At 65.0% G+C, this 54523-nt stretch carries 56 protein-coding genes, 1 tRNA gene and 8 pseudogenes (2 of these 65 only partly in view); 23 read left to right on the forward strand and 42 right to left on the reverse strand.

The genetic code is table 11. The annotated features are described in order from the left end of the window. The 4 genes and pseudogenes from nagZ to GT370_RS05590 all read right to left on the reverse strand — a co-directional run. On the reverse strand, positions 1–234 hold the 5' end (the start) of the coding sequence (gene nagZ / locus GT370_RS05575) for a beta-N-acetylhexosaminidase (protein WP_051060171.1). It extends 618 nt beyond the left edge of the window; only the first 234 of its 852 coding nucleotides appear in the window; it begins with the start codon at positions 232–234; the stop codon falls past the left edge of the window. Continuing rightward, the gene (locus tag GT370_RS05580) at positions 188–1003 is read right to left on the reverse strand and encodes an SPOR domain-containing protein (RefSeq protein ID WP_270184021.1); all 816 of its coding nucleotides are present in this window, start codon (positions 1001–1003) and stop codon (positions 188–190) included. Before GT370_RS05580 ends, nagZ begins: the two co-directional genes overlap by 47 nt. Positions 1004–1007: 4 nt before the next feature. Next, a pseudogene (argS, locus tag GT370_RS05585) lies at positions 1008–2739 on the reverse strand (arginine--tRNA ligase). 8 nt (positions 2740–2747) lie between these two features. Beyond that, complete coding sequence (locus tag GT370_RS05590; protein WP_270184022.1) at positions 2748–3869, reverse strand: deoxyguanosinetriphosphate triphosphohydrolase; 1122 nt, start codon at positions 3867–3869, stop codon at positions 2748–2750. An 81-nt stretch (positions 3870–3950) separates the two neighbouring features. Between GT370_RS05590 and erpA the strand changes: the two genes are divergently transcribed. Continuing rightward, on the forward strand, positions 3951–4292 hold the full coding sequence (gene erpA, locus GT370_RS05595; RefSeq protein ID WP_008492765.1) for an iron-sulfur cluster insertion protein ErpA: 342 nt from the start codon (positions 3951–3953) through the stop codon (positions 4290–4292). A gap of 9 nt (positions 4293–4301) precedes the next feature. Then, a pseudogene (xth, locus tag GT370_RS05600) lies at positions 4302–5077 on the forward strand (exodeoxyribonuclease III). Positions 5078–5126: 49 nt separating this feature from the next. Here xth and GT370_RS05605 read toward each other — a convergent pair. The 9 genes and pseudogenes from GT370_RS05605 to GT370_RS05650 form a co-directional block, all read right to left on the reverse strand. Then, positions 5127–5495, reverse strand: coding sequence for a HesB/IscA family protein (locus tag GT370_RS05605; protein ID WP_008492762.1), 369 nt, complete (start codon positions 5493–5495; stop codon positions 5127–5129). A gap of 9 nt (positions 5496–5504) precedes the next feature. Further along, positions 5505–5882 (reverse strand): SUF system Fe-S cluster assembly protein, encoded by a 378-nt coding sequence (locus tag GT370_RS05610; protein WP_039884706.1) that lies wholly within the window; start codon positions 5880–5882, stop codon positions 5505–5507. Then, positions 5875–6195 carry a hypothetical protein gene (locus GT370_RS05615; protein WP_270184023.1) on the reverse strand — a complete coding sequence of 107 codons (321 nt, stop codon included), beginning with the start codon at positions 6193–6195 and terminating at the stop codon, positions 5875–5877. Before GT370_RS05615 ends, GT370_RS05610 begins: the two co-directional genes overlap by 8 nt. A 100-nt stretch (positions 6196–6295) precedes the next feature. Further along, positions 6296–7534, reverse strand: coding sequence for a cysteine desulfurase (locus GT370_RS05620; protein WP_008492758.1), 1239 nt, complete (start codon positions 7532–7534; stop codon positions 6296–6298). Further along, a pseudogene (gene sufD / locus GT370_RS05630) lies at positions 7531–8630 on the reverse strand (Fe-S cluster assembly protein SufD). The gene GT370_RS05620 and the pseudogene sufD overlap by 4 nt, the downstream one beginning before the upstream one ends. A 2-nt stretch (positions 8631–8632) precedes the next feature. Continuing rightward, a complete protein-coding gene (sufC, locus tag GT370_RS05635) occupies positions 8633–9376 on the reverse strand; it encodes a Fe-S cluster assembly ATPase SufC (protein WP_008492756.1) in 744 nt (247 codons plus the stop codon). After that, a complete protein-coding gene (gene sufB, locus GT370_RS05640) occupies positions 9376–10821 on the reverse strand; it encodes a Fe-S cluster assembly protein SufB (protein ID WP_008492755.1) in 1446 nt (481 codons plus the stop codon). The genes sufC and sufB overlap by 1 nt, the downstream gene beginning before the upstream one ends. 2 nt (positions 10822–10823) lie before the next feature. After that, positions 10824–11276: an RrF2 family transcriptional regulator gene (locus tag GT370_RS05645; RefSeq protein ID WP_008492753.1), complete on the reverse strand. Its 453-nt coding sequence runs from the start codon at positions 11274–11276 to the stop codon at positions 10824–10826. Positions 11277–11387: 111 nt separating this feature from the next. Beyond that, entirely contained in the window at positions 11388–12014 is a 627-nt protein-coding gene (locus GT370_RS05650) for an HAD family hydrolase (protein ID WP_008492752.1), read from the reverse strand. A gap of 97 nt (positions 12015–12111) precedes the next feature. On the opposite strand from GT370_RS05650, the gene glmS reads away from it, so the two are divergent. Both glmS and GT370_RS05660 read left to right on the forward strand, forming a co-directional pair. Further along, positions 12112–13929, forward strand: a complete 1818-nt coding sequence (gene glmS / locus GT370_RS05655; protein ID WP_008492751.1) for a glutamine--fructose-6-phosphate transaminase (isomerizing) — start codon at positions 12112–12114, stop codon at positions 13927–13929. 259 nt (positions 13930–14188) lie between these two features. After that, positions 14189–14404, forward strand: a complete 216-nt coding sequence (locus GT370_RS05660) for a hypothetical protein (protein WP_008492750.1) — start codon at positions 14189–14191, stop codon at positions 14402–14404. Positions 14405–14431: 27 nt separating this feature from the next. Here GT370_RS05660 and GT370_RS05665 read toward each other — a convergent pair whose 3' ends face one another. Beyond that, positions 14432–14755: a hypothetical protein gene (locus GT370_RS05665; protein WP_144052641.1), complete on the reverse strand. Its 324-nt coding sequence runs from the start codon at positions 14753–14755 to the stop codon at positions 14432–14434. Between the two features lie 214 nt (positions 14756–14969). Here GT370_RS05665 and fdhD point away from each other — a divergent pair, with 214 nt between their 5' ends. The 3 genes from fdhD to rlmN all read left to right on the forward strand — a co-directional run bounded on the left by fdhD (position 14970) and on the right by rlmN (position 17540). After that, entirely contained in the window at positions 14970–15704 is a 735-nt protein-coding gene (fdhD, locus tag GT370_RS05670; RefSeq protein ID WP_008492748.1) for a formate dehydrogenase accessory sulfurtransferase FdhD, read from the forward strand. Between the two features lie 178 nt (positions 15705–15882). Continuing rightward, on the forward strand, positions 15883–16380 hold the full coding sequence (locus GT370_RS05675; protein ID WP_039884702.1) for an invasion associated locus B family protein: 498 nt from the start codon (positions 15883–15885) through the stop codon (positions 16378–16380). Beyond that, positions 16371–17540, forward strand: a complete 1170-nt coding sequence (gene rlmN / locus GT370_RS05680) for a 23S rRNA (adenine(2503)-C(2))-methyltransferase RlmN (protein WP_039884701.1) — start codon at positions 16371–16373, stop codon at positions 17538–17540. Before GT370_RS05675 ends, rlmN begins: the two co-directional genes overlap by 10 nt. 136 nt (positions 17541–17676) lie before the next feature. Here rlmN and GT370_RS05685 read toward each other — a convergent pair whose 3' ends face one another. Further along, the gene (locus tag GT370_RS05685; protein ID WP_008492744.1) at positions 17677–18165 is read right to left on the reverse strand and encodes a hypothetical protein; all 489 of its coding nucleotides are present in this window, start codon (positions 18163–18165) and stop codon (positions 17677–17679) included. A 223-nt stretch (positions 18166–18388) separates the two neighbouring features. Here GT370_RS05685 and GT370_RS05690 point away from each other — a divergent pair. The 3 genes and pseudogenes from GT370_RS05690 to GT370_RS05700 all read left to right on the forward strand — a co-directional run bounded on the left by GT370_RS05690 (position 18389) and on the right by GT370_RS05700 (position 20105). Further along, a pseudogene (locus tag GT370_RS05690) lies at positions 18389–19053 on the forward strand (SDR family oxidoreductase). Between the two features lie 93 nt (positions 19054–19146). Further along, positions 19147–19713 (forward strand): PadR family transcriptional regulator, encoded by a 567-nt coding sequence (locus GT370_RS05695; RefSeq protein ID WP_008492742.1) that lies wholly within the window; start codon positions 19147–19149, stop codon positions 19711–19713. 89 nt (positions 19714–19802) lie between these two features. After that, positions 19803–20105: a DUF2218 domain-containing protein gene (locus GT370_RS05700; protein ID WP_008492741.1), complete on the forward strand. Its 303-nt coding sequence runs from the start codon at positions 19803–19805 to the stop codon at positions 20103–20105. Between the two features lie 84 nt (positions 20106–20189). Here the strand turns inward: GT370_RS05700 and GT370_RS05705 are convergent, their stop codons facing one another. The 5 genes and pseudogenes from GT370_RS05705 to GT370_RS05730 form a co-directional block, all read right to left on the reverse strand. Beyond that, positions 20190–21107, reverse strand: coding sequence for a lysophospholipid acyltransferase family protein (locus GT370_RS05705; protein WP_039884700.1), 918 nt, complete (start codon positions 21105–21107; stop codon positions 20190–20192). Then, a pseudogene (gene lpxK, locus GT370_RS05715) lies at positions 21104–22047 on the reverse strand (tetraacyldisaccharide 4'-kinase). The gene GT370_RS05705 and the pseudogene lpxK overlap by 4 nt, the downstream one beginning before the upstream one ends. After that, on the reverse strand, positions 22044–22688 hold the full coding sequence (locus GT370_RS05720) for a 3-deoxy-D-manno-octulosonic acid transferase (protein ID WP_270184027.1): 645 nt from the start codon (positions 22686–22688) through the stop codon (positions 22044–22046). The pseudogene lpxK and the gene GT370_RS05720 overlap by 4 nt, the downstream one beginning before the upstream one ends. After that, a complete protein-coding gene (locus GT370_RS05725) occupies positions 22667–23299 on the reverse strand; it encodes a 3-deoxy-D-manno-octulosonic acid transferase (RefSeq protein ID WP_270184028.1) in 633 nt (210 codons plus the stop codon). The genes GT370_RS05720 and GT370_RS05725 overlap by 22 nt, the downstream gene beginning before the upstream one ends. After that, the gene (locus GT370_RS05730) at positions 23271–23933 is read right to left on the reverse strand and encodes a lysophospholipid acyltransferase family protein (protein ID WP_008492737.1); all 663 of its coding nucleotides are present in this window, start codon (positions 23931–23933) and stop codon (positions 23271–23273) included. The genes GT370_RS05725 and GT370_RS05730 overlap by 29 nt, the downstream gene beginning before the upstream one ends. A gap of 65 nt (positions 23934–23998) precedes the next feature. Here GT370_RS05730 and GT370_RS05735 point away from each other — a divergent pair, with 65 nt between their 5' ends. Continuing rightward, the gene (locus tag GT370_RS05735) at positions 23999–24319 is read left to right on the forward strand and encodes a hypothetical protein (RefSeq protein ID WP_270184029.1); all 321 of its coding nucleotides are present in this window, start codon (positions 23999–24001) and stop codon (positions 24317–24319) included. Continuing rightward, positions 24316–24807, forward strand: a complete 492-nt coding sequence (locus GT370_RS05740) for a TSUP family transporter (protein ID WP_270184030.1) — start codon at positions 24316–24318, stop codon at positions 24805–24807. The genes GT370_RS05735 and GT370_RS05740 overlap by 4 nt, the downstream gene beginning before the upstream one ends. A 13-nt stretch (positions 24808–24820) precedes the next feature. Here the strand turns inward: GT370_RS05740 and GT370_RS05745 are convergent. The 3 genes from GT370_RS05745 to GT370_RS05755 form a co-directional block, all read right to left on the reverse strand. Next, a protein-coding gene (locus GT370_RS05745; RefSeq protein ID WP_144052894.1) for an IS5 family transposase occupies positions 24821–25578 on the reverse strand; the annotation gives its coding sequence in 2 pieces (ribosomal slippage) (positions 24821–25260 and positions 25260–25578; 759 coding nt in all). A 171-nt stretch (positions 25579–25749) separates the two neighbouring features. Next, entirely contained in the window at positions 25750–26616 is an 867-nt protein-coding gene (locus GT370_RS05750) for a YihY/virulence factor BrkB family protein (protein ID WP_008492734.1), read from the reverse strand. A gap of 73 nt (positions 26617–26689) precedes the next feature. Continuing rightward, complete coding sequence (locus GT370_RS05755; protein ID WP_008492733.1) at positions 26690–27544, reverse strand: alpha/beta fold hydrolase; 855 nt, start codon at positions 27542–27544, stop codon at positions 26690–26692. A gap of 404 nt (positions 27545–27948) precedes the next feature. Here GT370_RS05755 and GT370_RS05760 point away from each other — a divergent pair, with 404 nt between their 5' ends. The 4 genes from GT370_RS05760 (at position 27949) to GT370_RS05775 (ending at position 30638) form a co-directional block, all read left to right on the forward strand. After that, a complete protein-coding gene (locus tag GT370_RS05760; protein ID WP_270184359.1) occupies positions 27949–28782 on the forward strand; it encodes a glycosyltransferase family 87 protein in 834 nt (277 codons plus the stop codon). Continuing rightward, positions 28748–29173, forward strand: a complete 426-nt coding sequence (locus GT370_RS05765; protein ID WP_270184031.1) for an RDD family protein — start codon at positions 28748–28750, stop codon at positions 29171–29173. Before GT370_RS05760 ends, GT370_RS05765 begins: the two co-directional genes overlap by 35 nt. 66 nt (positions 29174–29239) lie before the next feature. Next, positions 29240–30001: an arginyltransferase gene (locus GT370_RS05770; RefSeq protein ID WP_008492730.1), complete on the forward strand. Its 762-nt coding sequence runs from the start codon at positions 29240–29242 to the stop codon at positions 29999–30001. 67 nt (positions 30002–30068) lie between these two features. After that, entirely contained in the window at positions 30069–30638 is a 570-nt protein-coding gene (locus GT370_RS05775; RefSeq protein WP_008492728.1) for a lipocalin family protein, read from the forward strand. A gap of 150 nt (positions 30639–30788) precedes the next feature. On the opposite strand, the gene GT370_RS05780 is transcribed toward GT370_RS05775, so the two are convergent. The 3 genes from GT370_RS05780 to GT370_RS05790 form a co-directional block, all read right to left on the reverse strand. Then, positions 30789–31643, reverse strand: coding sequence for a hypothetical protein (locus tag GT370_RS05780; protein ID WP_008492727.1), 855 nt, complete (start codon positions 31641–31643; stop codon positions 30789–30791). A gap of 335 nt (positions 31644–31978) precedes the next feature. After that, a complete protein-coding gene (locus GT370_RS05785; RefSeq protein ID WP_008492726.1) occupies positions 31979–33865 on the reverse strand; it encodes a hypothetical protein in 1887 nt (628 codons plus the stop codon). A gap of 3 nt (positions 33866–33868) precedes the next feature. Continuing rightward, complete coding sequence (locus tag GT370_RS05790; protein WP_008492725.1) at positions 33869–34798, reverse strand: mitochondrial fission ELM1 family protein; 930 nt, start codon at positions 34796–34798, stop codon at positions 33869–33871. A gap of 84 nt (positions 34799–34882) precedes the next feature. Between GT370_RS05790 and GT370_RS05795 the strand changes: the two genes are divergently transcribed. Further along, complete coding sequence (locus GT370_RS05795; protein WP_008492724.1) at positions 34883–35845, forward strand: succinylglutamate desuccinylase/aspartoacylase domain-containing protein; 963 nt, start codon at positions 34883–34885, stop codon at positions 35843–35845. 99 nt (positions 35846–35944) lie between these two features. On the opposite strand, the gene GT370_RS05800 is transcribed toward GT370_RS05795, so the two are convergent. After that, on the reverse strand, positions 35945–36568 hold the full coding sequence (locus GT370_RS05800) for a hypothetical protein (RefSeq protein WP_270184032.1): 624 nt from the start codon (positions 36566–36568) through the stop codon (positions 35945–35947). Continuing rightward, complete coding sequence (locus tag GT370_RS05805) at positions 36493–37413, reverse strand: glycosyltransferase family 39 protein (RefSeq protein ID WP_270184033.1); 921 nt, start codon at positions 37411–37413, stop codon at positions 36493–36495. Before GT370_RS05805 ends, GT370_RS05800 begins: the two co-directional genes overlap by 76 nt. A 76-nt stretch (positions 37414–37489) precedes the next feature. Between GT370_RS05805 and prfB the strand changes: the two are divergent. Continuing rightward, positions 37490–38620, forward strand: a pseudogene (prfB, locus tag GT370_RS05810) (peptide chain release factor 2). 161 nt (positions 38621–38781) lie between these two features. On the opposite strand, the gene GT370_RS05815 reads toward prfB, so the two are convergent. Then, positions 38782–39132: an Hsp20 family protein gene (locus GT370_RS05815; protein WP_333490061.1), complete on the reverse strand. Its 351-nt coding sequence runs from the start codon at positions 39130–39132 to the stop codon at positions 38782–38784. 331 nt (positions 39133–39463) lie between these two features. Between GT370_RS05815 and GT370_RS05820 the strand changes: the two genes are divergently transcribed. Beyond that, complete coding sequence (locus GT370_RS05820; protein ID WP_008492719.1) at positions 39464–40345, forward strand: PrsW family glutamic-type intramembrane protease; 882 nt, start codon at positions 39464–39466, stop codon at positions 40343–40345. 73 nt (positions 40346–40418) lie between these two features. Here GT370_RS05820 and GT370_RS05825 read toward each other — a convergent pair. The 3 genes and pseudogenes from GT370_RS05825 to cydD all read right to left on the reverse strand — a co-directional run. Continuing rightward, positions 40419–41106 (reverse strand): annotated as a pseudogene (locus GT370_RS05825) (IS5 family transposase). A gap of 171 nt (positions 41107–41277) precedes the next feature. After that, positions 41278–42906 (reverse strand): thiol reductant ABC exporter subunit CydC, encoded by a 1629-nt coding sequence (cydC, locus tag GT370_RS05830; protein ID WP_008492718.1) that lies wholly within the window; start codon positions 42904–42906, stop codon positions 41278–41280. 70 nt (positions 42907–42976) lie between these two features. Then, positions 42977–44587 (reverse strand): annotated as a pseudogene (gene cydD, locus GT370_RS05835) (thiol reductant ABC exporter subunit CydD); the annotation flags it as partial. Positions 44588–44664: 77 nt separating this feature from the next. Between cydD and panC the strand changes: the two are divergent. Together panC and GT370_RS05845 are read left to right on the forward strand one after the other, a co-directional pair. Continuing rightward, on the forward strand, positions 44665–45489 hold the full coding sequence (gene panC / locus GT370_RS05840) for a pantoate--beta-alanine ligase (protein ID WP_008492716.1): 825 nt from the start codon (positions 44665–44667) through the stop codon (positions 45487–45489). A 113-nt stretch (positions 45490–45602) separates the two neighbouring features. After that, a complete protein-coding gene (locus GT370_RS05845) occupies positions 45603–45899 on the forward strand; it encodes a PilZ domain-containing protein (RefSeq protein ID WP_008492714.1) in 297 nt (98 codons plus the stop codon). Between the two features lie 6 nt (positions 45900–45905). Here the strand turns inward: GT370_RS05845 and GT370_RS05850 are convergent, their stop codons facing one another. The 10 genes from GT370_RS05850 to GT370_RS05895 all read right to left on the reverse strand — a co-directional run bounded on the left by GT370_RS05850 (position 45906) and on the right by GT370_RS05895 (position 53008). Further along, the gene (locus tag GT370_RS05850; RefSeq protein WP_008492713.1) at positions 45906–47309 is read right to left on the reverse strand and encodes a hypothetical protein; all 1404 of its coding nucleotides are present in this window, start codon (positions 47307–47309) and stop codon (positions 45906–45908) included. Continuing rightward, positions 47309–47902 carry an ABC transporter ATP-binding protein gene (locus tag GT370_RS05855; RefSeq protein WP_270184035.1) on the reverse strand — a complete coding sequence of 198 codons (594 nt, stop codon included), beginning with the start codon at positions 47900–47902 and terminating at the stop codon, positions 47309–47311. The genes GT370_RS05850 and GT370_RS05855 overlap by 1 nt, the downstream gene beginning before the upstream one ends. Beyond that, on the reverse strand, positions 47893–48042 hold the full coding sequence (locus GT370_RS05860; RefSeq protein ID WP_270184036.1) for a hypothetical protein: 150 nt from the start codon (positions 48040–48042) through the stop codon (positions 47893–47895). Before GT370_RS05860 ends, GT370_RS05855 begins: the two co-directional genes overlap by 10 nt. A 156-nt stretch (positions 48043–48198) precedes the next feature. Continuing rightward, on the reverse strand, positions 48199–48663 hold the full coding sequence (locus tag GT370_RS05865) for a hypothetical protein (RefSeq protein WP_008492711.1): 465 nt from the start codon (positions 48661–48663) through the stop codon (positions 48199–48201). A 98-nt stretch (positions 48664–48761) separates the two neighbouring features. After that, entirely contained in the window at positions 48762–48974 is a 213-nt protein-coding gene (locus tag GT370_RS05870) for a hypothetical protein (RefSeq protein ID WP_008492710.1), read from the reverse strand. Positions 48975–48986: 12 nt separating this feature from the next. Then, on the reverse strand, positions 48987–49322 hold the full coding sequence (locus GT370_RS05875) for a hypothetical protein (protein WP_144052639.1): 336 nt from the start codon (positions 49320–49322) through the stop codon (positions 48987–48989). A 466-nt stretch (positions 49323–49788) separates the two neighbouring features. Then, positions 49789–51285: an IMP dehydrogenase gene (gene guaB / locus GT370_RS05880; protein ID WP_008492708.1), complete on the reverse strand. Its 1497-nt coding sequence runs from the start codon at positions 51283–51285 to the stop codon at positions 49789–49791. A 97-nt stretch (positions 51286–51382) separates the two neighbouring features. Continuing rightward, positions 51383–52057, reverse strand: coding sequence for an RlmE family RNA methyltransferase (locus GT370_RS05885; RefSeq protein WP_008492707.1), 675 nt, complete (start codon positions 52055–52057; stop codon positions 51383–51385). Next, positions 52054–52317 (reverse strand): hypothetical protein, encoded by a 264-nt coding sequence (locus tag GT370_RS05890; RefSeq protein ID WP_270184037.1) that lies wholly within the window; start codon positions 52315–52317, stop codon positions 52054–52056. The genes GT370_RS05885 and GT370_RS05890 overlap by 4 nt, the downstream gene beginning before the upstream one ends. A 73-nt stretch (positions 52318–52390) precedes the next feature. Continuing rightward, positions 52391–53008 (reverse strand): Ppx/GppA phosphatase family protein, encoded by a 618-nt coding sequence (locus GT370_RS05895; protein WP_270184038.1) that lies wholly within the window; start codon positions 53006–53008, stop codon positions 52391–52393. A gap of 246 nt (positions 53009–53254) precedes the next feature. On the opposite strand from GT370_RS05895, the gene GT370_RS05900 reads away from it, so the two are divergent. Together GT370_RS05900 and GT370_RS05905 are read left to right on the forward strand one after the other, a co-directional pair. After that, positions 53255–53328: transfer RNA gene (locus GT370_RS05900), tRNA-Gln, on the forward strand. A 65-nt stretch (positions 53329–53393) separates the two neighbouring features. After that, positions 53394–54523, forward strand: the 5' portion of a protein-coding gene (locus tag GT370_RS05905; RefSeq protein WP_144052638.1) for a site-specific integrase. Its footprint extends 595 nt past the window's final position; 1130 of the gene's 1725 nt are visible here — the first part of the coding sequence; the start codon lies at positions 53394–53396; its stop codon lies beyond the right edge, outside the window.

Raw genomic sequence — 54523 nt, forward strand, 5'->3', positions numbered from 1 at the left:
CTCGGGCCAATGGGGGCTGCGCAGCCGGGCGACGCGCCCGCCCTCCTGGTCCACCATCAGCACCGCGCCCGGTGGCAGAAGGGCTTTCAGTTCCGCCGTGAGGTCAGCCAGCTGCGCCGGATCGGCGATGTTGCGCTTGAACAAAATCGCCCCGCGCGGCGCGTGGTCACGGAACAAAGCCCGTTCCTCACCCGTGAGGGAGAGGCCGGAAATCCCCAGAATCGCTGGTTTCAAAATGCCGCCACGGCACAAGCCGCGCCCTTGGAGGTGAGATTGTCACAGAAGGCTTTCGCCGCCGCGCCGGAGGGAAGCCGCCAATGCGCAGCCGCCAGACGCTCTGCCCGTTGACGATCGCCGGGATGATCTCGGGCGTGCGCCCGGAGAGCAGGTCCGGGAACTGCTTCTGCAGCTTGGTCCAGGTGGCGAGCGCGCCGCTTTCATCCCCTGTGGCCGCAAGCTGCACCGCGCTCATCCCCTCGGCCTGGGCCGCACTGCTGGCGGTGGAGCCGGGGCGCGGCGTCTGCGAGGCGGCGGGGGTGATGTTCTGCGGCTTATCGGTGGTGGCCGGGGTGGCGTTGGCCGGCGCCGGCGCGTCATCCGGGCTTGTCCCCGGTGCGGCCGGCGGGGCGGCCTGCGCCATCTGGGCGGGCGGCTGGTTCAGCCCCGCCGCCTGGTCCAGCGCCGCGATATCCGGCGCCTGGCCAGGGGCGGCCAGACGCGGCGCCTTGTCGCTCATCTCACCGGACATGATGGGAATATTGGCACCCGGCACCACCAGCCCGCCAGGATCGGCCGGGACCACGCGCAAGGGTGTCGCCGGCGGCTCGACCACCGGCGGCGGCCCGAAGGTGTAAGGATGGATGCCGCTCCAGACCCAGGCGACGACGATGACCAGCACCGAAACCCCGCCCGCGGCGATCGCCATGCGCTGGATCGCCGGGTCCAGCCGCTGGCCCTTGGCGCGATGCGGCCGATACAGGAAATCATCGTCGTCTTCCTGCAAATCCTTACCTCATTTCCTCAACCGGCGTGACGCCGAGCACGGCCAGTGCCGAGCGAAGCACGATGGCGGTCGCCGCCACAAGCCCGATCCGCGCTGCGGTCTCCGCAGGCTTGTCCTCCTGCAGGAAGCGCAGGGCGGCGTTATCGCGCCCGGCATTCCACAGCGCATGGAAATCCGAAGCCAGATCATACAGGAAAAACGCCACGCGATGCGGCTCGCGCGCCTCCGCCGCCTGCTCGACCAGACGCGGCCAGGTGAGCAGCCGGCGCAGCAGCGCCATCTCTTCCGGCGCGGTGAGGGTGGAGAAATCCGCCTCGGCGGAAGGCGCGGGGGCGGCGCGCAACACCGAGCGCGCCCGCGCATGCGCGTATTGCACATAGAAAACCGGGTTTTCGCGGGTCTGCGCCACGGCGGCGTTGAGGTCGAACTCCATCTGCGCGTCGGATTTGCGCATCAGCATCAGGAAACGCACCGCATTCGGCCCGACCTCGTCGATCAGATCCCGCAGCTCGACGAAGGTGCCGGCGCGCTTGGACATTTTGACCGGCTCGCCATCCTTCATCACCTTGACGATCTGGCAGAGCACCACATCCAGCCGGCCGCCGGAGAGCGCCTTCACCGCCGCCTGCATGCGCTTCACATAGCCGCCATGGTCGGCGCCCAGCACGTCGATCAGATCGGCCTGGGGCCGCGGATGATCTTGTCGTTATGATAGGCGATGTCGTTGGCGAAATAGGTGTAGCTGCCGTCGGATTTGGAGACGGGACGGTCCACGTCGTCGCCATATTCGGTGGAGCGGAACAGCTCCTGCTCGCGCGGCTCCCAGTCTTCCGGGGTTTTGCCCTTGGGCGGCTCCAGAATGCCGCGATAGATCAGGCCTTTTTCGCGCAGCGCATCCAGCCCGCGCTCCACCCCGCCATTTTCCACCAGCGCGCGCTCGGAGGAGAAGACGTCGTGATGCACGCCCAAGGCGGCCAGATCCTCACGGATCATGCCCATCATGTGCTCGATGGCGAAATCCCGGAACAGATCCAGCCATGCGGCTTCCGGAGTCTCGGCGTACTTGTCGCCGTATTTTTCCGCCAGCGCCTGGCCGATGGGGATGAGATAGGCGCCGCCATATTGCATGCCGCCTTGCACGCTCTCGATATAGGCGGCAGTCGACCGGCCGAGCGCCTCGAGATACCGGACATAGCTGGAGCGGGCCAAAGCCTGCACCTGGGCCCCGGCATCGTTGACGTAATATTCCTTGACCACGTCATGCCCGGCCTTGCGCAGCAGATTGGCCAGCGCATCGCCCACCACCGCCCCCGGCAATGGCCGACATGCAGCGGCCCGGTGGGGTTGGCGGAGACGTATTCAACGTTGATCTTGCCCGGCCGCGCCGCGCCCTGGCCATAGGCTTCCTGGGCGGTGAGGATCACCGGGAGCTGGGCCAGCAGCAAGGCGGGCGAGAGGGTGAGGTTGACGAAGCCCGGCCCCGCCGCCTCAGCCTTTTCGATGCCGTGCTGGCCGGACAGTGCTTCCACCAGCCCGACCGCCAGCTCACGCGGGTTTTTGCCGGCCGGCTTGGCGGCGATCATCGCGGCGTTGGTCGCCATATCGCCATGCGCGGCATCCTTGGTGGGGGTGACCTCCACCCGTGCCAGGATTTCCGGGGCGAGGCCCGGGGCCAGTGTTTCAAGGGCGGCCAGCACCTTGCCGCGCAGCACGGCAAACAGATTTTCGTCTTGCATCTTGTCTCTCAAGCGGGAACCGAGGGATCGGTCAAACGGGAAAATTCGTCCTGGGCGTAGCGGTCGGTCATGCCGGCCACATAATCGCGCACGGCGGCGGCGGCTTGCGGGGTTTCGGGCTTGCCGGCGCGGGCGCGCCAATCATCGGGCAGCAGCTCCGGGCGCTTCAGCAGCAGGCTGCCCAGCGTGCGGGTGACATGGCTGCATTTATAATTCATCCGGTTCAGCTTCCAATGCCGGTACATGCGGGCCATCAGGAAGCGCTTCAGCGCGATATTGGCCTGGCGGATTTCCTCGGAGAAGCCGATCACCGCCCCCGCATGGGCGCGGATATCCGCGCAGGAAGTGGGGGCCAGCGCGGCCAAGCGGCGCCCGCTTTCGGCCAGCGTGTCATGCACCAGGCAATTGATCACCCGGCGGCTCAGCTCGGCGCGGATGCGCTGGGGCTGGTCGGTGAGCTTGCGGGCATCGCGCAGCAGATCGCCGATCACCGGCAGTTCCAGAATATCCTCGAAGGCGAACAGCCCGGCGCGCAGCCCATCATCCAGGTCGTGGGTGTTATAGGCGATATCGTCGGAGAAGGCGGCGATCTGCGCCTCGCCGGAGGTCTGCCGGGCGAGGTCGAGATCATGCGCTTCGTTGAAGGCCGCGATGGTGGGCGGCGGGTTTTTCAGCGGGCCATTATGTTTGGCCAGCCCCTCCAGGCTCTCCCAGGTCAGGTTCAGCCCGTCAAAGGCCGCGTAGCGCTGCTCAAGCTGGGTGACGACACGGAAGCTCTGGTCATTATGGTCGAAGCCGCCAAACTCCTTCAGCGCCTCGTCCAGCCCGGTCTCGCCGGCATGGCCGAAGGGCGGATGGCCGAGATCATGCGCCAAAGCCAGGCATTCGGTGAGGTCTTCATCGAAGCGCAAGGCGCGGGCGATGGCGCGGGCGATCTGCGCCACTTCCAGGCTGTGGGTCAGCCGCGTGCGGTAGAAATCCCCCTCGCGGTTGATGAAGACCTGGGTTTTATATTGCAGCTTGCGAAAGGCCGAGCTGTGCACCACGCGGTCGCGGTCGCGCTGGAAGGGGCTGCGCTCGTCCGAGCGCGCCTGGTCATGCACGCGGCCGCGGCTTTCGCCTTCCTGCACGGCATAGGGGCTTTCTCCATAGGCAGGGCTTTAGAACAGCGTGGCCTTACCTCCAAGGGGGCGACACGCTATATAAGCGCCATGAGCGACGTGATTGCCCCTTTCGCCATTTCCGCCGCCGCCGCCGCCCGGGTGGCGGAAATCCTGGCTGACGACCCCAGCGCCCAGGCGCTGCGGGTTGAGGTTCTGGCCGGCGGCTGCTCCGGCCTGCAATATAAATTCGACCTCACCGCCGCCAGCGCGCCGGATGATCTGGTGTTGGAGCGCGACGGCGCGAAAGTGTTGGTGGACCCGGTGAGCCTGGATTTCCTGGCCGGGGCCGAGCTGGATTTCAAGGACAGCCTGATGGGCGCGCATTTCCTGGTGAAGAACCCGAATGCCACCGCCTCCTGCGGCTGCGGCACCTCCTTTTCGGTCGACTGACCCCTCCCCGTGCTGAAAATCACCACCTGGAATGTGAATTCCGTGCGCACGCGCGAGGCGCATGTCGCCTCATTTCTGGAACGCGAACAGCCGGATTTCCTGCTGCTGCAGGAGATCAAATGCGAGGCGCACCAGTTCCCCGGCATGGCCTTCTCTGCCCTTGGCTATGAGGCGGAGATTGTCGGCCAGAAATCCTATAATGGTGTCGCCATCCTGCATAAGGGGGGGTGGAGGTGACGCATCGCCGCCTGCCCGGCATGGGCGAGGCGGATGCGCATTCACGCTTTGTCGAAGTGAAGGCGGCGGGCATGCGCATTGGCGGGCTGTATCTGCCCAATGGCAATTCCGGCGGCGAGGCGGGCTACCAGTATAAGCTGCACTGGATGGCGGCACTGCGCGAACATGCAACGGCGCTGATGGCGGCGGATGAGGATTTCATCCTGGCCGGGGATTATAATGTCTGCCCGACCGACGCGGATTTCGCGCCGCGCGCCCTGCCGGCGAATGATGCGCTGATCCGCCCGGAAACCCGGGCCGCCTTCCATGCGCTGCTGCATACCGGGCTGACCGAGGCGGTGCGGGCCCTGCATCCCAAGGACACGCTTTATACGTTTTGGGATTATCAGGGCGGGGCGTGGGACCGGAATATCGGGCTGCGGATCGACCATGCTTTGCTCTCGCCCAGGCTGGCGGAGCGGTTGCAGCATGTGATTATTCACAAGGATGAGCGGGGAAAAACCCAGCCCAGCGACCATGTCCCAGTGTCAGTGATCCTGGAGTCATAAAAGTTTTTGGGGGTGTGGGGCGTTTTTTCAAAAACGCCCCATTTCTTCCTTAAACGTGAAAGCTCTCGCCACAACCGCAGCGGCCTTTCTCGTTCGGGTTCTCAAAGGTGAAGCCGCGCGTCAGCTTGTCTTCCTTATAATCCATCACGGTGCCGATCAGGAACAAGGTGGCCTTGCGGTCCACCAGCACGGTCAGATCCTGGCTCTTCACCACCTCATCGGTGGCGGCGGGTGCTTCCACCCAGTCCATCTCGTAGGACATGCCCGAGCAGCCCTTGGTGCCGACGGAGATGCGCAAAAGCTTGCCCTTCTCGGCGCCATCATAGAGCTTGCGCAGCCGGGAAGCGGCGGCGTCGCTGAGTGACATCAAAGGCGGCAGCTCGCGTTTTTTCGGCGCGGTGGTGTAGGTTACATCCATGGCTTCACCTCAAAACATGTTCAGCATGAGCCGGGCTTCCTCGCTCATGCGGCTCTGGTCCCAGGCCGGGTCCCAGACGGTGTCGACCGTGATATCGCCAACCCCGTCGATCTGCGCGATGGCATCGCGCACCATCTCCGGCAGCTCCTGGGCGGAGGGGCAGCCAGGGGCGGTCAGCGTCATCTCGATTTTCACATTGCCATTATCGGCAATCTCGATGGCGTAAATCAGCCCCAGCTCGTAGATATTCACCGGGATTTCCGGATCATACACGGTACAGATCGCGCCGATCACCGCTTCCTCGGAAACGCGCGGCGGGCTTTCGCCGTCGGGCGTCCAGCTGGTCACCGGCTGCATCCGCTCGGGTTCGTGCTTGTCTTCAGTCATGGTCTCTATCTCCTGCGCCGGGATCTCCGGCGAGGCTGGCTCTGAGGGCGCTCCAGGGGAGGGTCGCGCACCGAAGCCGGGAAGGATATTGCGCAATGCCTGCAAGCGCATTCAGATCTCCCAAATCCGGGTTTTCCTGCCCGGTCCTTACAAGTTGCTCGAAACTCTCTGCCAATATGGCGATCTCGCCGGCATTTTTGCCGGTGGCCGCATCGCACATCAGCTCCGCGCTGGCGGCAAGGATGGCGCAGCCGACCGCCTCATGCCGGTAGGCGGAGCCAACGCGGAAGATGCTGACCTGGTCTCCGCACATGCGGTTCTCTCCCGCCCCATCGCATCGAACGCAGCCGGCCGGCCCGCATGGCGCGGGTGGCGGGCGCGGTCGAGCACGATGGAGTCGTAGAGCGCCTCGTTCATGCGAAAATCTTGCGCACCCGCTCAAGCCCGGTTGCCAGCGCGTCGATCTCCTCGGGCAGCGTGTATAGCCCGAAGCTGGCGCGCGCGGTGCTGGTGACACCCAGCCGGCCCATCAGCGGCTCGGCGCAATGATGCCCGGCGCGCACGGCAATGCCCTGGCGGTCCAGCAGCGTGGCGATGTCATGCGCATGCGCATCCTTCATCACGAAGGAGATCACCCCGCCGCGATCCTGCGCGCTGCCAAGGATACGCAGCCCCTCGATCTGGCTCAGGACGCCGAGCGCATGTTCGGTGAGGTGACGCTCATGCTCGGCAATCGCATCGAACCCGACAGCGCGAACATAATCAATGGCGGCCCCCAGCCCGATGGTCTCGATGATCGCCGGGGTGCCGGCCTCGAAGCGGTGCGGCGGCTTCGCCCAGGTCGATTTCTGGTAGCCGACGCTGGCGATCATGTCGCCACCGCCCATGAAAGGCGGCATCTGCTCCAGAATCTCCGCCTTGGCGTAGAGCACGCCAATGCCGGTGGGGCCGTAGAGCTTATGGCCGGAAAACACGTAGAAATCCGCATCGATGGCGCGGACATCGACAGCGCGATGCACGATCGCCTGCGCGCCATCCAGCATGATTTTCGCCCCGCGCTCATGCGCGAAGGCCGCCAGACGCTCCACCGGCGTGTAGGTGCCCAGCACGTTGGACATATGGGTGAGCGAGAGCAGCTTCACCTTGCCGTCCGCGAACACCTGCTCCAGCGAGTCCCAGTCCAGCTCACCGGACTCGGTGATTTTGACGATGCGCAGCGCGGTGCCGTGGGCATCGCGCAGCATCTGCCAGGGAACGAGATTGGCGTGATGCTCCATCTCGGAGACCGCCACCGCATCGCCGGGCTGCAGCGCGCTGCGTCCCCATGTGTAGGCGACGAGGTTCACACTTTCGGTGGCGTTGCGGGTGAAAACAATCTCATCGCGCGAGCCGGCATTGATCAGCTCCGCCACCTTGTCGCGCACCGCCTCATACGCATCCGAGGCTTTCTCGGACATATAATGCAGGCCGCGATGGACGTTGGCATATTGCGCTTCCATCACGAAGCGCATCGCCTCGATCACCTGTTTCGGCTTCTGTGCGGAGGCGCCGGAATCCAGAAACACGAAAGGCTTGCCATGCACTTTCTGCGAGAGGATGGGGAAATCCTCACGCAGCTTGTGCACATCCAAGGGCTGGGTGGCCAGGCTCATTGCTTGCCCCACCAGCTTTCCAGCGCATCCTCGAAGATCGCCCGGGAGGCGTCATGCGTCACCGGCTCCAGCGCTTCCTCAAGGAAGGCGCGGATCAGGATCTGCCGTGCGTCCGCCTCAGGGATGCCGCGCGAGCGCAGATAGAAGACCTGCTCCTCATCCAGCGCGCCGATGGTGGCACCGTGCGAGCATTTCACGTCATCCGCGAAAATCTGCAGCTCGGGCTTGATGTCCATCTCCGCATCCGGGGAGAGCAGAAGCGCCTGGCTCATCTGATAGCCATCGGTCTTCTGGGCGATCTGGTCCACCTCGATCTTGCCCTGGAAAACACCGCGGGCCTTGCCGGCCAGCACGGATTTCACCGTCTGGCGGAGGGACAGTTGGGCGCCTTGTGGCGGATGATGGTGGTGAAATCGCCATGCTGGGCGCCGCCGAGCAGCTGGGCCGCGTTGAGATGCGCCAGCGCCGTCTCGCCAACCAGATCCGCCTCGATCTCGGTGCGCGACAATTTTGCGCCGAGCGTCAAGGTGAAATGCTCGTAGGCGGCGGCTTGCGCGATGCGCGCGCGGATCGAGGTGATGTTGAACGCCTCAACACTTTCCTGCTGCAGGCGGAAATGCTGCAAGGTCGCCCCTTGCGCGACATCGATGTCGAACAGCGCATTCTGCCAGTACACGCCTTCGCCCTTGTCGATCTCGATGATCGTCAGCTTCGCCCCCTGCCCCAGCGTCACGCGGTGGCGCGGGTGGAAGGCGAAGGGGGTGGCACCCGAAGCCTGCGAGATCAGCAGCACTTCACCGGCATCAACCCCGTCCGGCACCTCGATGTTGATGCCGTCCTTGGCGTTGGCCGCGTTGATCAGCGCCATCGGCTGCGCGCCCTGTTCCTGCACCGGCGCGAATGGCTTCGCGTAGGCAAAGGCGGTGGAGAGCGCCGCGTTCAGCGTGCCGTTGAGAAAGACGAAGCGCGGAAACGGCAGGTCCGGCAGGTCCGGAGCGGCCGCCATGGCCGGCGGGGCACCGAATTCAGTGCTGGAAATCTGGCGCAGATCGGTAAAACGCCAGGCCTCCAGCTTACGGGTGGGAAGGGCGGTCATGCTCAGGCGGCTTCCAGCCCGACATAGCCGCTGGCTTCCAGCTCCTTGGCCAGATCAGCATTGCCCGAACGCACGATCTTCCCGTTCGCCAGCACATGCACCACGTCCGGCACGATATGGTCGAGCAGGCGCTGATAATGGGTGATGACCAGGGCGGAGAATTTTTCGCTGCGCAGCGCGTTCACGCCTTCCGCGACGATCTTCAGCGCATCGATATCCAGCCCGGAATCGGTCTCATCGAGGATCGCCAGGCCCGGCTTCAACAGCGCCATCTGCAGCATCTCATTGCGCTTCTTCTCACCGCCGGAGAAGCCGACATTGACGTTGCGCTTGAGGAAATCCTCTTTCATCGCCAACTGCTTCACCGCGGCGCGGGCCTGCTTCAGGAAGGCCACCGCATCCAGCTCTTCCTCACCGCGGCTGCGGCGGATGGCGTTCAGCGCGGTGCGCAGGAAGTTGGCATTGCCCACACCCGGCAGCTCCACCGGATATTGGAACGCCAGGAACAGCCCGGCAGCGGCGCGCTCTTCGGGCTCCATCTCCAGGATGTTCTGGCCGTTATAAATCGCCTCACCTTCCGTCACCTCATAGCCGTCGCGGCCGGAGAGCACGTAGGAGAGCGTGGATTTGCCGGCACCGTTCGGGCCCATGATGGCATGGATCTCGCCATCGGGGATGGTGAGCGTCACGCCCTTGAGGATTTCCGCATCGCCGATCCGCGCATGCAAATTCTTGATCTCGAGCATCAGCCCACCGAACCTTCCAGAGAAACAGCTAGTAGTTTTTGTGCCTCAACGGCGAATTCCATCGGCAATTCCTTCAGCACATCCTTGCAGAAGCCATTGACGATCAGCCCCACCGCATCCTCTTCCGAGAGTCCGCGCGAGCGGCAATAAAAGAGCTGGTCCTCGGCGATCTTGGAGGTGGTCGCTTCATGCTCCACCTTGGCCGAGGCATTGCGGTTTTCGATATAGGGCACCGTATGCGCGCCGCACTGATCGCCGATCAGCAAGCTATCGCACTGGGTGAAGTTGCGCGCACCGGAGGCGCCGGGCAGAATTTTCACCTGGCCGCGATAGGTGTTGTTGGATTTCCCGGCGGAAATGCCCTTGGAGATGATCGTGCTGCTGGTGTTCTTGCCGATATGGATCATCTTGGTGCCGGTATCGGCCTGCTGATGCCCGTTGGTGACGGCAACCGAATAGAACTCACCCACCGAGCCCTCGCCCTGCAGGATGCAGGATGGATATTTCCAGGTGATCGCCGAGCCGGTTTCCACCTGGGTCCAGGAGATTTTGGAATTCTTTCCCCGGCAGGCGCCGCGCTTGGTCACGAAGTTGTAGATCCCGCCCTTGCCGTCGGCATCGCCAGGATACCAGTTCTGCACGGTGGAATATTTGATCTTGGCGTCATCCATCGCCACCAGCTCAACCACGGCGGCGTGCAGCTGGTTTTCGTCGCGCATCGGCGCGGTGCAACCTTCGAGGTAGGAGACGGAGGCACCATCCTCGGCGATGATCAGCGTACGCTCGAACTGCCCGGTATTGCGGGCATTGATGCGGAAATAGGTGGAAAGCTCCATCGGGCATTTCACCCCCTTGGGGATGAAGACGAAGCTGCCATCGGAGAACACGGCGGAGTTCAGCGCGGCGAAGTAATTATCACCCGCCGGCACCACGGAGCCGAGATATTTGCGCACCAGCTCGGGATGCTCGCGCACCGCCTCGGAAATCGGGCAGAAGATCACCCCGGCCTTGGCCAGCGTGTCACGGAAGGTGGTGGCAACGGAGACGCTGTCGAACACCGCATCCACGGCGACACCCGCCAGGGCGGCGCGCTCATTCAGCGGGATGCCCAGCTTCTCATAGGTGCGCAGCAGCTCCGGATCGACCTCATCGAGGGATTTCGGCGCGGCTTTGGCCGGGGCGGCGTAATAATAGAGATCCTGATACGCGATCGGCGCGTGATGGATGCGCGCCCAGCTCGGCTCTTCCATCTTCAGCCAGGCCTCATAGGCCTTCAGCCGCCATTCCAGCAGCCAGGCGGGCTCGCCTTTCTTGGCGGAAATCATCCTTACGATATCGGGAGAGAGCCCTTTCGGGAATTCCTCCATCTCGATCTCGGTGGTGAACCCGTATTTATATTTTTGCGCCGCCAGGTCCTGGATGACGGCATCGGTCGTGCTGGACATGCTCAAACAACCTCATTGATCGCGGGTCCTGGCACACGCAAGGCGCGCGGCACGGAGGCCGCGGCCATGTCGGCCAGGGAGATGTGAGACAGGGCGCCACGAATGGCGTCATTCACCGGATCCCAGCGCCCAGCCACCGGGCAGAGCGACTGGCTGTCGCACTGGCCGCTGGCCCCCTCCACGCAGGAGGTGAGCGCGATGGGGCCGTCGATGGCGAAAATCACCTCGGAGACCGAAATCTCCGCCAGCGGCCGGCCAAGCCGGTAGCCGCCACGCGCGCCGCGGGTGGAAATCACCAGCCCCTGCCCCGCCAAAACCTTCAAAACCTTGGCGATGGTGGGCTCCGGTATGCCGGTGCCGGCGGCGATGCCGGGAGACGTCTCCACGCCCTCGGCCGTGCCCAAGCGCACCAGCGCGGCCACCGCATAATCGGTCAGGCGTGAGAGTTTCAGCATGGCAACCCCGTCAAACAGGACAATTCCAGTCCTGTTTCCCAATTGGGGCAAGTCGGGCGCAGCGTCAAGCGCCGGTTACGCAATGTTGCGCTGCATGTAAAGCCGCGCGGTTCAGCCCAGCCGGTCGATGATCCCCGGCAGGTCGGAGGGGTGTTCGGCCCGGGCATCGCCCTGGCCCTCGCCATAGCCCCAGGGGCAGAAGATCGCCGGCAGGCCCAGCCCGGCGGCGGCTTTCATGTCGTTGGCGTGGTCGCCGACCATGATCGCATCCGTCACCTCCAGGGCCGAGAGCACGGCGGCCAGATGGCGCGGGTCCGGCTTGCGGTAGGGGGTGGAATCCCCGCCCAGCACGGCGCCGAAGAAGCGGTTGAGGTCGAGCGCGGCCAAAACCTCGCGGGTGGCATGCATCGGCTTGTTGGTGCACACGCCAAGCGGCCGGCCCTGCGCCCGCAGCGCCTCCAGGGCCGGGATGATGCCGTCATAGATCACGGTATGCTTCACCGGATCGACGCCATAAAGCGCCATGAAGCGCTCCTGCTGGGCGGGCTGGGCCTGTTGCCCATAAAAGGCAAAAGCGCGCTCGACCAGCACCTTGGCGCCGTCGCCGATCATGCCATGCACCGTCCCCAGGCTCAGAGCCGGGTGGCCGGCCTCGGTGATGACGACGTTCAGCTTGGCGGCAATGTCCGGCGCCGCGTCGATCAAGGTGCCATCCAGATCGAAGATCACCGCGCGCATGAAATACTCCGTCGTATTATTTGATTCTCCTGTCCTTTGACATAAACCGCCCGCCAGGGCTACCGCAGATGCGAGATCACAGAGAGGTTACAGGCGCATGTGCGGAATCGTTGGTGTTGTGGGTCATGCCGAAGCCGCCCCCCTGCTGCTGGGCGGGCTGCAGCGCCTGGAATATCGCGGTTATGATTCCGCGGGCATCGCGACCCTGGTCAACGGCCATATCGACCGGCGCCGGGCCGAGGGCAAGCTGAAGAACCTGGCCGGGGTGCTGGAGGCGGAACCGCTGGCGGGCACCACCGGCATCGGCCATACGCGCTGGGCCACCCATGGCGCGCCCACCGTCGGCAACGCGCACCCGCACGCCACCGCCCGGGTGGCCGTGGTGCATAACGGCATCATCGAAAACCATGCCGCGCTGCGCACGGAGCTGGAGGGCAAGGGCCAGAGCTTCGTCACCGAGACCGATACCGAAGTGGTGGCGCAGCTGGTGGATTACCTGCTGCAGACCGGCTTGCCCCCCATCGAGGCGGCCTCCCAGACCTTCGCCCGGCTGGAGGGCGCCTATGCGCTGGCGCTGATTTTCGCCGGGCATCAGGATCTGGTGATCGGCGCGCAGCGCGGCGCGCCGCTGGCGGTGGGGTTCGGGGCGGAGGAGATGTATCTCGGCTCCGACGCTCTGGCCCTGGCGCCGCTGACCCGCGAGATCGCTTATCTGGAGGATGGCGACTGGGTGGTGGTGACCGCCAAGGGCGCCACCTTCCATGACGAGCATAACCATGTCGTGCTGCGCCAGAAGAAGCTGACGGCGCTGACCGGGGCGGCCATCGGCAAGGGTAATTTCCGGCACTTCATGGAAAAGGAGCTGCATGAGCATCCGGTGGTGATCGGCGATGTGCTGCACCGCATGCTGGAGGGCGAGGCCCCGCGCCTGCCGCCTTTGCCCTTCGACCTCGCCGGCATCAAGCGCATCACCATGAGCGCCTGCGGCTCTGCCTTCTATGCCGGGCTCACCGCCAAATTCTGGCTGGAAAACCTCGCCCGGGTGCCGGTGGAGGCGGATGTGGCCAGCGAATTCCGCTACCGCGCCCCGCCGATGGAGCCGGGCGGGCTGGGGCTGCTGGTCAGCCAGAGCGGCGAGACCGCCGATACGCTGGCGGCGTTGCGCTATATGAAGGCCGAGGGGCAAAAGATCCTCTCGGTGCTGAACGTGCCCGAGAGCACCATGGCGCGCGAGAGCGACGCGATTTTGGAGACCATCGCCGGGCCGGAGATCGGGGTGGCCAGCACCAAGGCTTTCACCGCGCAGATGACGACGCTGGCGGTGTTCGCCCTGGCCCTGGCCCGGGCCAAGGGCACGCGGGGCGAGGCCGAGATTGCCCGGCTGGCCGCCGCCTTGCTGGAAGTGCCGGCGAAAGCCGCCGAAATCCTCGCCAATGAGGCGCCGATCCAGAAGCTGGCGGCGCGCATCGCCGAGGCGCGGGATGTGCTCTATCTCGGCCGCGGCGGGTGCTTCCCCATCGCCCTGGAAGGCGCGCTGAAGCTCAAGGAAATCTCCTATATCCATGCCGAGGGCTATGCCGCCGGCGAGATGAAGCACGGGCCGATCGCGCTGATCGATAAATCCGTGCCGGTGATCGCCATCTGCCCCTCCGGGCCGCTCTTCGAGAAGACCGCCTCGAATTTGCAGGAGGCAGCGGCGCGCGGCGGGCAGATCGTGGTGTTCTCCGATGCGGCCGGCGCCTCCAAGCTGGCGCCAATCGCGGCGGAGACGATCTTGCTCCCGCCCATCGACCCGTTCGCGGCGCCGATCCTGCACGCGATTCCGGTGCAGATGCTGGCCTATCATGTCGCGGTGCTGAAAGGCACCGATGTGGACCAGCCGCGCAACCTGGCGAAATCCGTCACGGTGGAGTGACGGACGGGATTTAGAGCAATATGTGTTTAGGTTGACGCGCCAGCGTCAAGACAAACACATGAAATTGCTCGCTAAAACAAAACCTAGAGCATCAAGCTAAAAGCTTGATGCTCTAAGAAATCTGAAAATTCGCCGCAGCGCGACGAATTTTTACCCGCCGCTTACCGGGAATAAAATTTGGCAAGATTGTGTTTTTGCGTTTGATGCCAGGCGCCAATTCCGCCTATGGTTGTTCATCCGAGAACAAAGGGTGGGAACGATGAAACAGCTCCACACACTCTCTGCCGCTTCCCGGATTGTCGCGCTGAAGACCCAGCTTGCTGGCGCCGGCAGTCACGCGCAGGAACGTATCTATATCGAAGATGGCTGGGTATTTCGCGAACATCACGGCAAATATGTCGAATGTATCTGCCGGAGCGATGAAATCGTGAAACCGGCGGACGGGCCGCAAAGCCTGCGTACCGGCCGGGGTTGACCCGGCCGAAACCCGGCACGCCGGCGCTTATTCCCCTGTCGGTTGCTTGGTGGTGCCGCCCGGCCCGGCGATGGGGACGGGCGAACCGATCGTCGCGGTCGGGTGCAGGGCAATTTGCGGCAGGGTCGGGTTATTCGGCAGGGTGGGCTGGGTGCCGGCGGGCTTGTGCGCGGCTTTCGGCGCCGGCGCGCTGCTGGGCGGCTTCGCCAGGCCGGGCTGAACCACCGAGCTGTTGGGATTTTGGGTAATGGTCGCCGTACCCGTCGTGGCGCTCTGCGCCAGGGCGGCGCTGCCCAGCCCCATCGCCATCATCAGTCCCAGAGAGGATCTACCCAACGACAACCGGACCATCGCACGCTCCTTACATCTCGGTCATCTGAGATATAGGCATAGACCGGCGGATTTTCATATGCGCGAACCGGTTATGTTTGCGTATCGGTCCGGCTTGCGGCACCTCTTGCGCTTTCACCGCCACACCCTAATTTGCCACCATGGCGCCTCCCCTTCCCCGGTTTCGTGCAGTTGGCCGGCCCAGCGCCTGGCCGACGGAGACGCCCCGCAGGCGGTGGCGCGGCAACTGGCGGAAGAGACGCCGATCAGCCTCAGCTACAATACCATGCGCCACGCGGTGATGATGGCCACAGCCCGGGATATCGAGGATTTCTGCGTCGGCTTCTCGCTGACGGAAGGCATCGTGGCGCGGGCCGAGGAGATCCGCTCCATCGCCCTGACCGCCGGCCCGGAGGGGATCACGGCCGATCTGCGCATCCCGGCCGAGGCGTTTCATAGGCTGATGCAGGCGGCGCGGCGCACCGTGGTGGGCCGCACTGGCTGCGGGGTTTGCGGGGTGGAGGATGCGGGCCAGATTTTGCGGCCCTTGCCCCGCGTGCCGGACGGGAAGCCGGCATCGCTGGCCGCCATCCGCCATGCGTTGGGCACGTTGGAGACGCATCAGGCGCTGAACCGCGACGTGCATATGGTGCATGGCGCCGCCTGGTGCGGGCCGGACGGGGAGATCAGGCTGATCCGCGAGGATGTCGGCCGGCATAATGCGCTGGACAAGCTGATCGGGGCGGGGATGCGCGGCGGGGTCGATTTCGCCGATGGGTTCTGCCTGCTGACCTCGCGCTGCTCTTACGAGATGGTGCAGAAGGCGGTGATTGCCGGGATGCGCGCAATTGTGGCGATTTCCGCGCCCACCGGCCTGGCGCTGCGGGTGGCGGAGCAGGCGGGGATGACGGTGCTGGCGATCGCGCGGCGCGATGGCCAGATTTTGTTCACGGGAACTATAGCGGAATAAAGCTGTTTGGCGCCGCGTTTCTGAACCTTGGGCAGGCTGACATTGCCCGCCCCCACAATATTGTCTGGGTCTGAGGCGGGTGATATCGGCAAAACTTTTATAACTTTATGCCGTGGCTTTGGAAACGGTAATCAGGTCCGGCTTTCATGTGGGCGGCGTTTGTTTTAAATGCTCGCCCATGAAGAGATTGCTCGCCACCTCCCTGCTCGCCCTGCTCCCCGCCACCGCCCTGGCCGCCGGCCCGACCGCCCTTGGCCCCAATGGCGGCAAATATGGCGATTGGACAGCCGCAACCTATGGCACTGGCGCGGCCAAGATCTGCTACGCCTTCACCACTGTGCAAAGCGCCAAGCCGGCCATTGCCTCACGCGGCAAGGTGATGCTGACCGTGACCAACCGCAAAGGCTCCGCCAACGAGGTCTCCGTCACCGCCGGCTATGATTACCCCAAGGACGCGAAGGTGAAGCTGAGCGTCGGTCCCCAGGATTTCGGTTTCTACACCCAGAAGAACGTCGCTTTTACCGCCGATGGCGCGAAAGCCGTGGCCGCGTTCAAATCCGGCAATGACGCGGTCGTCACCAGCCCCGGGCCGAGGGGCAAGATCACCGTCACCGACCAGTTCTCCCTCTCCGGCTTCTCAGCCGCCTACAAGGCGATATCCGACGCATGTCATTGACACTCGACCTCACCGCCGCCGAGCGCGAGCGCATCCTCGCCAAGGCGGCGCATTTCTCGCCGCCGCCGCATATTCTGCCGGATGGGCGGCGGGATCTGGTCGGGCTCTCGCGCGAGGAGCTGCTGGAGGAGGTGGCGGCGTTCGGCGAGAAGCCGTTCCGCGCCAAGCAGCTCTGGCACTGGATCTATCACCAGGGCGTGCGGGATTTCGCGGCAATGTCCAACATCGCCAAGCCCTTGCAGGAGAAGCTGGCGCAGCGCTTCGTCATCGGGCGGCCGGAGGTGGCGACCGACCAGCTCTCCAAGGACGAGACCCGCAAATTCCTGTTCCGCTTCCGCGACCATGAGGCGGTGGAGACGGTGTATATTCCGGACCGCCAGGAAGATCGCGGCGCGGTCTGCCTCTCCTCCCAGGTGGGCTGCACCCTCTCCTGCCGCTTCTGCCATACCGGCACCCAGCGCCTCTCGCGCAACCTCTCGGCGGCGGAGATTGTCGGCCAGTTCATGGCGGCGCGCGATGCCTATGGCGAGTGGCCGAGCCCGCGCGGCGAAACCCCGCGTTTGCTCTCCACCATCGTGCTGATGGGCATGGGCGAACCGCTTTATAATTACGAGAACGTCGCCAAGGCGATGAAGATCATCATGGATGGCGAGGGCATCGCGCTCTCGCGCCGGCGCATTACCCTCTCCACCTCCGGCGTGGTGCCGATGATGGACCGGGCGGGCGAGGAGCTGGGGGTAAACCTGGCGGTGTCGCTGCATGCGGTGCGCGATGATCTGCGCGACGAGCTGGTGCCGCTGAACCGCAAATACCCGATCAAGGAGCTGATCGAGGCGTGCCATCGCTATCCCGGCGCCTCGAACGCGCGGCGGATCACGTTTGAATATGTGATGCTGCGCGGGGTGAATGATTCCGAGGCGGAGGCGCATGAGCTGGTGCGGCTGATCGCCGGATTGCCGGCGAAGGTGAATCTGATCCCCTTCAACCCCTGGCCGGGCTCGGCCTATCAGCCTTCGACGCCGGAGGCGCTGAAGAAATTTGCGGCGATCGTGATGCAGGCGGGCTATGCCTCGCCGATCCGCACCCCGCGCGGGCGCGATATTCTGGCCGCGTGCGGGCAGTTGAAGAGCGACGTCGAAAAGCAGAACGCGGCGGAATAAGTATAAAAGTTTTTGGTGCCGCTTTTTTCAAAAAGCGGCGAAGAGGCCGGGCGTGTGCAACGCCGTCGTCAACACCCAGACGTTTTGCAGCCCTTTTTGAAAAAAGGGCTGCACCCCAAAAACTTTTGCAACTTTTTCAGGCCGTCGGCACGCCCGGCGGCTGGACCGGCTGGGCGGGCTGCGGCGGCCGGGTCTCAATGATTGCGGGGCTGGCACCCATCGCCGGTGCCGCGGGCGTATCCGGCGGCGGCGAGGCCAGGCAGCCGCGCACGGTGTTGGCACAGAACGCATCCACCGCCGCCACCGCATCCTTCTCGCCCACATACCGCACCGACGTCACCTTGCCGTCATCCACCCGGAAAATCGTATGGCAATAGCCGCCATAGGATTTGCTGATTCCGCCAATCAGCGGAATGGTCAGCCCGGTCGAGCTGGTCGAGGTCGCGTAATAGGTGAGAATATCGGTGCCGCCGAAACTGGCTTTCTCATCCGGCACCCCCGCGCAGGTCTCCAGCTGTAATTCCGTCAGCCCGACCAGCTGGTGCTGCGCCTTCAGCGCCACCCGCGAATCATTCAACGCACAGCCGCCCAGGCCCAGCAATGTCAGCAAAATCATATGCCGCATGAAGATCCTTTCCCTGCCGTATGGGTTTGCTTAACCAAGCCATCCACGCCCGCCCACCACCAAAACATGAAGACGAAGTAAGGCGTTACCACGCCGCAACACCCACGCCCCTGCGCCGCAACATAAGCTTACCTTTGGAAAGCCTTATTTTCGCTTGAACATGGTCATCTTCTCCCGACATCTCCGGCTGAGGATGGCCAAAGCGAAGACAGGAGACCGAGATATGGGCGTGTATCTGATCAGTGGCGGGGCCAAGGGCATCGGGGCCGGCATCGCGACGAAATTGCTGGCGGACGGGCATCGTGTCGTCATCGCCGACAAGGCCAAGCCCGAGAGCAGCGCCGCCCGCGCGGTGATCTGCGATGTCTCGGACCCCGCGCAGGTCGCCAGCCTGTTCACCGGCATCGAGGCGGTGGAGGAGCGGCTGGACGGCATCATCTGCAATGCCGGCTTCATGATCCGCAAGCCACTGGAAGAGCTGACGCCGGAGGAATTCAACGCGGTGCTGGCCACCAACCTCACCAGCGCCTTTCTGCTGGTGCGTTGCGGCGCCAAGATGCTGCGCGCCAGCAAGGGCGCGGTGGTCACCATCGCCTCCACCCGCGCCCATATGTCCGAACCGGATACGGAATCCTACGCCGCCTCCAAAGGCGGGCTGGTGGCACTCACCCATGCGCTGGCGGTCAGCCTGGGCCCGATATTCGGGTGAACTGCATTTCGCCGGGCTGGATCGATACCGGCCATTACCCGATCCGCCCCGAGGACGACGCCCAGCACCCGGCCGGGCGCGTCGGCAAAGTGGAAGATATCGCCAATCTGGCGGCGTTTCTGCTGGGGCCGGATGCGGAATTCATCACCGGGGCGGAGTTCACCGTTGATGGGGGATGACCCGGAAGATGATTTATGCCGAATAGATTTGACATTCGACTGTGTTTAGATATATCTAAAACTATCTAAACCATCAGAAGGATGAATCCTCTTATGAAACCCCATCATTTTTCCGGCCATTGGCACGAACATCCCGGCCGTCGCTTCATGCGCGACATGCGTGAGCGGCTGGAGGAGCGTGACACGCGGCACCATCGCGGCGGCCGGCTGAAGCGCCTGCTCGAACATGGTGATCTGCGGCTGCTGCTGCTGAACCTGATCAATGAAAGCCCGCGTCATGGCTATGAGCTGATCAAGGCGATCGAGGAGCTGACCGGCGGCGCCTATGTGCCCAGCCCCGGCGTGATCTACCCGACCCTCACCATGCTCGAGGAGATGGGCCAGGTTGAGGCGACAACCGAAGGCGCGAAGAAGCTCTTCACCATCACCGAAGCCGGGCGCGAAATGCTCAACCGCTCGCGTCCGGTGCTGGATGCGATGCTGGAGCGGATCAGCCTCGCCAGCCCGTCCCATGCCTCGGTGCTGCCGGTGCGACGGGCGATGGAGAATCTGCGCACGGCGCTGCGGATGCGCTTTGGCGGCCGCGATGCCGATGCACAGACATTGGCCCAGGTGACCGAGATGATCGACGATCTGGTGCGCAAGATCGAGGCGCTCTGAGCCGAGACGACCCGCGCGGGGGAAGCCCCGCGCCTGACGACCAAGGCGGGCGCGCTGCCCGCCTCCAGGAGAGAAGGAGACCGCGACGCATGAATGCCACGGCCATCATCCCCACCGCGCAGGCGCGGGACTATCTTGGGCAATTTGTCAGCCATTTCGCACCCCGGCTGCCGGCGCTGCGCGAGGCGGACAACAGCGCCGGGGAGGTCAGCTTTTCCGCTGGCCTCTGCACGCTGGACGCGGATGCGCGCAAGCTCTCCATCATTGTCAATGCGGGTGACGCGCAGGCGCTGGAGGCGTTGAAGCGCACCATCGACCAGCATTTGCTGCTTCTGGCGGCGCAGGAGGAGCTGGCGATTGAATGGAACGAGCACCCGGCGCCGGAGGGCTGATTGAATCATTTGCAAAAGTTTTTTGGTGCCGCTTTTTTGTAAAAAAGCGGCACCAAAAAACTTTTGCAATTTTACAGGCGGGGTTTAAACGCTGCCCTTCGGCCAACGCCGGTGTAGCCACAGCCAGTCCCCCGGGCGCGCCCGCACCCACCCCTCCACGATCCGGTTCATCGTCCCGGTCAGCGCCAGCAGATCCGCCTTGCGATCCCCACTCTCCGGCAGCGCCAAAGGCGGCTCGATCACCACATGCAGCCGCGCCGGGCCCTGCCGTTCGACATGGATCGGGATCACCGGGCACTGGAATTTCAGCGCGAAACTGGCCAGCGCGTCCATCGTCATCGCCGGTTTACCGAAGAACGGCACGCTGAGCCCGGTATCCAGCTTCTGGTCCACCAGCAGCCCCAGCGCCCCGCCCTGGCGCAGATGCGCCAGCGCCGCGCGCCCGCCAGCCGCGCCCTTGGCGAACATTTTGACCGCGCTGCGATAGCCATCCCGGCGCAGGCCACGCAAAATCTCATCCACCGCCGCGTTCGAGGCGGCGCGGTACATGAAGCCGAACTCCACCCCGCTGCGCTCGGCGATCAGCGGCATGATCTCCCAATTGCCGATATGGGCGGTGAAGAACAGCAGCGGCTTGCCGGGGACGATGTGGGGGAGCACATGCTCCTCCCAGCCCGACAGCGTATAGCCCGGCGCGGTGCTGCCTTGGGACTGGCGGGTCATCGCCCGCAACCGCACCAGCTCGGCGATGCTCTGGCCGAGATTGCTCCAGACATCGCGCAATATCGCCTGGCGCTGCGCCGCGTTCAGTTCCGGCATCGCCAGGCGCAGATTGGCGTCCCCCACCTTGCGCGTCACCGGCAGCAGCGGGCCGATACTCCGCGTCACCGCGCCGCCCAACCGGGACGCCGTGGTCACCGGCAGCGCCTGCAGCAGCCCGATCAGCCCGCGCACCAGCAGCGCCTCGGCCCGGGCGGTGAAAGACAATGGCGGGCGGCTCATGCGCTCAGCAACAGCTCCAGCGCCATCTCATCCTCCCAGGCCAGATGCGCCTGCACGACCAGGCAGGCGGCGCGCAGATTGGCCGGCAGCTTGACGAAATCCTTGGCCGTGGTGACCAGTTTGGCGCCCTTATAAGCGGCCTCGGCCAGCAGCGCCGAGGCATCGCGCGCCTCATAGACGTGATGGTCCGGATAAGCGTGCTGCGCCACCAGCTCCGCCCCAGCGAGAGCACGGAGCGGAAGAATTTCTCTGGCCGGCCGATGCCGGCGAAGGCGATCACCGGGCGGCGGCCCAGCGGCTCGGCGCAGTCCGGCACCAGATGCGCGCGCAGCACCGGCATCGAGGCCGGCAGGCGCGCCAGCGCCCCGGTCTCATCCTCACCGATCAGCACCGCGGCGTGGCAGCGCTGGGCGGCGACCTCCACCGGTTCGCGCAGCGGCCCGGCGGGCAGCAGCAGCCCGTTGCCAAAACCATAACCGCCATCGATCACGAGCAGCGAGAGATCCTTCTGCACGGCCGGGTTCTGCAACCCGTCATCCATGACGATGGCGGTGGCGCCCTCGGCCAGAGCCAGCCGGGCACCGGCGGCGCGGTCGCGGGATTTCACCGTGGGGGCAACATCGGCCAGCAGCAGCGCCTCATCGCCGACCTCGGCCGGGCTGTGCAGGCCGCGCTCCACCAGCAACGGCCCGCTCAGGCTGCCGCCATAGCCACGGGTCAGCGCGAAGGGATGGCCGGTCAGGCGGGAGAGAATATCCAGCGCCACCACCGTCTTGCCCGCGCCGCCGACACCGGCATTGCCGACACAGATGGTCCGCACACCGATCTCCAGACCCGGCTTGCGCAGCCGCCGCGCCGTCGCGAGACGGGTGACCAGCCCAAAAGGGCGCAGCAATTGCGCGGTGGGGCCGCGCCTGGTCCAGAATGTCGGGGCTTTCATGGCTCGGGCCCCAAGATGAGGCCAACGAGCCGTTCAGGCAATCGCTCCGCGCCTGCAAAAACCGCCTGCCCGCGCGCGCCGGCCGCATGCGCGGCCGCCGGGTCCGCCAGCCAGCCGCGCACGGCTTCGATAAGGCCTGGAACATCAAGCACATCCAACAGCGCCCCGGCGCCACGCAGGCGCGCCGCCGCCTCGATGAAATTCTCAAGATGCGGCCCGCAGATCACCGGCCGGGCCAGCAAAGCCGGTTCGACGATGTTATGGCCGCCGAACCCCGTCAAGGAATTGCCGACGAAGGCGAAGGGCGCCGCGCGGAAGAACAAACCCAGCTCGCCCAGCGTGTCGGCGACATAGACCCTGCCCGCCAGCGGCATCTCGCCCAGGGAGCGGCGCGGGGCGTTGCCGCACAAGGTCGCCACCTCGCCGCCGCGCTCAGGGTGGCGAGGGACGAGCAGCGTGATCAGATCGGGATAATCGGAGAGCAGCGCCTGATGCGCCGCATAAATCTGCGCCTCCTCGCCCGCATGGGTGCTGGCGGCGAGCCAGACCGGGCCGGAAAGTGCCGCTTGCAGCCGGGCCAGCGCCGCATCCTCCACTGGCAAGGGGGCGGCGAAGAATTTCAGATTGCCCCATTCGCGCACATTGGCCGCCCCAGCCCGCGAAACTGCGCGGCATCGCCGGCGGATTGGGCGTGGATGGCGGCAAACCCACCGAGCAGCCGGCGCGCCGTTTTCGGCACGCGCGCCCAGTTGCGGGCCGAGCCGGGCGACATACGGCCATTGACCAGCACCCGCCTGATGCCCCGCGCATCGCAGCCGGTGAGCAGGTTGGGCCATATCTCGCTCTCCAGAAACACCGCCACATCCGGGCGCCAATGCTCCAGAAACCGCGCCGCCCAGCCCGGCACATCCAGCGGCACGAATTGATGCACCACGCCGGGCGCCAGGCGCTCTTGCGCCAGCCTGGCCGAGGTGACGGTGCCGGTGGTCAGCAGCACCGGGCCGCGCGCCACCAGCAGCCGCAGCAACGGCAAGGCGGACATCGTCTCGCCGACACTCGCCGCATGCACCCAGACCAGCCGCCCCGCCGGACGCGCCAGGCTGGCGATCCCCTGGCGCTCGGCCAGACGGGCGGGGATTTCCTTGCCCTGCCCGCGCGCCTGGCCAGCATGCGGGTGAGATAGGGTGCCGCCAGCGCGGTGGCGGCCGCATAAAGGCGCAGGATCACGGCTTTGCCCGCGCCTGGGCATCATCCAGCGCCGCGGCGATGGCGGGCAGCGCCTCCCGCCACGCGTCGCGTGGCACCGCCAGCGGCGCGCCGCAGACCAGCACCAGCCGGCCGAAGGGCAGCGGGATGCGCATCCCGTCCCAGCTCTTGCGCAGCGTGATGAAGCGGGTGGTGGCCGCGCCGCAGGGCAGGATCAGCGCGCCGGTCATCCCCGCCAGGGCGGCGACGCCAGGGGCGGGCACCCGGGCAGGGCCGCGCGGACCGTCCGGGGTGATGACGATATGGCTGCCGGACTGGATCAGCCGCACCAGCTGATGCAGGCTGGCCGCGCCGCCCTTGGAGCTGGAGCCGGAGACCAGCCCCAGCCCCAGAGCGCGCATGATATTGCCGATGAGCTGGCCATCGCGATGGCGGCTGGCCAGCACCGCGGCCGGGCGCGTCAAGCCGGCACGCCGGACCTCGCGCCAGAGGGCCGGCATGGTCGGCAGGGTTTCATGCCAGAAGGCGGCGATCATCGGCGCCGTGCCGGTCAAGGCGCGCATATGCGCCTCGCCCTCGATCCTGCAGCCAAACTGCAGGCGCAGCGCCGCTTGGATATACAGGGCCAGAAGCCGGGCCAGACAAGCCCGCACGGGCTCGGATTTCAGGAAGCCGCTCACAGCCGCGCGGGTAGCATCAACCGGCCGGCATTGCCAACGTGGCGCGCCCGGGCTACCCGGCGGGGATGCTGAATTTACACTTTGCTCTGGCCCATGGGCTGCTCTGGCCGACCCTCTCCGGGCTTTCCACCCGAGGCTGGCTGCTGGTGCTGGCGGCTTTGTTCGTCGGCGGGCTGGTGAAGGGAGTGGTGAGCATCGGCGTGCCGCTGGTTGCGATTCCGCTGCTCACCGGGCTGCTCAGCGTCAAGCAGGTGGTGCTGCTGCTCTCGCTGCCGATCATCCTCGGCAATATCCCGCAGGCGCTGGAGGGCGGCAAAACCGGGGCGGCGCTGAAATCGATCGCCCTGCTGGTCATCGGCGCGGTGCTCGGCATCGCGCTCGGGTGAAAATCCTGTTCGCGATTCCGGCGCATTTCGCCGTCGGGCTGGCCGGGACCATCCTGATCATCGCGGCGCTGGCCTTGCTGTTCGCGCCGAAATTCAGCCTGCCGAAAAAATCCGCCGGGCTGACCGGGCTGCTGGCCGGGTTTGTCAGCGGGCTGATGGAGGGGGTTTCGGCGATTCCGGGGCCGCTGCTGGCGACCTATCTGATCGCCACCGGCGCCACCGGTAAACGCTTCACCAAGGAAATCGCCCTGGTGCTGGTGATTTCCATCGCGGTGCTGATCGCGGTGTTCGGCCAGTCCGGCCATGCCAGCCGGGGCGATCTGGTGATCTCTGCCCTTGCCGCGCTGCCGGTGATCGCCGGCATTCTCGCCGGGCGGCCGCTGCGCGATGCGCTGCCGCCGAAATTGTTCCGCGCCGTGGTGCTGCTGTTCATCATGGCGGCGGCGGTGCAGATGCTGGTGCGGGCCGGGTTCCTGCACGGGCTTTAGGTCGTGTCTGCATTCATCGTAGCCAAATCATGGCGCAAGCGAGATGTACGAAGCCCATGAAGGCTTTGATGGTTTTTTCGCATCTGAGGGCGATTCTGCGGAAGCGTTTGAGTTTATTGAAGAAGCACTCGACCTGATGGCGCTCCTTGTAGAGCCTCCAGTCGATTGGGGGGCTTATGGCGCGGCTGGGATTAGCCTTGATCTGAGCGGTTGCACCGAGATCATTGGCAATGAAAGCGCGTAGGGGATCTGCGTCGTAGGCAGCGTCAGCGATGACATGACCAACACCCTGCAACCCATCCAGCAGGGCTTCCGCCTGTGGGCAATCGCCGTGATGTCCCGGCGTCGGGTGGATGCGCAGCGGCAAGCCAAGTGCATCGACCGCGGCATGGAGCTTGGTCGTCAGTCCGCCGCGTGAACGCCCAATGGCGGCAGCTTCAGCCCCCCTTTTGCCCCTGCCGCATCGGCATGGACTTTCGAGATGGTGCTATCAATCAGGACGTATTCAAAATCCGGCGTATCCGCCAGGGTTTTGAATAGCGCTTCCCAAACGCCCGCATGAGACCAACGCCGGAACCGCGCATGTACCGCCGTCCATTTGCCAAACATCTCCGGCAAATCTCGCCAACGCGCCGCATTGCCAGCCATCCATAAGATCGCATCAACAAAAAGTCGGTTGTCCACCCCGCTTCGGCCAGGGGTGCCAACACGGCCAGGCAAGTGACCCTCAATGCGGTTCCATTGTTCGTCCGTCAGTGTCCGTCTGCTCAAGGCAAGAACCCTCCTCAAGCCTTGAATCAGAAATCACAAACAAAGGGAATCTATGAATGCAGACACGACCTAGAGCAATATGCGTTTAGGTTGACGCGCCAGCGTCAAGATAAACACATGAAATTGCTCGCTAAAACAAAACCTAGAGCATCAAGCTAAAAGCTTGATGCTCTAACGCCCGCCACCCAGCCGGTGGCGCCAGGCCCGGTCCAGCGCCGCGTTGAACTCGGCGCCGAACAGAACGACATAGGCCGAGATGTAGAACCACATCATCAGGCCGATCATCGTCGCCAGCGGACCGTAAGTGGCGCTGTAGGCGGCGAAATGCCCGACATAAAGCCCAAACCCCCAGCACACCGCCAGCCACGCCACTGTGGCGATGCCGGCCCCCGGCGCATAGAAGGTCCGGCGGTTCCCCGCCGGGCCGAACCGGTAGAGCAGGCCGAGCGCGACCACGATGAAGGCGATCATCGCCGCGAAGCTGAGCAGCCCGACAAGGAATTTCAGGCTGGAAGGCAGGCCGAGAAACGCGATCGCCACCGGCAGCGCCACCAGGAAACCGATGGCAAACACCGTGCCCAGCACAGCGATGAAGGTCATCCCCAGCGCCACCAGCTGAAATTTGATCATCCCCCGGGTCTCGCGCTCATTATAGGCCAGGGTGAGCGCGTTGATCACGGATTTGGTGCCGGTGGAGGAGGACCAGAGCGAGAGCAGCAGCGAGATGGCGAAGGACATCCCCAGCCCCTTGGCTGGCTCCGAAACCAGGCTCTGGATGCGCTGGGAAATCAGCGAATACACATCCGGCGGCATGAAGCTTTGCAGATAATGCAGCTGCGGCTGCACCGTCGCCGGGTTGAACACCAGCCCGTAGAGCGAAATCAGCATGGTGATGGTCGGGAACAGAGCCAATGTCGCGTAAAACGCGCAGCCCGCCGCGACCAGCGACACGCGCTGGGAGGCGGTGCTCTGCACGGCCAAAATCAAAGCTTTCTTGACCAGCGGGACATGCGCGCGGTCGAAAATCCGGTCAACCATCGACTTTATGTAAAGCCTGCGGCGGCGCGATCAATCGCGCCACAAAACCGTAACCCGCGGGTAAGGCGAAGACTCAGCCTTCCAGCAGAAACGCCTTGATCCGCGCCTGGCTCTCATAATCCATCAGCGCCGGGGCGTGGCCGGCATCGGGCACCACATAGCCCTCCGCCCCCTCGGCCTGCATCCGCTCATAGGTTTCGGGCAGCAGCAGGTCGCTCTGGGCGCCGCGAATGACCAGGCGCGGGGCGTGGATATGTTCCCAGATCGGCCACATATCGACATCCAGCGGCACGGTGGCGCGGATCGGGTCGATGATTTTCGGATCGTAATGCAGCGCCGTGGTCTTGCCCTCGCCGGTCGGGTCGAGCACCTGGCGGGCGGAGAAGCGGCCGAGATGCGCCCATTCCGCGTCCGAGAGCAGGCCGAACGGGGCGTGGATCTCGCGCAGATGCGCGGTCAGCTCCTTCACCGAGGTGAAGCGCTCCGGCGCGCCCATCATGTAATCGCGAATCCGCTGCAGCGAGGCGGCCGGGATATGCGGGCCGATATCGTTGAGCACCAGCCGGGTGATCGGCGTGTTCTGGGCGGCGGCGATCATCATGCCGCAAATGCCGCCCAGCGAGGTGCCGACCCAGGCGACCGGCTTGTTGATCTGCGCCAGCAGATGCGCCAGCGCCACCACGTAGGTCGGCGGCTGATAGGCCAGCCCGTCCGGCAGCCATTCGGACTTGCCGCGCCCGGGCAGATCTGGGCAGATCACGTGGAACCGGTCGGAAAGCGCTTCGGCCAGCTGGTCGAAATCGCGGCCATTGCGGGTGAGGCCATGCACGCAGACCACCGCCGGGGCGGCGGGGTTGCCGAACTCGACAAAGGCCATCTTGTAGAAGCGCGTGCCAAACAGATAATTGACCGACCCCGACCGCGCCATGCCCTACTCCTTCTCTCGACCACGCCAAATTCCTGGCCTAAGGGCATAGATGATGCGTTCGCGCGCCACAACCGGCCCCACCCGTCCCTACCTGACCGCGATGATCGCGCTATGCGGCGCACTCAGCCTGTTCATGCTGGTGTCGCTGATCGCCGCCCAGGGCGGCTGAACAGCGATTTCATGGCCTTCTGGGCCTATCCGCGCTTCATCGCGGCGCATGATCCGGCGGCGCTTTATGACAGCGCCCAGCTGCAGGCCTTCGAACAGCAGCTTTATGCCGGGTTTCACAGCTTCTATCCCTATCTCTACCCGCCGACCTTGCTGCTGGCGCTGTCCTGGCTGCGGGCTTTGCCCTTCGGCGCGGCCAAGCTGGCCTGGGGGCGCTGGGAATTGGCGCCCTCGCTCTGGCCTGCCGCGCGGCTTTTCCCGGGCGCGCAGGCGGTGTGCTGGCGGCGCTGCTGGCCAGTCCGGCGGCCTTGCTGTGCCTGGCCACCGGCGAGACCGGCCTATTCACCACCGCCTTGTTGCTGGCCGGGTTCGCGGCGCTGCCGCGCGCCCCGCTGCTGGCCGGGCTGTGGTTCGGGCTACTGACGCTGAAGCCGCAACTGGGCGTGATGCTGCCGTTCTTCCTGCTGGCGCGCCGGGAGGTCAAAGCCATTCTGGCCGCCTGCCTCACCGCTCTGGTGCTGAACGGCGCCAGCGCGGTGATCTATCCGGCGCGGCTCTGGCGGCTCTGGTGGCGGACATTGCCGGCCTATCAGGACAGCTATTTCCACGCCGCCAAAGCGCTCAATCTCAACATCCTCATCACCCCGTCCGCCAACATCGTCGCGCTTGGTGGGAGCATTGGCCTGGCCTGGGCGGTGCAGATGCTGTGCGCGCTGGCGATGGCCGGGGTGGTGATCTGGGCAGCCCGGTGCGCGCCCTACCGGTTGGCGGTGGCGGTGACGCTGGTGGCGGGCTTCCTGGCGCAGCCACATGCTTATGCCTATGACAGCATCGCCGTGGTGGCCGCGCTCGCGCTGGCGCTGGAGGCACGGCCGGGGACGGGCTGGGTGGCGGCGGGAATGGCCACCTATCTGGCGCCGTTGCTGCTGCTCTCGCCCTGGCACCGGGCCTTTATCGACGCGCCGCTGCTCGCCGCATGCCTGACGGGCATCATCACCCTTGCGTTCGCGGCGCGAAACGGCGCAGATTCAAACCATGAGCCAGACCCTTTACTACCCCCCCTCGCCTGAACAAACCCTGTTCCACGGCGTCATCACCCGGCGCTGCGCCGCCCTGCTGCTCGATATGATCGGCATGGCCTTGTTCGGCTGGGCGATGGTCTTCGCCATCGCGATCTTCGGGGTGCTCACCTTCGGCTTTGGCTGGATCGCCTTTCACATCCTGCCCTGGCTGCCCCTCGTCTATTACACGCTGCTGATCGGCGGCACCGGCGCCACGCCGGGCCAGCGGCTCACCGGCATCGTCGTCCGCCAGGACGCGACCCTGGCGCCCCCAGCCTGGCCCAGGCCTTTGTCTGGACGCTGCTGCTCTGGTTCAGCTTCGCACTGGCCGGGCTGCCTTTCCTGCTCGCCTTCCTCAATCCGCGCCGGCGCGCGGCGCATGACATGCTCAGCGGCCTGACCCTGATGCGTGTTGCGCAAATTCCTTATTGACGCGGACACTCCCAGACCCAAACATATCATCCGAATGAGCTTCAAGCCCGCCAGACGTCCGCATTTCTTCTATACCACGGCACCGCTGCCCTGCCCTTATGTCCCGGGCCGGACGGAGCGCAAGGTGGTGACCGAGCTTGCGGGCGTGTCTGCCGAGACACTGCATGACCGGCTGAGCCGGGGCGGTTTTCGGCGCAGCCACAACATCGCCTATGCGCCGGTCTGCGCCGGCTGCAATGCCTGCGTGCCGATCCGCATCCGCGCGCATGAATTCGAGCCGGACCGCACCCAGCGGCGCATCGAGAAGCGCAATGCCGATCTCCTGGTGCAGGAAATGCCGCCGCGGGCCACCGCCGAGCAATATGCGCTGTTCCAGGCTTATCAGCAGGCACGGCATGGCGATGGCGATATGTCGACCATGAGCTTCTATGATTACCGTGCCATGGTCGAGGACACACCGATCGAAACCTCGCTGGTGGAATTCCGCCTGCCCAGCGGCCAGTTGGTCGGCGCCTGCCTGACCGACCGGCTGGGGGATGGGCTCTCGGCGGTGTATAGTTTTTTCGAAACTGAGATGAACGCGCGCTCGCTCGGCACCTACGCCATCATCTGGCTGGCGCGCCGGGCGGTGAGTTTGCGCCTTGAGCATGTCTATCTCGGCTATTGGGTCGAGGACAGCCGCAAGATGTCCTACAAGGCGAAGTTCCACCCCAGCGAGGTGTTGCGCGGCGGGGTGTGGCGCGCCTTGGGCGAGGCCGCCACGCTGCCGGCCTGCATGATCTCCCAGCCCGCCTGATCCGGGCTGGACGCCCCTGCCCATCGCCCCCATCTGATCTCTGTTACTGCAAAAGGGGTGATTTTCCATGGCGGGGTCCCGCTCATCTTCCTCCACGGCGTTGCGGGTTGCCGCTATCGCCTTGCCGGTGCTGGCGCTGGCCGGTTGCGCCGCGCTTTACACGCGCCCTCCGGTCGGCAATGCGCATGTGCCCGAACCGCTGAAGCCGGTCGCGCTGCATGAATATCTCGGCCGCTGGTATGAGCTGGCGCGCTATGACCAGTCTTTCGAGAAAAATTGCGACGCGGTGACCGCCGATTACAGCCTGCGACCGGACGGCAAGATCGCCATCGTCAATCGCTGCACCAAGCCGGACGGCAAGGAACAGGTGGCGCATGGCACCGCCAAAATCGTTCCCGGCTCCGATGGCGCCAAGCTGAAGGTCAGTTTTTTTGGCCCGTTCTATTTCGGCAATTACTGGGTGCTGGACCATGCGCCGGATTATGCCTGGTCGATCGTCGGTGACCCGTCCGGGCGATATCTCTGGATATTGGCGCGCAACCCCCATCCGGATGCGGCGGCCTTGCGGATGCTGATCAACCGCGTGGCGGCGTTGGGCTACAACACCAACCAGCTGGTAATAACCCGCCAGCCCTGACAAAAAGCCGCCTCGCAAGAGGCGGCTTTTTGTTCGCAAAAGTTTTTGGGGGTGTGGGGACTTTTTTCAAAAAGTCCCCACAAACGTTTGGGGTGTGGCACCGGCAGTGCCAACACCCCAGCGTTTTGCAGCCCGTTTTGAGCAAAACTTTTAATACCAATCCCGGATGCGCCCACCGATTGCCCCCGCGACAGCGGCGATGAAGGCGCCGATGAGCGCCGAGAAGAAGGTGTAGATCGCCGCCGCCGCCGCGCTCTTGCGCGCCGCATTGGCCACCTGCTTGGCCTTGGTGATGTCCGCCTGCTCATGCGTCAGCACGTCATTCACCCGGGCCTGGGCGGACGCCTGATCCATGCCAGTCGCGGCCATCACCAGCGTCGCGAGGTAATCCTTGTCGGCTTGCGGGGCGTTGCCGGTGACGGCGGATTGCGTCAACACCGCGCTGGCATCGTCGCGGATCTGCTGCGGTGTCATGCCCGGCAGGGAGAGCCCGGCAGCCGTACCGCCGCTCCCCGACGCCGCGGGACGCAGCAGCTCGCTCAGATAATAGGTCTGGGCGATCTTGGTATCCGCCGCCTTGGAGGCCGCATCGGAACCCAGCCGGACGGCGTTCGAGCCCGCCATCGCCAGCGCGCCGACCGTGATCAGCAGCGCCACCGCCCAGGCCAGGAAGCCATGCGCGGTATCGCGGAAGCCGACCTCATCGGTATGCACCGCCACCCATTTGGTGCGCAGCCGCCCGGCGATGAAGCCGCCGAAGAAGGACGCCACCCACTGCACGATGATCAGCCACACCGCCGCCATGATGGTGAAGCCCACCGCCGAAACACCCTGGCCAGCCCAGGGAGATACGGAAGCGAGGCCAAGACCGGCGCCAAGGATGGTGAGAATGATGGCGATCGCCGCGGCGGCGACACCGCCCGCGAAAATCGCCGCCCAGGAAACAGCGGACTGGCTCGAAACCGGCGCCGCCGCCTCAACCGGCGTTGCGTAAACCTCGCTCATTGCGATCTCCTCAGTGGAAGAGCAGGAGCAGGATGATGATGATCGGCAGCGGAATGCCAAGCAGCCAGAGCAGGATATACGGCATTGCAAAACCCCCTTGAGCAGATATTGTTACCGGGCAGAATTTTGGCCCCACGCGCTTTGCTTCAAGCGAAGATTACATAGATGACGCGAATGACATGGCGGCGTTAGCGCGGCCGTGATTTGGGTGGGCGGTTCGGTTTTAAAGGCCGCTGGCGTGACGGCTGCTTGCGTCCGCCCGAACGTTTTGCAGCCTTTTTTGTAAAAAAGGCTGCACCCAAAAAACTTTTGCTAAATTATTTTTGAGCTGTTTGTCAGAAGCCGAACATATGGTCGAGCGAAAAGCCGCCGGACGCATCCTCCAACCCATGGAAGCCGAACAGCCGGCAGGTGACATCGCGGATCAGCACATAGCCGGTCTCGCCCGCCGCGCGCAACGAAGCTTCCGAAAAATGCTGGCTTGGCCTGACGATATGCGAACCGGAACAGGCGATGGCGAGCTGCGCCGTCTCCAGCTTCACCCCCTGCCCATCATAGAGTTCCAGCACCGTGCTAGATGTTTCCAACCACGGGCCGGAGGCCGGGTAGATCAGCACGCAGAAACTCTCGCGCCCGCCAAAGCCCAGTTTCAGGAACAGCCTGGTGGAGAGCCCGGGCGGCTTGCCGGTATAGCTCTGCGGCTCGTTCTTATAGACCATCAGCGTGTTGAAAATATGCGCGCCGAAGCTGCTCTCCGCCGCATGATTATTGGCGCGGTCCTCAAAGCGGAACAAAGCGTGCAACCAGCCATCCGCCTCGCCGCCCTCGCGAAAATCATAGACCAGCTCGGCATGGCCGCCTTCGGGCAGCGCGTCGGGGGCCAGCACATCGTCGAGATCCACCGCGAAATCATGATCGCGCGGCAGCCGGCCGAGAAACCGCTCCGCCACCTTGCCGCCATCCGGCGCGAACACATCCAGGCGCAACGGCATGTCGCGCTCGGCCTCCACCATCGGGGTCGGCAGCGCGATGGTGCGAAACCGCCCGCGCGGCAAAATCGGGAAGGGCAGTAGAAAGCCACGCCCCATCGCCGGATGCAGGGTTTTGATGCCGGGGTCGGGCTTGAGGTCCGCCCGCTCGACATTCACATGCGCGATACGGGTCCGGCCCTCACGCACCACCTCGTAGCGCGGGCGCACCACATGACGGCCGGCCCGAACTTCGAGCTGGGCGGGCCAGCGCAGATCCGGAAACAGCTCGGCCACGTCCAAGGCGCGGGTGGCGAAAGGCGGGATCTCCTCCTCCAGCGCCACAGGGGCATCCGCCCCCATGCGGTCCAAAGCAAAATCACCGGCCGGGATCGGCACGGCGTGGCTGTTCTGGATCCAGAGGATCACCCGCTCATCCGCGCGCGGCGCCGGCAGCCCGGCGAAACGCGCCGAGGGCCAGGCATTGGCGTCATGGGTGCAGGAGAGCGAGGCGCCGTTATCGGTGGCGTAGGTATCCAGCGCGTATTTCACCACATCATGCCCGGCGACGCCGATGGCGTGGATGAACAGCTGCCCGGTGAAGGGCTTGAGCCCGAAGCGGGCGCGGATCTCGCGGCTGTCCAGCACATAGCCGCCGGTGCCGGAAGGCGCGCGCTGCGACCATTCGGCGAGAACCTGCCCGCCCTGGCCGAACAGAATATGCTGGAACAGCACCTCCTTCGCGCCATAGCCGGCCCAGTAATTGGCCGTGGTCAGGCGGGTGGCGAAGCGGTCATCATCGCGGAAAAACACGAAATTGGTGGCGAAATTGCGCGGCTCCAGATAGCGCTTCGGCTCGGAGAGCCACGCTTCCGGCAGCTTCACCGCATCCAGCGTCACCAGCTCCGCACCCGGCGGCAGCAAAGCGTGCAGATGCTGGGCGCGCTTGGCGGCATCGAAGGCGGCCAGCAGCACCGTGCTCACCCGCGCCTGCGGCAGCTCGGTCAGCGGCCGGGCGATATATCCTGCGCGCGGCTGGCCCAGCGCCAGCGTGTCCTGCACATAAAGCCCCTCGATCTCGAAATCCGGGCAGAGGGCCAATAGCGGCCCGGCGATGCCGTCCGGGTCAAACAAAGCCACGGCCCCGGCGCGCGCGGCGAGGGCGGCCAGCGCCTTGGCGGCCAAAGGATGCGAGAGCGCCTTATAGACGACATTGCCGCCGCGCAGATTGTCGAAGGTCTCGATATCCAGCATTCACTAAACTCCGAGGCGCCGGCGCAGCTCCTGGCCCGCCCATTCCGTGTCATCCAGAGGCGCTGTATCCCACAGCTCCAGCCGCCCGGCAAAATCCCGCACCCGGCCATCCTGTACCAGAGCGTCCATGAAGGCGCCGATGCGCGCGGACTTACCCGGCAGCCGTGCCAGCAAGACCGGCGCGCTGGTGGCCACGGCCTCGGAGACCATGGAGACGCTGTCGGCGGTGACGATGATGGCATCGGCGCAGGCGAGCATGCCGAAATACGGGTTCTCGCCGGTGAAATCCCAGATCCAGGCGCCCAGCGGTTCCAGCGCCGCGCGCAAGGCCGCCACCACCTCAGGCGCGGTGCGGCGCGACGGGGTGATCATCAGCCCCGCCCCTTGCCGCGCCAGCGCCGCCAGCTGGGCGCCGAGCGCCAGGCCCTCGGCGGCCTCGAATTTATAGCGCCCGTTGGAGCCGCCCAGCAGCACCGCGACCAGAGGCCGGGGCAGATGCGCGAAGCGCGGCGCCCAGATGTCCCGCTCCGCCGCCAGCCGCGCCTGGGTCACGCGGTGCAGGGCGGTGCGGGTGACGATGACATTCGGCCCCTCGATGCCGTCATGCCGGCCGGCCAGAATCGCATCGAATTTCGAAAGCGCCATGCGCGGATGCTGAATGCACACCGCCTTCACCTCACGTGACCGCAGTGCCGCCGCCACCCGCGCCCCGGCCCCGCCGGCGCCAATCACCACCGGCGGCAACGGCCCCGCGAACAGCTCTGCTGCCACCGCCCAGCGCGGATTGAACCAGAAATTGGTGGGGATATGCGCCCAGGGGGTGCGAAAGCGCAGCGGCCGGAATTCCGCCGCCAGCCCGGCCGCCTCGGCCAGCCCCAGCGCCTGGGATTTCAGCCCGGCCAGATCGGTACAGATGATGCGCGCGTCAAGCATGATAGGCTGGGCTTTGCGGGGTGCGCGCGCGCCCGTCAACCCGGCCGGATTGCGCCGGCCTCCGGCTTCGCTAGAGTGTTGTTCATGACGACAGGCTCCGCCTCCGCCCTGCCGAATGACCTGCCCTTCTTCACGGTGGACATTCCGCCGCCGGATCTATCCGCCCATTTGCAGGGCAATACCGGGGTGCAAGGCTTCACCTGCCGCGACTCCGGCCGCCCCGGCCCGCATGTGGTGCTGGTTTCGTTAATCCACGGCAATGAGTTCGCCGGCGCCATCGTGCTGAAGGAGCTGCTGGAGAGCGGCTTCACCCCGCTTTGCGGCAAGGTCACGCTCGGCTTTGCCAATCTCGCCGCCTATGCCCGCTTCGATGCCGCCAACCCGATCGCCTCGCGCTATGTCGAAGAGGATATGAACCGGGTCTGGGATGATTTCGCCTTGTTCGGGGTGCGCCGCTCGGCGGAGCTGGACCGGGCGCGGGAGATCAAGCCGATCATCGATTCGGCCGACATGCTGCTGGATTTGCATTCCATGCTCTGGCCCTCGAATCCGGTGCTGCTTTGCGGCGCCGGGCCACGCGGGCGGGCTTTGGGCCAGGCGGTGGGCACGCCGGGGCTGGTGGTGGCCGATACCGGCCATGCCGGCGGCAAGAGGCTGATCGATTATGGCCGCTTCACCGAGACCAGCCCCAACGGTGCGGCCTGCCTGCTGGTGGAGGCCGGGCCGCATTGGCGCCACAGCGCGGTGGCGCAGAGCCGGGCGAGCGTGATGGCGCTGCTGCGCCATGCCGGAATGATCGAGGGGCCGGCCCCGACGCCATCATCGCACTTCGCCGAGGTGGTGAGCGTGATCACCGCGCGGACCAACCGGTTTGCCTTCGTGCGGGATTTTGTCGGGGGCGAGGTGATCGCGCAGGCGGGGACGCTGATCGCGCATGACGGCGATGCCGAAATCCGCACGCCGGAGGATGATCTGATCATGATCATGCCGAGCCTGAAGGTCAGCCACGGGCATACGGCGGTAAGGCTGGCGCGGCCGGTAAGATAAGGGGCTGTCCCAGATCTTCATTTACCGGGACATTATGTCGATCCTTCGAGGCGTTGACGGTATTAGCCTGAAAGTGATCAGGGACAGCCCCAAAAATTTTTACGCCTGCGGCGCCTTCTTCATATCGGCGCCAATGAATGTCGGAATCGCCAGCAGCATCTGGCCGTGATCCAGCACCGGCAATACCGGCCCCGGCTTCAGGCTCGCGAAATCTGGTGCGAAACGCTCGTAAGTTTGCATCAACGCGCCCGGCATCGCGATGATCAGCACATCCTTGCCCAGCAAACTTGCCGGCGGCGTGGTGAACGCGAACTGGTGCGGCTCCGGCCCGAACACTGTCACCGGCAGCTTGATCCCGTCGCGGCGCAGCGCATAGCCGATCTTCCCGGCATCGAACCAGCGCTGCGCGGCGATCGCATCGATCCCCGGCGGCAGCGCCGGGCCGATGCTGGTCCAGTCCACCGCCTGCAACATCGGCGATTTGCCGGGCTTGAAGCTATGCGCCAGCAAAGGCGGCAGCCCGAACTGCACCAGCGCCACGATGATCAAGGACGCCGCCACCAGCAACCCGCCAGTGATGGCGGCCACAATCCGCAGCATCCGAACCGACCGGCGCGTTGCCCAGTCCCCCAGCAGCGGAAACAGCATCAGATAGCCGGGTGCGGCCCAGTGAAACAGAATATGGGTGGAGGACCAAAACCCGACCACGGCAAATAGCAGCACCGGAATGATCGCCGCCCAGCCCAGCAGCCAGGAGACCCGCGCCGTCGCACCGGCCAGAAAAGCACGAACGAGCAGCCAGACCATCGGCGCCCAGAGCCAGGGCAGCACGAACAACGCCTCCCCGCCCAGATGGAAAGCGGCATCAGCGGTCTGATCCGAACCCCCTCGGCCCGCCCGCCCTGATAGCCGAAGCTCGCCCAATGATGCTGCGCATTCCACACCACCACCGGCGCGAACAGGGCCAGCGCCAGCACCACCCCCAGCCATGGCCAGGGCCGCGCCAGCTCGCGCCGGCCCACCTTGTCCAGCAGCACGCCCAGCGCCGCGCCCACGAGCACCAAGGCCGCGCTATATTTGGAGAGCATCGCCAGCCCGGCGAACAGCCCCGCCGCCAGCCACCAGCGCGGCGCCGGCTTGCCCTCCGGCAGCCCCAGCGCGCGGATCAGCGCGTAGAGGACCGCCAAAAGCGCCGTATTCAGCGGCCCATCCGGCAGCACCCAGCTCCCGAAGGCGAGGGAAAAGACCGGCGACAGGCTGTAGGCCAGCACCGCCCAGAACGCGGCCTTCACCCCATACAGCCGCGCCGTGACCAGATAGAGCAGCCAGGAGGCAACGCCGGAGAGCAGCACGAAGGGCAGCCGCACCACGATCGGCGCCGCCGACCCGAACAGATGCCGCGCCCCCAGCTCCAGCCACCAGGAGGCGAGCGGATGGTCGAAATAGGAGGCGGCGAAATGCGAACTCGCCGCCACCATGTAGCTTTCATCGATCCCCAGCCCGGAGAAGGCGGCCAGGATCAGCCGGAACAGCAGCGCGGTAAGGACGACCAGCAGGGCGGATTTCATGCGCGCCTGCATCGCAACCGGAGACCGGCTTGGCAAGCCTCTACCAATTCCCCTGCCATGCGCGTATATCCGCGCAATGTCCGCTGAATCCATCCAACTGAATGAGCAGATCGGCCGCTCGGTCGCCCTGCTGAGGAGGCATCTTTGACTGGGATGCCGCAGTCCTAAAGCTCGCTGAGCTGAACCACCGGGCCGAAGACCCGAATCTCTGGAGCGATGCGGAGGCCGCCCAGGCGGTGATGCGCGAGCGCAACCGCCTCGCCTCGATGGTCGATGGCGTCAACGCCATCGAAACCGAAACCAAGGACACGCTCGAGCTGATCGAGCTGGCCGAGGCCGAGGGCGATGAGGGTATGGTGAAGGATGGCCTGGCCACGCTGGAGCGCCTGGCCGCCACCGCCAAGGAGAAGGAGATCGAATCCCTGCTCTCCGGCGAGGCCGATAGCCGCGATGCCTTCATCGAAATCAATGCCGGCGCCGGCGGCACCGAAGCCCAGGATTGGGCGCAGATGCTGGCGCGCATGTATCTGCGCTGGGCCGAACGCAAGGGCTTCAAGACCGAGATCATGGAGGAATCCGAGGGCGAACAGGCCGGGATCAAATCCATGACCATCCAGATCTTCGGCACCAACGCCTATGGCTGGCTGAAGACCGAAGCCGGGGTGCACCGGCTGGTGCGCATCTCGCCCTTCGATGCCAATGCCAGGCGCCAGACCAGCTTTGCCTCGGTCTGGGTCTATCCGGTGGTCGATGACACGATCGAGATCGAGATCAACCCGGCCGACTTGAAAGTGGACACGTTCCGCGCCTCCGGTGCCGGCGGCCAGCACGTGAACAAGACCGAATCGGCGATCCGTATCACCCATATCCCGACAGGCATCGTCGTCGCCTGCCAGACCGACCGCTCCCAGCACCGCAACCGCGCTACCGCGATGAACATGCTGAAAGCGCGGATGTATGAGCAGGAGCTGCAGAAGCGCGAAGCCGCCTCCGCCGCGACCGAGGCGGCGAAGACCGATATCGGCTGGGCCACCAGATCCGCTCTTACGTGCTGGCCCCGTACCAGCTGGTGAAGGATCTGCGCAGCAACCACGAAAGCGGCAACCCGGCCGCGGTGCTGGATGGCGCCCTGGACCCGTTCCTGGCCTCGTCGCTGGCGGCCCGCGTGGGCGCCACGCGCTCCGAAGCCTCGGCGATGGCGGACTAAAAAGGGGCCGAAAGGCCCCTTTCATTTGCAAAAGTTTTTTGCGCCGCTTTTTTTCAAAAAAGCGGCAAAAACGCGGGGCGGCGGCACGAAAGCCGTCACAACCCCATATCTTCGTGGGGACTTTTTGAAAAAAGTCCCCACACCCCAAAACTTTTGCTCCGTTACGCGGCGTGCGGCAAAGCCGGGGCTTCAACCGTCTGCGGCGCAGACTTGGCGGTGACGATCTCGATGCGGCGCGGCTTGGCGCTTTCCGGTATCACCCGGCGCAGGCTCACATTCAGCAAGCCGTTATTCAGCTCCGCCCCATCCACCACCATATGCTCGGCCAGCACAAACCGGCGCTGGAACGCCCTCGTGGCGATACCGCGATGCAGGAACTCGCCCTTCGCCTCCTCGGCCAAATGGCCGGCGACCAGAAGCGCGTTGTCCTTCACCGTGACCTCGATATTTTCCGGCGCGAAACCGGCAACCGCAAGGCTGACCCGATAGGAATCTTCCCCGGTTTTTTCGATATTGTAAGGGGATAGCTGGCGGAATCCTGCGGCAGCGTGTCCACGAGCCGGGCGAGACGATCAAACCCGACGGCGGTACGGAACAAAGGCGCGAAATCATAGGTCATGTGTAACCTCCTTCAAAAGCAAGGTCGAAAAAACATCTGTTTTGAACAGCTCCTGCGATCCCCGAAACGGCGAACCGTATGAGCGCCCGGCCCCTCATCGAGGCGACCGCGCATCGGATATAATAAGCGTTTTTTTGCGCGCTTCAAGAAAAAATGAATAGCGGGCGATTGCGCAAACCGACGCAACATCCTTCTATCGCGCAACAATCCGCAACCGAGGCGCCATGCTGAGCCTGTTCATCGCCGCCCTGCCCGCCTTGTTCATCTGGGAAATCGCCTCGATCAAGGTGAATGTGCGGCTGCCGAAGACAACGCGCAAGCGCATGTTCAAGCTCGGCGCGCGCTTCGCCATCCTGGCGCTGATCATCGAAATCCTGGAAGGGCTGGTGCCGGAGAGTGGCCTCTCCCCGGTGGCGCATGCGGCGGTGGGCGCCCTGCTGCTGGCCGCGGTGCCGGAGGAGCTGGTAAAATTCGCCGCCGTCAGCCGCTTCGGCAAGAAAGAGCTGAACGAGATCGGCCCCGGCATCGCCATTCTCATCGCGGTGGGCTGCTCGCTCGGCTTCGCGGTGCTGGAGAACAAGCTCTATGTGGTGCATGGCGGCTTTGGCGCCTGGCTGGTGCGCGCCGTCACCGCCGTGCCGATGCACGCGATTTTTGGCTTCACCATGGGCAGCTTCATGGCCCTGGCCTGGCAGCAGAAAGGCGGCGCCGATAGCCGGCTGATCCTGCTCGCCCTGATCGTGCCGATCAGCTTCCATTTCTCTTATGATTTCCTGCTCAACCTGCATCACGAGCTGCCGCGCCTGCGCTGGCCGATGCAAATTCTGCCGCCGGTGATGCTGGTGGAAGGCATTTTTGCCCTGGTCCTCACCAACCATGCGGTGAACGGCAAAACCGCGCTTTATGGCCATCGCGATCCGGTGGATGCCAGCGGTCACCGCGCGCTGGTCTTCTCCGCGGTGATGCTGGCGCTGACCGTGCTGGTGCTGGCCGTCGCCTTGCATTTCCCCGGCGCCCACGGGCTGCTGATGTGCGCGGCGCTGCCGCTGGTGTTCACGCTGGATATGGGGCTGGTCGCGATGGCCAGGGCGAATGGATATGCGTGATGGACGTTCGGGCGCCGGCGCTTCTCTCAATAAGCCCCGGCGTTTGGCGCCGCTTTTTTGGGCTTGTTGACATTCATCGTGAATTGATTGTTGCAGCGGCGAGATAGATCATTGCTTTGAAGGATTGGTCTGTCTTGTCGCTGCGCATGGCGATACGCTTGAACTCCTTGAGTTTGGCGAAAAAGTTTTCGATGAGATGGCGGGCCTTATAGGTCGTTTTGTCATAATCGCGTTTGACGATACGGTTTTTCCGTTGGGGAATGACGGCCTCTGCCTTTTGCTTTTCCAGAGCCTCACGGATCCACTCTACGTCAAATGCCTTGTCGGCAAGCAAAGCGGCAAAGTCCGCCTGCTGGATGAGCGGGGCGACGCCGACAGTGTCAAAATGCTGACCGGGGATAATGACGAAGCGGACCAGATTGCCGAGCGCGTCTGTTAAAGCGACGATTTTGGTCGCCCATCCGGTGACGCTGCGCCCTATGGCCTGGCTTTTGGTCCCCTTTTGCGCCTTGGCCATGGCGATGGACCTTTACAACCGTGCCGTCGATCATCGCGTATTCCATGTCCGGCTCATCCGATAAGGCCTCGAAAAGCTTCTGAAAAACACCAGCTTTTACCCAGTCACGGTAACGCTTGAACACCGTGTTCCATTTACCAAACCACGGCGGCAGATCACGCCACGGGCTGCCCGTGCGCGCAATCCACAAAACACCTTCAACAAATAAGCGGTTATTCAAACCGCTCCGCCCGGGATCACCCACTTTCCCAAGGCAGTGCGGCTCAATCTTCGCCCATTGGGCGTCAGTCAGGACAAAACGCTCTTCCATGAAAAGCGTGAATCACAAAAGACGTGGTCAGGGGAATCCTTAAATCTCAACAAGCCCTGAAAAAAAGCGGCGCCAAAAAACTTTTGTAATTTTTATAACAACACTTTACCCAGCCGCCGCCACCAGCGTACCGCCGGTAAAGCGCCAGATCCGGTCCAGATGCTCCACCCCGGTCAGACGATGCAGGATCAGCAGCACGGTGCGGCCCTCCGTCGCGGCATTGAACACCCGGAAGAATTCCTGCTCGGTCGCCGCATCCAGCCCGGCGCAGGGCTCGTCCAGCAGAATGATCGGCGCGTCCATCAGCAGCGTGCGGGCCAGCGCCAAACGCCGCCCCTGCCCGCCCGAGAGCGTCGTCCCGCCCTCGCCCAGCCAGCTCTCCAGCCCCTCGGGCAGCGCCCGCACCACATCCGCCACCTGCGCCGCCTCAAGCGCCGCCCAGAGCCGCGCCTCGTCCGCCGCCGGATCGCCCAGCAGCAGATTATTGCGGATGCTGTCGGCAAATAGATGCGTGGTCTGGCCCAGATAAGCGATGCGCTGGCGCAGCGCCTCCGCCGGCAATTGCGCGATATCCACCCCGCCAAAACGGATCTGACCCGAGACCGGCTTGATCAATTTCAGGATCAGCGCCGCGATGGTCGATTTCCCCGCCCCTGACGGCCCCAGAATCGCCGTACGCGAGCCCTCCGGCAGCTGCAGAGAGAGGTTTTCGAACACGAAGGGCCGGTCCGCGCCGTAGCGGAAGCTCACATGCTCGAAGGCGATGGCGTTGCGCCTCGGCATCGCCATCGGCATTGCCGGCTCGGGCACCGGTGCTGGCGCATCCGCCGCCTGCACCACCCGAACCGCCGCCATCTTTGCCTGGCCGTAGAGCAGCCCGGCGCGCGGCAGGCCGATCACCGACTCAAAGCCAGCCGTCAGCACCAGCACCGCGGCCACCGCCTCGATCGGCAGGCCGAAAAACCCGAGAATGATCGCCAGCAGAATGCCGGCCTGGGCGGCGATGAAAGCGATGGCGTTCAGCCGCGCCCCCTCCCCCACCAGCTCGCGCTGCGCGGCCAGAAGCTGCGCCTCGCGCGCCTGCACCTCGGCCAGCATGCGGCCCTCGGCGGCGAAGATTTTCACTTCCCGCAAACCATGCAGCGCATCCAGGGCGGCAGTGCGCAAGCCGGCCATCGCCAGCCCGGCCTTGGCCGCATTGGCCTGCGCCGCCCGCGCCGCGCGCCAGGGCAGATAAAAAGCCACGACGGCAAAGGGCAGCAGCGCCAGCACCGCCAGCCCATGCTCGGCCCACAGCACCCAGCCCAGCACCGGCAGCAGCACCACAGCGCTCAGCAGCGGCACGAAAATCCGCAGGAACAGCCCGTCCAGCGTGTCGACATCATTCACCAGCCGGGAGAGCGCATCGCCCGAGCGGCGCAGCCCCAGCCCGCCGGCGGCGCTGCGCGCCAGCCCGCGAAACAGCCAGATCCGCAAATCCCCCAGCGCCCGGAAAATCGCCTCATGCCCGACCACACGCTCGCCATAGCGCAACAGCACCCGCGCCACGCCCATCCAGGAGAGCAAAGCCGGCACCGTCAGCGCAAAGCCGGCAATGGCCAGCGCCAGCGCATGGCCGGAGAGGCCCATCATGGTGATCGCCGCCAGCAGCGCCGCCAGCGCCAGCAGCACGGCCAGCGCCAGCCAGCCCGGATGACGCAGCCAGAGGCCGGTGACGCGCGACAGCGGGCTCATGCCTGCGCCCCCGCCAGCTGGCATAGCGCAAGGCATCGAGATCCACCCGCTTGGCACCGATGGTCTTGGCGAGATCCAGCGCCTGGGTGGAATGGGTGGCCAGCACCACGGTACGCCCGGCGGCGAGATGCTTCAGGCTTTCCAGAATATCGCGCTCCACGGCGGGGTCGAGATGCGAGGTCGGCTCATCCAGCAGCAGCAAGGGGGCATCCTTCAGAAAGGCGCGGGCGATGGCGATGCGCTGCGCCTGCCCGCCGGAAACACCGAACCCGCCCTCGCCCAACGGCGTGCGCACACCTTGCGGCAGTGCCGCCACCAGCTCCTCCAGATGCGCGTTGCGGATGGCATCCTTCAGCTCATCCTCGCTCGCGGCGGGGTTGGCGAAGCGGATATTCTCCTCGATCGTGCCGGCGAAAATCACCGGCTTCTGGCCGATCCAGCCCAGCATCCGGGTGCGCGCCGCCGGCACCAGATCCTCCAGCACCGCGCCATTGATGGTGATGCGCCCGCCCTGCGGCGCCAGAAAGCCCAGGATCAGGTCGATGATGGTGGATTTGCCGGTGCCCGAGGCGCCGGTGAGCAGCAGCATCTCGCCGCGCCCGACCTTGAAGGAGAGATCCTCAACCACCGGCCGCGCCGGGTCCCAGCCATAGGTGACATGCTCGAAGGCCAGCGTGACCCCCTGCGCGGCGACGGAGCGTATATCGACCGGCGGCACCGGGGCCGGGGCATCCGGCAAAGCGGACAGCTCCTCGGCCACCGCCTCCACCGCCATGCGGTCGCCATAAACCGCCGAGAACGCGCGCAGAGGCGCGAAAAACTCCGGCACCAGCAGCACCAGGAACAGAGCAGTCGGCGCCAGCTCATGTGCGCCGTGCAAGGCCGGGGCGAACCGCACCACGATCAAAATCAAAGCCGCCGCCGCCGCCAGATCCAGCGCCGTGGAGGACAGGAAGGCGACCCGCAGCACCCGCATGGTGCGCTCCCGCAACTCCCGCGCCGCACCGGCCAAAGCCCGCGCCTCATCCTCGCTGCGCCCGGCCAGCACGATCGTGGAAATGCCGCGAATGCGGTCCATGAAGCGCACCTGCAGCCGGGTCATCGCCAGAAACTGCTTCTTCGCGGCGATGCCCGCACCGATCCCCGCCACCGCCATGGCAAAGGGCACGAACAGCCCGGCGAGGATGAGGATCAGCCCGCTGCGCCAATCCAGCAGCAGCGCCACCAGCCCGATCAGCCCCGGCCCGATGATCGCCATGCCGGTGGCGGGCACCCAGCGGGCGTGAAACCCGTCCATCGCCTCCACCCGGTCCACCGCGCTGGCAGCCAGCTCGGCCGAATGGCGCCCGCGCAAGCCCGCCGGCCCCAGCGCCAGCAGCGCGCTCAGCACCTGGCCGCGCAGCCGCCGGCGGGCCGCGGCCCCCAGCTCGAAATTCCCGCGCTCATTGCGCAATTGCAGCCCAGCACGCGCCAGCACCGCCAGCGCGAAGACCAGCCCGGCGATGCTGGCTGAAATCCCGCCGCGCTGCACATGCAGCAGCGAGGCCAGCAGCCGTGCCGCCGCCCCGGCCTGGATGATGCCGCAGACCACCCCCAATCCGCCGAAGAGAAACGACAAATTCGCCGCACGAAACCCAAGTTTTTGTTCAGATTTTATCCAGGGTTTCGTGGCACTATTCATGGCGTTCTATCTAGCCTCCCCTCCCCAGCTTGCCCAGGGCTGGACGAGTGACAAAAAATGTTGAAAAGCCGCGCCAAATGATCATCGCCAGGACTCTCGAAGAGCTCACCGCCGCCCGCGCCACGCTGGGCGATGTCGGTTTCGTCCCCACCATGGGCGCCCTGCATGCCGGGCACCTGAAGCTCGTGGAGGCGGCGCGGGAAGCCGACCTTACCCCGGTTGCCAGCATTTTCGTCAACCCGACCCAGTTCGGCCCGAAGGAGGATTTCGCCCGCTATCCGCGCGATGAGGCCGGGGACATCGCCAAGCTCGAAGCGGCCGGCTGCAAGCTGGTCTGGATGCCTGGCGTCGAGGAGATGTACCCGGCCGATGCGGCGACGAGCATCCATGTCGCCGGCCCCAGCCAGCGCTGGGAGGGCGCCACCCGCCCCGGCCATTTCAACGGCGTGGCCACTGTGGTGGCCAAGCTATTCGGCCAGATACGCCCGCAGGCGGCGTTTTTCGGCGAGAAGGACTGGCAGCAGGTGCAGGTGGTGCGGCGGATGGTGGCGGATCTGCTGCTGCCGGTGCGCATCGTCCCGGTCCCCACCGTGCGCGAGGCGGATGGGCTCGCGCTGTCCTCGCGCAACGCCTATCTCAGCCCCGAGGAGCGCCGCGCCGCGCCAAAGCTGCACGCCGCCCTGCAGCATGCGGTGAAATATCTGCAACAGGGCAAGGAGCCGGCCGCAATTCTGCATCACACTCGCATGGAGCTCGCCGCCGCCGGCATGGTGCCCGACTATGTGGCGCTGGTGCAGGCGCAGACGCTGGAGCCGATCGCCGCACTGCAGACGCCGGCACGGCTGATCGCCGCAGCAAAACTCGGGCATGTCCGCCTGTTGGATAATCTGCCGATCGGCTAACAAAACTAACTATCATTTAACACCCTGGAAACAAGCGGATCATCCACAATCCGCTTGCGCGACTCTGTGTTTGCATGTAGGCCAACCGTCTCAACATCCAGGCCTTTCCTGCAATGTCAAAGCTGCCGCCGCCCGATGCGCTGAAACCCGAAGATAAACGCAAGGAGCCGCGCCAGCGCGTGCTCGGCCGGGCGAAACTCTATGTCGGCATGTTCAGCCCTACCGTCTATGATTGCCTGATCATGGAATATTCGGACAATGGCGCGCGGATCGAGACCAGCGCCGTGGTGCAGGTGCCGGATCTGTTCAAGATCCAGGTCGGCGAACAGCCGGCACGCCGGGCGCGCCGGGTCTGGAGCCGGGGCAATGCCGTCGGGCTGGAATTCCTGGATCCGCCGCCCAACGAATAACCGCCTTCAGACGAACGTCACCACCAGCCAGGCCGCCAGCGCCCAGCCGGCGCTGATCGATACCCCCAGAACCAGCCCCAACAGCGTGCCGACCTGAGTTTTGCCAAAGGCCGCGCGGCTGAGCGGAATCGGCAGTCGGCGCCCGAGCCAGAGATTGCTGGCCAATGCCCCCGCCACCCCCAGCAGCATGACCGGCGCCAAAGCCGGGCCTTTCACCAGCACCGCCACAACCGGCAGGCCGATAATCGCCAAAGCCGTCTGCGCGCAGACCAGATACGCCGCACGGCGCGGCGCCCGCGCCGCCACCGGGGCCGACGCGATGAGGGCCGGCATGTCATTCATCTGTGCCAGCACCGAGATGAAGAACAGCCCGAGCTGCCCGGCCAGAAACACCAGCAACGGCACCGTGACCGCCAGCCCGATCACCACCTTGCCGAGCAAAATCGCCACCACCGGGATCAAGGTGAGGGAACGATAGGCGATCTGCGAGACCAGCCCGGGAAAGCGCGCCAGCAGCCGGCGGTCCTTCGCCATCAGGCTGGAAAAGGCGCTGTGCCGGAACCGCGCCTGCTGCGCCCCCTCCCGCCCCGCCGGCCGGTAGCTGGCGGCACTGATCGCCCCGCGCGCGAACGGCCCGGCCAGGAACACCCAGACCAGGCAAAACACCAACGCCGCCAGCGCCAGCGCGGCCAGCAGCGGCGCTGGCTGACCCAGCAGACCGCGCGCGAAGAGATAAGCCAGCCCACCCCCGCTAGGCCCCGGCAGCAGCCCGGACCAGAACCCCGCCAGCGCCGCGTGCGGCACGAAATGCGGGGTCTGGCCGAGAATGAAGATGCCGACCCCGGTGAACAGCGCCAAAGAATGTCCGGCCCGGCGCGCCGCCATCGGCCCGATCCGCCCGACCAGCACCACCACCAGCGCGAAGGCCAACGCCGCCACCACCAGCGCCTCGGCCAGCAGCATCGGATAGACCGCGAGCGCCCAGAGCTGCCCGAAAATGATCAGCCCGTTGGCCAGCATCCCCGCCAGCAGCAGCCAGGGGGCGAGGATGCTCAGCGCCACGCCCAACATGCGCACCGCCAGCACCCGGTTGGGCGCAATCGGCGAGGCGAGCAGGAAATCCGCGTCGCCGCGGGCATAGAGCACGTCGATGCAGGCCATCATCGCGCGCGAGAACATCAGCACGAAGAGGAACGCGAGATTGATGTTGAGCGCCAGCAGCATGATCTCCGGCGCCACCGGATGGCGCATGATCAGATGCCCCACCAACACACCGAAAGCCTGGAACATCAAAATCACGATGCTCGCCGGCACCAGCACATAGCGATGGGTGCGCACGAGAATGGAGCCGCGCCACAGCACTTTCAGCTCATGGCGCAGCAGCCAGAGAAATCCGGGCGGCTTGAACATCAGCCGGCAGTGAGCTGGAGAAACACATCCTCCAGCGTGCCGCTCTCAAACCCTGCATGGCCGCGCAACGCCTCCAGCCCGCCCTCGGCCACAAGCGTCCCGCCAGCGAGAATGCCGATGCGGCTGGCCAGCCGCTCGGCCACTTCCAGAATATGGGTGGTGAGAATAATCGCCGCGCCATTCTCGACATGTCTGGTCAGCAGATTTTTCACCAAACGGGCGGAACCGGCATCCAGCCCGGTGAAGGGCTCATCCAGCAACAGAAATTTCGGATCATGGATCAACGCGCCGGCCAGCACCGTCTTCTGCTTCATGCCGCGCGAAAACCCCTCACAGCGCTCGGCCCGGTGCGGCCAGAGGCCCAGCAGGTCCAGCAGCTCATCGGCCCGGCGGCGGGCCAGATCCGGCGGCACCTGCCAGAGCCCGGCGATGAATTCCAGATATTCCAGCGGGCTCAGCTTGTCGTAAAGCAGTGGCTCATCCGGCAGCCAGGCCATGATCGCCTTCGCCCCCAGCGGGTCTTTTACCACGTCCCGGCCAAAAACCTCGATGCGCCCGGCATCGGGCGGGGTCAGCCCGGCGATCATCCGCAATGTCGTGGTTTTGCCGGCGCCATTGGCGCCGAGCAGCGCGTAAAATTCCCCGGGCGGATGGTCAGGGTCAGCCCCTCCACCACCTTGCGCCCGAAGGATTTACTCAAGCCCTGCGCATTCAGCGCCCATGCGGTCTCCATGCCGCTAACCTACCGATGCGCGGCGGCGGCGGCCAGAGGCAATGACCTGAGCTTAGAGCAATATGTGTTTAGGTTGACGCGCCAGCGTCAAGATAAACACTTGAAATTGCTCGCTAAAACAAAACTTAGAGCCATCAAGCTAAAAGCTTGATGGCTCTAAAGGCTGAGCTCCGGCGCGTTGCTGCCCAGGATCTGCTGGATCGTCGCCTGCGCGCCCTGCAGGTCATGTCCGCCGATCTGCTGGCGGGCCTGCTCGATCTGCGCCACCACCGGATCCTGGCTCGGGTCATTGGCGCGCGTGGCCACGACACTGCGCTGCAGAATATTGGTCTCGGCGCGTTCCAGCGCCTCGTCTGCGGTGCCGGTCTGATGGCGCATCAGAGACTGGTTGGCGCTCATCAGCAGCATCGCCACATTCGCATCCGGGCCGACCTGAGGGGCCGGCGGCGTCGGCGCGATCGTGGATTTCGTATCCATGCCGTTGATGTTGCTGGCCTTGGGCGATAGCGGCAGCGAGGAGCGCGTGCCGATATCATTGCCAGGTCGCGCGCCGGTCATGCTCCGCGGCGCGCTCTGCGCCACCGCCAGCGGCGCCGCCAACAGCAACGCGCTGAAAATCATTGGTTTTGCCAAGCGCATTTGAAAGCTCCTGTTCATGAAACCAGCCGGGCGGCGAGCCGCCCGGCGTTTTCTAACGTTCCGTTAGATAAAGCCCAGCCTCACTGCGCCGGGACGGTGACCGCATGCGTGGTCTGGGTCGTCGTGGTGTTGCCGGGCGGCAGCATCGGCGCCGCCTGCGGCTGCACCTGGCCCGCGCTCTGCACCGTCTCGGTGGTCGTGGTCGTCGTCTGCGGCGGATTATCGGCGCAGGCGCTGAGCGCACCCGCCGCCACGATCATCGGAATCGCCAGCGCAATATTGAATTTTTTCATATCGCCCTCGCCTTAATCGTTGCCGGTTGTGGTCGTGGTCGTGGTCTTCTTCGAATAATAGGTCTGCGCCGGCACGCTGGTCGTCGTCGTGCTGTCGGAGGCCGCGCCGTTCACGTTGCCGTAGGTGGTCTTGGTGGATTGGTAGGAATTACCATAACCATCCGTGGCCTTGGTGGTTTCCGTGGTGCTCAGCGTACCGGGGGCGGGCGGCACCACCGGGGTGGGCGCGCTCATCGCCGGCGCGCTGGTCGTGGTGGTGGTGCTCTGCGAGTAGGTGGCACTCTGCGCCAGCGCCATCCCGCCCATCATCAAACTCGCGGCCATGCCAGCCATAAAACCGTATTTCATGGTCATTCTCCTTGCTGTTGAGTTCGACCGGAACAACGCCGCCACACCATCGGGCAGGAAGCGGGTTCAAATAATCGAACCGGGATCACGATCTTTCGTTTAGCAAATCGAATCTGGGCGCTGAGTGAGGCGGAAAAAGGGCCGCGCGATTAAAGCGCGGCAAGCCGAATGTTAGAAATGCCGCGCCGGCCTCTGACATTTCGCCGGGCGCATCGCGCAAAGGCTTGCGCTTTCAACAAATTTTAAAAAGGCGCGAAACCGCCGCGGGATTTCTACCGGTTTCATGAAAGCCCATTCATCCGGAGGGTGCCAATGAAAAAGCCGCCCGGAGGCGGCTTTTTCAGGAAGAGGTGGGGGGGTTTGAAAAAACACCCCACCCCTCCGGCGGCTTTTCCCCGCCGCTGGGCGGCGGCGGAACCTTGGCCGCCTCCGCCCTCCAAAAACTTTTGCTCACAAACGAGGTTTTTCAGCCTTCCTGGCGGTAATTCGGCGCCTCGCGGGTAATCGCCACGTCATGCACATGGCTCTCGCGCAGCCCGGCGCCGGTGATGCGGCGGAACTTGGTCTGGGTCTGCAGCGCCTCGATATCCGCGCTGCCGGTATAGCCCATGCCAGCCCGCAAGCCCCCGACCAGCTGATGCACCACCGCCGCCATCGGCCCCTTATAGCCCACCCGGCCCTCGATGCCTTCCGGCACCAGCTTCAGGCTGTCCTTGATCTCCTGCTGGAAATAGCGGTCGGCGGAACCGCGCGCCATCGCCCCCAGCGAGCCCATGCCGCGATAGGATTTATAGGAGCGGCCCTGATACAGGAACACCTCGCCCGGCGCCTCATCGGTGCCGGCCAGCATCGAGCCGACCATTACCGCATCCGCACCCGCCGCCAGCGCCTTCACCATGTCGCCCGAGGCGCGGATGCCGCCATCGGCAATCGCCGGCACCCCGGCCTTGCGGCAGGTGGCGGCGGTTTCCATCACCGCGGTGAATTGCGGCACGCCGACACCGGCCACCACGCGGGTGGTGCAAATCGAGCCCGGCCCAATGCCGATCTTCACCGCATCCGCGCCGCTATCGATCAGCGCCTGCGCGCCCTCTGGCGTGGCGACATTGCCGGCGATGATCTGCACGGCATTGGAGGCCTGCTTGATCTTCGCCACCGCCTTCAACACCCCGTCCGAATGGCCATGGGCGGTGTCCACCACCACCACATCCACCCCGGCCTCGATCAGCGCCTCGGCGCGGGCCATGCCATCGGCGCCGACGCCGGTGGCGGCGGCCACGCGCAGCCGGCCCAGCTCGTCCTTATTGGCCAGCGGATAGGCCTGCGCCTTGTCCATATCCTTCACCGTCATCAGCCCCACGCAGTGGAAGGCCTCGTCCACCACCAGCAGCTTCTCCAGCCGGCGCTTATGCAGCAAGGCGCGCGCCTCCTCAGGAGACACCCCCGCCGTCACCACCGCCAGATTTTCGCGGGTCATCAGCTCATAGACCTTGGTGCTCAGATCCGTGGCGAAGCGCACATCGCGATGGGTGAGAATGCCGACCAGCTTGCCGTCGCGCTCCACCACCGGAAAGCCGGAGATGTTGTGCTGGGCCATCAGCGCGCGGGCATCTTCAAGGGTCTGGTCGGGATAGATGGTCAGCGGATTGACCACCATGCCGCTCTCGAACTTCTTCACCTTGCGGACCTGGGCGGCCTGCTCCTCGATGGTGAAGTTTTTATGAATGACGCCGATGCCGCCCTGCTGCGCCATGGCGATCGCCATTTGCGCCTCGGTCACGGTATCCATCGCCGCCGAGATCAGCGGGATGTTCAGCGAAATCGTGCGGGTAAGTTTGGTGGCGGTTTTCACCGTGGCCGGGAGAACCTGGGAATAGCCAGGCACCATCAGCACGTCGTCGAAAGCCAGCGCCTCCGCGATCCGGTTGGAGAGTTCCGTGCTGTGTGAAAAATCCGATGCCATCGCCAATGCCCACCTATAGAGACCTTGGCGGCTCCCATTATCCGGCTCTCCCGGCCCGCGCAAGTCGCATGTGCCATGCGCGCCGGGCGTAAGCGGCTTATGCCGGCCGAAAGCCGGTGGCGACCACGTACATCTCCTTGGAATCCTTGCGGCTGGCCGGGGGCTTGGCGTGCTTCACGCTGCGAAACCGCGCTTTCAGCGTGTTCAACATGTCCTTCTCCGCCCCGCCCTGGAACAATTTGGCGACGAAGGCGCCGTCCGGCGCCAGAATCTCGCAGGCGAAGGCCAAAGCCGTCTCGGCCAGGGCCATGATGCGGATATGGTCGGTGGCGACGTGGCCGGAGGTGTTCGGCGCCATGTCCGAAAGCACCAGATCCGCCTTGCCACCGAGCAATTCGGTCAACCGCGCCTCAATGCCCTCCTCCAGAAAATCGCCCTGGATGAAATCGGCCCCCGCCACCGGCTGGATCTCCAGCAGGTCGATGCCGACCACCTTGGCCGCCCCCCGCTCCAGCGCCACCTGGCTCCAGCCGCCGGGAGCCGCGCCCAGATCCAGCACCCGGCTGCCCTTGCCGATCAGCTTATATTTCTCATCCAGCTCGATCAGCTTGAAGGCGGCGCGCGAGCGCCAGCCGGCGGCCTTGGCGGCGGTCACGTAGGGGTCGTTGAGCTGGCGCTGCAGCCAGCGTTGCGAGGAGCTGGAGAGCTTGCGCGCATTCTTCAGCCGCACGGCATCCCGGCGGGGCGGCAGCTTGGAGGTCGGGTCGGTCATGCGTGCAGACGGGATTTATGAGCGTGCATGTCGCGCATCAGCCTCATCAACATGCCTTCGCGCAAGCCCCTATCGGCCACCATCAGCCGTGGCGCCTGCCATAATTCATGAATCGCGGCGAAAATGGCACAGCCGGGCAGCACGAATTCCACCCGCTCATGGCCGATGCAAGGATGGCGCGACAGCCCTTCGCGACCCAGCGCCCGGGCCTCGGCCAGCGCCTCATCGACCGCGCGGCGCGACAGCGAGACCCCATCCACCAGCCCGCGCTTATAGCGCTCCAGCTTCAGCGAGACCCCGCCAGCGTGGTGACTGTGCCCGAGGTGCCGACCATCACCACCCCGCCGCGCCGGATTTCCTCGCCAATCCGATGCACCGCCTCGAACGGGCGCAGCATCGCAACGATATCCTCGGCCAGCCGGGAAAACCCCTCATTCTGGTAACAGGCGCCAGCGCAACGCTCGGAGAGCGTGACCACCCCACCGGCAGCGAGAGATAGCCGATCAGCTCGGGATGCGGCCCGGCATCCAGCCGCACCCAGGCAATCTCGGTCGAGCCGCCGCCAATATCGAACAAAAGCGCCCGCCGCCCGGCCCGGCGCAGCAGCGGCGCGCAACTCTCCACCGCCAGCTCCGCCTCCTCGCGCGGGTTGATGATCTCCAGCGGCAAGCCCGTGGTCTCGCGCACCCGGCGGACGAATTCATGGCCGTTTTCCGCCTGCCGGCAGGCCTCGGTGGCGATGGCGCGCAGCCGGATGGGGCCGTTCAGCTCATCCCCCGCGAAGCGCCGGACCCGCTCCGCACAGATGCTGAGCGAGGCGATGGCGCGCTCCATCGCCAGCTCGGAGAGCTGCCCGGTTTCATACAACCCCTCCCCCAGCCGTACGACTCGGGAGAAACTATCGAGAATATGAAAGCCCTGCGCCGTCGGGTGCCGACCAGCATACGGCAATTATTGGTCCCGAGATCGATGCCCCCGAACACGGCGCGGCGTTTTCCCCGCCGGTGGGAAACCGGCCGCGTCGGCTGCGCGAGGGAGAACTGACTGGCCATACTCTATATATTCGCGGAATATCCCAGCGGAGCAAGACGCAAATCCGCCCCCGCAAACCCGACCCGCAGATTTTGTGTTGATTGAATGACAGACCGGGCTTGCCCCCGCCAAATGTCGATGCTAGATGCTCGCCACCGATACCGCTTGGGGATAGTTTAGCGGTAGAACTTCCGACTCTGACTCGGACAGCCTTGGTTCGAATCCAGGTCCCCCAGCCAAAAAATCGGTAACCTCATGAAAAGTAAGGTCTTACGCGGACGGCCCAGCCCGCAGGACCTGCTTTGTGCCCAAATCTTCCCACAAAACTTCCCACATCACCCGCAAGGGCCGGACGTATTACTACCGGCGGCGTCTTCCTGGTTCGCGTTTCGGTGAGGTATGGATCAACCTCAAGACGCGAAACTACAGGGAAGCCGAGTACCTTGCCGGGATGCTGGATGCTGAATTTGGACGGGCCTTACCGCAATTGCGAGACCGGGCCATGAGCGCGGAGGCAGAGATACAGGCCATCCTCAAGGCCAAGCTCAAGACCTTCCTGGACGAGGACCTGGAGCGGCGGATGACCCGCAAGCCCTTCTCGGCTGTCTACGCGCACTGGTGGGAGATCGGGGACCCACAGACTTCCGACGAGGCAGACCTGCGGGCCATTCGGAACGCCCAGGACAGCCTGAGGCGCGACTTGGTACAGAACAGCCCCGTGGAGATGGGCGACTATGCGGCTGCCCTGATTAAGGAGCGCGGCCTGCCTCCCGAACTGCTGAACCATCTGACCTACGGGCTCATTGAGGCTGCCATCAAGGGCTGGGAGATCGCGGAACGCCGCACCCTGGGCCAAGAACCCGTGGTCATGCTGGCCGAATCGGCCTTGCCTGCCGTGCCGGTCCCTCCCGTCACCCCAGAGGCACCCAAGGCCCCTACCCGCCCCCTGGCCTCGTCCTACGTGGATGATTTCCAGGCGTGGGGCACCGCCTCGTCTGGCTGGCGAGCAGGCCCGCTCAAGCAAGCGCTGGTCTCGTTGGCCATGTTCCGAGAGGTGGTGGGTGACCTCCCGGTGGACCAATACACCCCCGAACATACCGAGCAGTTCCGCGCCGTTCTCCGCAAGCTGCCGATGATCTACCGGAAGTCGCCCAAGGAGAAGGACAAACCGTTGGCGGAAATCATCGCCGAGTCGCCGCCCGGTGCCCATCTACTGTCCGACAAGACCGTAAAGCGGCACTTCTGGGCCGTGTCCCGCTTCTTTGAGTTCCTGAAAGAGACCGGGCGGCTACCCAGAACATTCGCCAACCCGGCCCAGGGGTTCACCTTCAAGGCCAAAGGGTCCGTGCGCGACGACCGGGACATGTGGACTGGGAAAGAACTGGCCGCCCTTTTCGCCTCCCCCATCTGGACTGGCTGCAATCCGTTCTATCG

The organism is Acidocella sp. MX-AZ03 (assembly GCF_027626035.1).
Taxonomy (GTDB): domain Bacteria; phylum Pseudomonadota; class Alphaproteobacteria; order Acetobacterales; family Acetobacteraceae; genus Acidocella; species Acidocella facilis.

Excerpts from the sequence above, each read along its gene's own strand:
- GT370_RS05700 (WP_008492741.1), top strand. The coding sequence starts at position 19,803 with ATGAATGCCACGGCCATCATCCCCACCGCGCAGGCGCGGGACTATCTT.
- GT370_RS05755 (WP_008492733.1), bottom strand. The coding sequence starts at position 27,544 with ATGGCGCGGTCGGGGTCGGTCAATTATCTGTTTGGCACGCGCTTCTAC.
- GT370_RS05650 (WP_008492752.1), bottom strand. The coding sequence starts at position 12,014 with ATGCGCGCGGTGATCTTCGATCTGGATGGCACCTTGATCGACGCGGCG.
- GT370_RS05875 (WP_144052639.1), bottom strand. The coding sequence starts at position 49,322 with ATGAAATACGGTTTTATGGCTGGCATGGCCGCGAGTTTGATGATGGGC.
- erpA (WP_008492765.1), top strand. The coding sequence starts at position 3,951 with ATGAGCGACGTGATTGCCCCTTTCGCCATTTCCGCCGCCGCCGCCGCC.
- GT370_RS05675 (WP_039884702.1), top strand. The coding sequence starts at position 15,883 with ATGAAGAGATTGCTCGCCACCTCCCTGCTCGCCCTGCTCCCCGCCACC.
- GT370_RS05860 (WP_270184036.1), bottom strand. The coding sequence starts at position 48,042 with ATGGAGACCGCATGGGCGCTGAATGCGCAGGGCTTGAGTAAATCCTTC.
- glmS (WP_008492751.1), top strand. The coding sequence starts at position 12,112 with ATGTGCGGAATCGTTGGTGTTGTGGGTCATGCCGAAGCCGCCCCCCTG.
- sufB (WP_008492755.1), bottom strand. The coding sequence starts at position 10,821 with ATGTCCAGCACGACCGATGCCGTCATCCAGGACCTGGCGGCGCAAAAA.
- GT370_RS05705 (WP_039884700.1), bottom strand. The coding sequence starts at position 21,107 with ATGAGCCGCCCGCCATTGTCTTTCACCGCCCGGGCCGAGGCGCTGCTG.
- GT370_RS05845 (WP_008492714.1), top strand. The coding sequence starts at position 45,603 with ATGTCAAAGCTGCCGCCGCCCGATGCGCTGAAACCCGAAGATAAACGC.
- cydC (WP_008492718.1), bottom strand. The coding sequence starts at position 42,906 with ATGAGCCCGCTGTCGCGCGTCACCGGCCTCTGGCTGCGTCATCCGGGC.
- GT370_RS05850 (WP_008492713.1), bottom strand. The coding sequence starts at position 47,309 with ATGTTCAAGCCGCCCGGATTTCTCTGGCTGCTGCGCCATGAGCTGAAA.
- guaB (WP_008492708.1), bottom strand. The coding sequence starts at position 51,285 with ATGGCATCGGATTTTTCACACAGCACGGAACTCTCCAACCGGATCGCG.
- GT370_RS05665 (WP_144052641.1), bottom strand. The coding sequence starts at position 14,755 with ATGGTCCGGTTGTCGTTGGGTAGATCCTCTCTGGGACTGATGATGGCG.
- GT370_RS05610 (WP_039884706.1), bottom strand. The coding sequence starts at position 5,882 with ATGACTGAAGACAAGCACGAACCCGAGCGGATGCAGCCGGTGACCAGC.
- rlmN (WP_039884701.1), top strand. The coding sequence starts at position 16,371 with ATGTCATTGACACTCGACCTCACCGCCGCCGAGCGCGAGCGCATCCTC.
- GT370_RS05765 (WP_270184031.1), top strand. The coding sequence starts at position 28,748 with ATGAGCCAGACCCTTTACTACCCCCCCTCGCCTGAACAAACCCTGTTC.
- GT370_RS05820 (WP_008492719.1), top strand. The coding sequence starts at position 39,464 with ATGCTGAGCCTGTTCATCGCCGCCCTGCCCGCCTTGTTCATCTGGGAA.
- GT370_RS05605 (WP_008492762.1), bottom strand. The coding sequence starts at position 5,495 with ATGGATGTAACCTACACCACCGCGCCGAAAAAACGCGAGCTGCCGCCT.
- panC (WP_008492716.1), top strand. The coding sequence starts at position 44,665 with ATGATCATCGCCAGGACTCTCGAAGAGCTCACCGCCGCCCGCGCCACG.
- GT370_RS05865 (WP_008492711.1), bottom strand. The coding sequence starts at position 48,663 with ATGATTTTCAGCGCGTTGCTGTTGGCGGCGCCGCTGGCGGTGGCGCAG.
- GT370_RS05695 (WP_008492742.1), top strand. The coding sequence starts at position 19,147 with ATGAAACCCCATCATTTTTCCGGCCATTGGCACGAACATCCCGGCCGT.
- GT370_RS05735 (WP_270184029.1), top strand. The coding sequence starts at position 23,999 with ATGCTGAATTTACACTTTGCTCTGGCCCATGGGCTGCTCTGGCCGACC.
- GT370_RS05870 (WP_008492710.1), bottom strand. The coding sequence starts at position 48,974 with ATGAAAAAATTCAATATTGCGCTGGCGATTCCGATGATCGTGGCGGCG.
- GT370_RS05885 (WP_008492707.1), bottom strand. The coding sequence starts at position 52,057 with ATGACCGACCCGACCTCCAAGCTGCCGCCCCGCCGGGATGCCGTGCGG.
- GT370_RS05785 (WP_008492726.1), bottom strand. The coding sequence starts at position 33,865 with ATGCTGGATATCGAGACCTTCGACAATCTGCGCGGCGGCAATGTCGTC.
- GT370_RS05645 (WP_008492753.1), bottom strand. The coding sequence starts at position 11,276 with ATGCTGAAACTCTCACGCCTGACCGATTATGCGGTGGCCGCGCTGGTG.
- GT370_RS05620 (WP_008492758.1), bottom strand. The coding sequence starts at position 7,534 with ATGAGCCTGGCCACCCAGCCCTTGGATGTGCACAAGCTGCGTGAGGAT.
- GT370_RS05795 (WP_008492724.1), top strand. The coding sequence starts at position 34,883 with ATGACGACAGGCTCCGCCTCCGCCCTGCCGAATGACCTGCCCTTCTTC.
- GT370_RS05780 (WP_008492727.1), bottom strand. The coding sequence starts at position 31,643 with ATGAGCGAGGTTTACGCAACGCCGGTTGAGGCGGCGGCGCCGGTTTCG.
- sufC (WP_008492756.1), bottom strand. The coding sequence starts at position 9,376 with ATGCTCGAGATCAAGAATTTGCATGCGCGGATCGGCGATGCGGAAATC.
- GT370_RS05775 (WP_008492728.1), top strand. The coding sequence starts at position 30,069 with ATGGCGGGGTCCCGCTCATCTTCCTCCACGGCGTTGCGGGTTGCCGCT.
- GT370_RS05660 (WP_008492750.1), top strand. The coding sequence starts at position 14,189 with ATGAAACAGCTCCACACACTCTCTGCCGCTTCCCGGATTGTCGCGCTG.
- GT370_RS05685 (WP_008492744.1), bottom strand. The coding sequence starts at position 18,165 with ATGCGGCATATGATTTTGCTGACATTGCTGGGCCTGGGCGGCTGTGCG.
- GT370_RS05615 (WP_270184023.1), bottom strand. The coding sequence starts at position 6,195 with ATGTGCGGAGACCAGGTCAGCATCTTCCGCGTTGGCTCCGCCTACCGG.
- GT370_RS05770 (WP_008492730.1), top strand. The coding sequence starts at position 29,240 with ATGAGCTTCAAGCCCGCCAGACGTCCGCATTTCTTCTATACCACGGCA.
- GT370_RS05805 (WP_270184033.1), bottom strand. The coding sequence starts at position 37,413 with ATGAAATCCGCCCTGCTGGTCGTCCTTACCGCGCTGCTGTTCCGGCTG.
- GT370_RS05790 (WP_008492725.1), bottom strand. The coding sequence starts at position 34,798 with ATGCTTGACGCGCGCATCATCTGTACCGATCTGGCCGGGCTGAAATCC.
- GT370_RS05750 (WP_008492734.1), bottom strand. The coding sequence starts at position 26,616 with ATGGTTGACCGGATTTTCGACCGCGCGCATGTCCCGCTGGTCAAGAAA.
- GT370_RS05725 (WP_270184028.1), bottom strand. The coding sequence starts at position 23,299 with ATGATGCCCAGGCGCGGGCAAAGCCGTGATCCTGCGCCTTTATGCGGC.